The organism is Bacillus sp. ms-22, assembly GCF_009759805.1.
Classification (GTDB): Bacteria; Bacillota; Bacilli; order Bacillales; family Bacillaceae; genus Bacillus; species Bacillus xiamenensis.
Map to the genome: position 1 here is coordinate 518270 of NZ_CP046653.1, position 57671 is coordinate 575940.

Genomic DNA, 57671 nt, shown 5'->3' on the forward strand with positions numbered 1-57671 from the left:
TACGCCGGAATTTCTAAAGCATTAAAAGAAGACGGTATTTTCGTTGCACAAACGGACAACCCTTGGTTCACACCGGAGTTAATTACAAATGTACAGCGTGATGTAAAAGAAATTTTCCCAATTACGAAGCTTTACACAGCGAATATTCCAACGTATCCAAGCGGTCTTTGGACATTTACCATCGGTTCTAAGAAGTATGATCCACTTGCTGTGGAAGACAGCCGCTTCTTTGATATTGAAACGAAATATTACACAAAAGAATTGCACAAAGCGGCATTCGTTCTGCCGAAATTTGTCAGCGACTTAATCAAATAAATCAAGCGAAATGGACATGCGCAAATGACAGTTTGCGCATTTTTTGAAGCGTAAAAGGAGGAATCTTGCATGAGATTCGACGAGGCTTATTCAGGAAAAGTGTTTATTGGAAGTCATCCGACATGGGAAGATGCGAAAGTCATTTTATACGGGATGCCGATGGATTGGACCGTCAGTTACCGCCCAGGCTCACGTTTTGGTCCGAACCGCATTCGTGAGGTCTCCATTGGATTAGAGGAATACAGTCCTTATTTAGATCGTGAGCTGCATGAGGTGCCGTTCTTTGATGCTGGTGACATTCCGCTTCCATTTGGAAATGCACAGAAAAGCTTAGATTTAATTGAAGAGTATGTCGACAGCATTTTAGAAAAAGGGAAGTTCCCATTAGGAATGGGTGGAGAGCATCTTGTGTCTTGGCCGGTGTTCCGTGCGATGTACAAAAAATATCCCGATTTGGCGATTATCCATATGGATGCCCATACGGATCTTCGTGAGGAATATGAGGGCGAGCCGCTGTCTCATTCGACACCGATTCGTAAAGCAGCAGGACTCATTGGACCTGAAAATGTATTCTCGTTCGGTATCCGTTCTGGGATGAAGGAAGAATTTGAATGGGCAAAAGAAGCAGGCATGCACATATCTAAATTTGAAGTGCTCGAGCCGTTGAAGCAAGTGCTGCCAAAGCTGAAAGGCCGCCCAGTTTATGTGACGATCGACATTGATGTGCTCGATCCGGCACATGCACCTGGTACAGGAACGGTAGATGCTGGCGGTATTACGTCAAAAGAACTGCTGGCATCTATTCATGCGATTGCAGGCTCTGATGTCCATGTGGTCGGTGCAGACCTTGTGGAGGTAGCGCCTGTATATGATCATTCAGATCAAACAGCGAATACAGCAAGCAAGCTTTTGCGTGAAATGCTGCTTGGATTTGTGAAATAACATCTTGATAGAGGAGCTTGTCATCTCATAGGGACAAGCTCTTTTTTTACATGGGTGACATGATAAAGGAGACAGGCGTGTTTTCTTCTATATTGATGTTGTTACTTGCTGTAGGCTTTCTCATGCTGAATGGCAGCGGGTCCGTCTGCTTTCACCGCGAAAAAAGAGGCAAAGGAAGAGATGGTTGGTCTGTGTCAGGATCGAGGCTTTTTCTATCTCACTATGATTGCGCTGTTGATGCAAGTGGTGTTTAACCAAGCACGTATCACTCCATTTGATTTTTTTCAGGCATTTTTGGCAAGTTTAATAAACAGACAAGGCTTATGGGTAAAGGCTTCACTCGTGATATTGGTTAGTCTCATTTTTCTTTTTTTCTAAAGGGCTTTTTGAAGATCAAACATGAGGTTTTATCCGCATGAAGATGAGAAATGATGGGATGATAGGCGATCGTGAATATGGTATACTATTTTAGTTAAACGGGTCTTAGCAAAGGAAGTGCAAAATGACACAAAACCAAATTTCAATTCATGTAAAGTCAGTGATGAAACCAGAGACGGAGCCGGTTGAAACGATCGAATTCCGAACAACTGGAACGTATCAAGAAAAGAATGACAAAACGTATCTCACTTACCATGAAGAACATGAAATGGGTCAAGTAAAAACCGTTGTCAAAATAAGTGAAAAAGAAATTTTTGTCATGAGATCAGGTGCTATTCAAATGAAGCAGCGCTTTCTCATTGGTGAAACGACCGTGACACATTACACGATGCCATTCGGTACCCTTCAGCTCGATGTGCACACACATGGCATTGATCTCGATGTGGACAATGGCTTACTGCACATTACGTACGATATGCTGACAGGTGAAGATCAGAAGCATTTACATACATTATCAATTTCCTACAAGGAGGATTTACGTTCATGAATATCGCAGAACAGGTCAAAGATGCGTTAAAAGAAGAAATCATTGCGGCAGTCGTCAAAGCAGGACTTGCTGATGAAAGTCAGGTACCGGATGTCCTTTTGGAAGTACCGAAAGAGAAAACTCACGGTGATTATTCCACCAACATGGCGATGCAGCTTGCCCGCATTGCGAAAAAAGCACCTCGTCAAATTGCGGAGGATATTGTGAATGCGTTTGACAAAGGAAAAGCTTCGATTGAAAAACTGGATATCGCAGGTCCGGGATTCATCAACTTTTATATGAACAATCAATATTTAACCAAGCTGATTCCAGCTGTTCTTGAAGCAAAAGAGGCATATGGGGAAACAAATACAGGCAAAGGTCAAAAGGTTCAGGTTGAGTTCGTTTCAGCAAACCCAACTGGCGACCTTCACCTTGGACATGCCCGCGGTGCGGCTGTAGGCGATTCCCTTTGCAACATCCTTGATAAAGCAGGGTTCGACGTGAGCCGTGAATACTACATCAACGATGCAGGAAACCAGATCAATAACCTTGCTCTATCTGTAGAAGTACGTTACTTTGAGGCGCTCGGTCTTGAAAAAGAAATGCCAGAGGACGGCTATAGAGGAGAAGACATCAAAGGCATTGGCCAGAAACTCGCTGATGAATTTGGTGACCGCTTCGTGCATGAATCAGAAGAAGAACGCATGAAGTTCTTCCGTGAGTACGGATTGAAATACGAATTAGAAAAATTACGTGTGGACCTTGAGAATTTCCGTGTCCCATTTGATGTATGGTATTCTGAAACATCTTTATATGAAAACGGAAAAATCGAGCCGGCACTAGAAACACTTCGTGAAAAAGGCTATATCTATGAAGCGGACGGCGCAACATGGTTACGTTCAACTGATTTTGGTGATGACAAGGACCGTGTGCTCATTAAAAAAGACGGTAGCTTCACGTACTTGCTTCCAGACATCGCGTATCACAAGGACAAACTGGACAGAGGGTTTGACCAGTTGATTAACATTTGGGGAGCAGACCACCACGGCTATATTCCTCGAATGAAAGCCGCCATTCAAGCACTTGGATATCCAGCTGACAAACTTGAAGTCGAAATCATTCAGCTTGTTCACCTTTACAAAAATGGTGAAAAGATGAAGATGAGTAAGCGTACAGGAAAAGCAGTCACGATGCGTGATCTAATCGAAGAAGTAGGCTTAGATGCCACTCGTTATTTCTTTGCAATGAGAAGTGCGGCGACACATATGGACTTTGACCTAGACTTAGCGATTTCAACGTCTAACGAAAACCCTGTGTACTACGCACAATATGCACATGCGAGAATTTGCAGTATGCTTCGTCAAGGTGAAGAAAAAGGCTACGAACCGAATCTTGAGAAAGCAGATTTCTCTCATATTCAATCGGAAAAAGAATACGATCTACTCAAAATCATCGGCAGCTTCCCAGAAGTCGTAGCAGAAGCAGCAGAAAAACGTATTCCGCACCGCGTCACAAACTATATCTATGATCTAGCATCCGCCCTTCACAGCTTCTACAATGCCGAGAAGGTCATTGATGTTGAAAATGAAACAAAAACAACAGCCCGTCTATCGCTAATGAAAGCCACACAAATCACACTGGCTAACGCATTGAAACTCATTGGTGTATCAGCACCGGAGAAGATGTAACCACTTTAAGAAACCCACTCTGAAAAGAGTGGGTTTCTTTGATACGAATGAAGGTACGCCAGGAGGTTAGTCTAGTGAAATGCCCTACTTTTATTTCTTTGGAAAATTTCAATTTCATCAATCTCTAATGCTTGTTTAGGAAGCTTCTTTCTAAAACAGATTGTAAAGCTGCCTTATCTTTTGAATCATCGATACCAATGGAGATGGTTGGGTCTGTTTTAATTAATTGATCATTAAACAACCCATGCTCTTTCCAAATTTCATCTACTACTTTTGTCACCTGTTCGTCTAATTCCTCCTCAGAAAGAGCTAAAGCATTTGAAGTGGAATTTCATCCAAAAATACAAAGAGCAATAAGAAACAAACCAATTAACTGTTTTTTTCATCATAACTCCTTTCATTCCTTCACATATTTCTCCATTATATCGGATTAAATCGCTCCAGTCTGTAAAAGCTAAAAGAAAGCAGCAGACCGTGCGTTTCAGACAAGCTGTGCAAAGGGTATGGAAGAGAAAAAGACAGAAACGAATGAGGGCGGAGAATGTGAAAAAGAGGAGACTGGAGTTTTTATTTTTATATTTCATGATATTCGGGGCATATGTGGTGTTTTGGTGGCCAGTGCCCGCGTGGAGCTTTCAGCTTTATGCAGCTAGTTATATCGCCATTATTTTATTTAGTATCATCTCACTCATGCTTGAGAACCGGACATCACAGCATACGCTGTTATGGATATATGTGCTGATTTTTTTCCCGATCATCGGCTATATGTTTTATTTGTTTTCAGGGCAGCTTTATGTCAAAGGGCATTTGTTTAAATCAAAGAGAATGTATAACCGTGAAAAATTACACAGAATATCAGAGCTTGAGAGCAAGCCGGATGAGACGCGTTTAACCGATCATCAGCGTGCTTTTTTTCATTACACAGAAAAAGCGACAGGGATGCATGTGAATACAAATAGTGATATGGACATTTTAAAGAATGGAGAGGAAACCTTTCCCCGTATTTTTGAAGAGCTAAAAAAGGCAAAAACGTTCATTCATATAGAATATTACATGTTCAAATCTGATTTTCTCGGTCATCGGATGATGGAGATTCTTATTGAAAAGGTGAAAGAAGGGGTAGAGGTTCGCTTCATCTATGATGCGGCTGGCAGCATTCGCTTCTCTCGAAAAGATATTAAACGATTGAAGCAGGCGGGGGTAAAGGTCGCTCCTTTTCTGCCATTAAAATATGGATTCTTTAATCAAAAATTCAATTTTCGAAATCACCGAAAAATCGTGATCATTGATGGAGAAACAGGATTTGTCGGCGGATTAAATGTCGGGAAAGAATATGTAGGACGGGATGAAAACATCGGCTTCTGGCGTGACACCCATGCGATGTTAAAGGGTGAAGCGGTTCAGACACTTCACTCCGTTTTTATGCTGGACTGGGAGTATGTATCAGATGAAGTGTTAATTGATGATCCGAAGTATCATACTCCGCATCCTGTGACAGGTGAGGATGTCATTCAGGTTGTGCCGACTGGACCTGATATGAAGGAAAGTATGAGTGATTTATATCATGCGCTCATTTCAAATGCGACACAATTTGTCTGGATTGCGACGCCTTATTTTGTCCCAAATGAGTCGATTCGCACAGCATTAAAAATTGCTGCCACAAGAGGGGTGGATGTGCGTGTGATGGTGCCTGAGACAAATGATGGCTTTCTCACACAATACGCCACTCGATCCTATTTTGCTGAGCTTTTGAAAGAAGGCATCAAGGTGTATCACTATCAAAAAGGCTTCATGCATCAAAAGGTCATGATTGCAGATGGAGAACTTGCCTCTGTCGGTACCGCAAATGTGGATATGAGGAGCTTTCAGCTCAATTTTGAGGTCAATGTCTTTACAGCAGCAAAGAAGCCAATCGAGCAATTGATGGCTCACTATGAGGAAGATATGAAGGAATGTGAGCAAATGGGGCCGGTTCATTTTTATAAAAGAGGTTTAAAGGAACGGTTGAAGGAATCGTTTGCTCGATTGTTCTCAGGTGTATTGTAAGGATTTCTAGGGAAAGAAATCATTTCCTGATCTAGTATTTCTATGAGGATTCCTCTATAATTGAAAATGATTATCAATTATAGAGGAAATGAGGTTCTTTTACATATGCTAAAACGCTTTTTTGCCTATTACAGGCCCTATCGCGGTCTGTTCTTTTTAGATTTCTTTTGCGCTGTCGCTGTTGGACTCATGGAACTGGGCTTTCCGCTCATCGTGAATTACTTCATTGATACGTTACTGCCGACAGGGAACTGGACGATCATTGGCTGGACCGCCCTTGCGCTGTTTGTCATTTATGCACTCAGCTCGGTGATGCAATTTATCGTGTCGTATTGGGGGCACATGCTTGGCATTAATATTGAGACAGATATGAGGAAAAAGCTGTTTGATCATTTTCAGCGGCTGTCCTTCAAATTTTTTGATAATAACAAAACAGGCAAACTCATGTCACGGATGACAAATGACCTCATGTACATTGGGGAGGTGGCACATCATGGGCCAGAAGACTTGTTTATTGCGATTATGACCATTCTTGGCGCCTTTGCCGTCATGCTCATGATTAACTGGCAACTTGCCATATTAACCTTCCTGATCATGCCTGTCATCATCTGGTTAGCGCTTCATTTTAATAAAAAAATGACGCAGGCGATTACACAGCTGAATAATGACATTGGAGATTTTCATGCAAGGGTTGAAAACAATATTGGCGGTATTCGTCTTGTTCAAGCCTTTGCGAATGAACATTTTGAAAAAAAACGCTTTGCTGAAAACAACAACCGCTTTCGGAAAGCGAAGCTTCTTTCCTATAAAATTATGTCGGTCAACGGTTCGATCAGCTATATTCTCACACGTCTTGTGACGCTGTTTGTCCTTTTGGCAGGTACGTGGTTTGTCCTCCAAGGCCAATTAACGGCAGGTGGATTTATCGCCTTTGTTCTGATCACAAACGTTTTGTTCAGGCCGATTGATAAAATCAATACGGTGATTGAAATGTATCCGAAAGGCATTGCTGGTTTTAAAAGTTATGTTGATTTGCTTGAAACAGAGCCGGATGTAAAGGATACAGAAGGAGCACGTGATGTATACGGACTGAAAGGTGAAATTGAATATCGAAATGTGACGTTTGGCTACGATGAGCACAGCCATGTATTAAAGGATATCAATTTGAAGATCAAACAAGGGGAAACCGTTGCGTTTGTCGGGCCTTCAGGAGCGGGGAAATCGACGATTTGCAGTCTGCTGCCTCGTTTTTATGATGTGGACGCTGGAGAAATCACCATTGATGGTGTGAACACAAAAGACATGACCTTGTCTTCCTTAAGACAACAGATCGGCATTGTGCAGCAGGATGTCTTTTTATTCTCAGGCACCATTCGTGAAAACATTGCGTACGGCAACTTAGAAGCGAGCGATGCAGACATTTGGGACGCCGTTCGGCGCGCGCATTTAGAGGAACTCGTTCAGCGTTTCTCAGAAGGATTAAATACCGTCATTGGCGAACGCGGCGTCAAATTATCAGGAGGTCAAAAGCAGCGCTTGTCGATTGCGAGAATGTTCCTGAAAAACCCTTCCATTCTTATTTTAGATGAAGCGACGTCAGCACTTGATACAGAAACAGAAAAAGCGATCCAAGACGCACTGAGCGAACTGGCAGTCGGCCGGACGACACTTGTCATTGCCCACCGCCTTGCGACAATTAAGCACGCAGACCGAATCATTGTCGTGACAGAAGAAGGCATCCAAGAGCAAGGCCGTCATCAAGACCTCATCCAAATGGGCGGTGTCTACAGCAGACTGCATGAAGCGCAGTTTAGTCATTAGAAAAAAGTCATTGAATGAGTCCAGCTATCGAGCTGGGCTCATTTTGATAGGGTAACATTTCATTTTCCATTTAAATGGAATGTTGATATGCTTGAAGGTAATTGGATTCAAAAGGAGAGGGTTGTTTGAGTGAACAGGCAAAAACAGTCACGATAAAAAGCATTCACTATGTGACGCTCATTGGCTTATTTATTTTGATCATTCCAGCTGGACTCAACTCAGTCTTTTTTTATGTGGGAATGATTTTGTTTGGCATCAACATGGGAGTAAACGTCATAGACAGTTCTCTGAGCAAAAAAAAGATATTTGCGACGCTGGCCATCAGTTTTGCTCTCATCCTATTTGGACTGTTTAAGCTGTTATATTGAAGTGCACTTTATTTTTAAATCGAAGTCTTTTTGAAAAAGGGCTTTTTTTGCTAGGATAGTAAAAACTCGTGTAGGAAGGATCTGATGGAATGAAGGGGCTTCGGCGTTTACAGAAGGGCGATAAGATCGGTATTTATTCTCCCTCAAGTCCAGCATCCGCCACCTCGCCACTTAGGTATGAGCGGGCAAAGGAATGGCTCGAACGAAAAGGATTCATTGTGGTACCAGGAACATTAACAGGGAAAAAGGATCACTATCGTTCGGGGACGATTCAAGAACGAGCGGCTGAGCTGAATGCGCTGATGGCGAGAGAGGATTTGTCCTGCATCATGTCGATGATTGGCGGGACGAACTCGAATAGTTTACTGCCTTATCTTGATTTTGAGCTGCTAAATAAGCATCCGAAAATCATGATCGGCTATTCAGATGCGACAGCCATTCTTTTAGCGGCTTATGAAAAAACGGGACTGCCTGTTTTTTACGGGCCGGCGCTTGTTCCGTCTTTTGGAGAGTTTGAACCATTTGTCCATCATACATATCAATCTTTCGAGGATATCCTCATTCATCCGCAGTCCATTCCATATCAGGTGAAAAAGCCGCCCTATTGGACAGATGAACGAATCAACTGGGAAGAGAAAATACGAGACAAAGAAAAACGTCCAAACGATTGGCTGTGCGTCATAGAAGGGCAGGCAGAAGGCAGACTGATCGGCGGGAACCTCAATGCCATGTACGGCATATGGGGAAGTGAATTCATGCCTCAAGTTCAACAGGGTGATATCCTTCTCATTGAAGATTGTATGAAAACCGCCTCGATTGTCGAAAAAAACTTCTCTCTTTTGAAGGTAAATGGGGTGTTTGAACGGGTATCTGGTATTCTTTTAGGGAAACATGAGCTGTTTGATGATGAAGGAACGGGCAAAAGGCCGCACGATCTTTTACTTGAAGTGCTGGGAGATACAAAGAGGCCGCTCATTGCGGATTTTGACTGTGCCCATACGCATCCGATGCTCACCATGCCAATCGGGACACAAGTCAAAATGGATGCCACCTCATGCGAGATTTGGCTGACAGAAGCGTGGATATAAGAAATTCACGCTGAAAAGAGACAAAGGGCTAAAATCAAGATTATTTTAGCCCTTTGTCAACAATCTGGAGCGGCACTTGTGCTTTATGAAACCTTCTCTTTTTCAAATGGCTGAAGGAGGTTTTGTGCCTCTTTTCCCTGTACTACAATTAAATAGTCTGATTCTAAATGAGTGAGCCTGAAGGTTTCTAGCTCGACGATGTTCTTTATGTTGCACATTGTTTTTTTAGAATATACATATAAACGATGATGTGCGTGCTGGCACTTTTCGTATAGAGAAATAAGCTTATGTAAATTCAATGCTTTTGCAGCAATTCGGATTGAATAGATTTGAGACATCCTCATATCCTCCTGTTAAATACTTTCTCACAATAGCTTTGTTACCCCTGTTGACACAGGGGTAAACCAGTTACTACGATTTCCACTCAATGGTTCCTCCGCCCGTCCGCTGATTGCCTCTAATTGCTGACAGCTCTTCGACAAGGCGGAGCAAGGCCTGATCCTTTCGCTTTGCTTCAATCATAAAATCCACATGACGCCCATACGGTTTTAATGCTTGAAAAAGCGGTAAAACAAAGGACATCTCCACACCATCTGCATGGCTGCGTATCGCTTTTTCTGATTTTGGTGAGGATAAATGGATTTTAGGCGGTATGCCAGTGTTTGCCCACGTGTCAAACATTCTTGGCAGGATGTCATCAAGTGCCGCATCATCATCTTTGTTTGCGATGTGATGATGGTAATCGAACACAAACGGTATGCCGTGCTTTTCGCATACACCGAGCGTTTCTAACGACGTGTATGTTTTGTCATCATTTTCAAGCGTCATCCTCGCCTTGATATGTGCCGGCAGCTGTTTAATATTTTCATCAAAACGCTGTAAAGCCGATTCCTTATCGCCGTAAGCACCGCCCACATGAATATTCATATAGCCTTCCTTTTCAAGCTTCATGGCCTCAAGCATGTCATAATGATAGGTCATATCAATCACCGCATTCTCTGTAATCGAGGGTTTTGGGCTTGTGAACAAGGTAAATTGATTGGGGTGAAAACTCACTCGTAACCCGTGGCATTTCACCAATTGGCCAATTTCAAGAAATTCTTTGCGAAAGGGTGTCACAAAGTCCCAACGCACCTCAGGATGGGTGGCGAGTGGGACAATCGAGCTTGAAAAGCGGTAAAGCGGAATATCATGGGCAATCGCAAAATAGAGCGTTCTTAACGTATTGACGAGATTGGCCTTCGTCGTTCGCCATAAAGCTTCTTTCCTTTCTTCATTTGAAAGCTTGCTGTATCTTGCAAAGGTCAGCGACTTGGCAGGAGAAGCTTCCCATAAGGTGACGGCATTGGATACATAACCAAATCGATAACGCATATGTCATCTCCTTTATAAAAAATACGAGAATAGGGCACCGATCCACTCAATTGGACGCATGAGAAGCGGACGCTTTTTATATTCTTCTTCTGTCAGCCGTTCGGAAACTGCCATATGTTCACGGATTTTTTCCTCTACATGTGCGGTGAAGGCGGGGTCATCAATGGCCACATCTACTTCTTCGTTGAAAAACAAACTTCGTTTATCAAAATTCGCCGTACTGATCATACAGCGGCTATGATCTATGAGAATGGCTTTCGCATGATAAAACCCTTTATAAAAACGATACACAACACAGCCAGCGGCGATCAGATCCTTTAAATAATGAAATCCAGCTTCCTTCACAAGAGGATGATCCGCCTTCATTGGGAGGATGATGTCGACAGTGACGCCTCGCTTCCGTGCCTCAAGCAGGGCAGTGAGAAGAGGGGCTGATGGAATAAAATAAGGCGTACAGATGGTGATGTGCTGTTTCGCCTGTTGAATATCATGAAGAAATAAGGCTTCTAAAGAAAAACCAGCCGTCGCACGTGTTGTGCATTGTAATGTTCCCGGTTCTAGTGCGGGAAAAACCTCGTATTGCAGCTGCTGAATACCAGAGGAACGGTACAAATCATTAAGGAACACATGCTGCAGGTCTGCCACAACCTGTCCTGTCATACGCAGGTGATAGTCCTTCCAAATGCCAAATCTGCCGTTTTTCCCTACATATTCATCGCCAATATTAAACCCGCCAATGTAGCCGATCTTCCCATCTATCACCGTAATCTTCCGGTGATTTCTCATGTTTAAACGATAAATGAAAAAAGGAAAACGTGGTTTATTTAAAAAGTAAAATCGAATGCCGCTTTTTTCTAGCATCTGAATAGATGTTTGATCAAATGGATAGGAGCCTAATCGGTCAGTGAGCAAAAAAACTGAAACACCTTGCTCTGCCTTCGCTTTAAGTGCTTGAAGAATCCTTTGCCCAATCTTGTCGTTCTTTACAATAAAGAACATCATATGAATAGAAGAAGAGGCCTGCTGTATATCTGTGAGCAGTTGATCAAACAGTGGTTCGCCATCATGATAAAAGGTTGCATCGCCGCTTGTTTGGTCAAAAGATCGTTCGAAAGCATGGGTAGAAAAATACTTTTTGCCCATATAGAGGTCTAGACTGACGAGCAGAACGATGACAATGATTACGAGTAGAATGATCCATGCGGTCATGAAGGTTCCTCCTTTTTTGCATATTTCAATAGTGTACCCAAATGGGCAAAAAATATTGACTGAATACTCATTCATTATTTATGATAGAGGTACAACATGGAAACGGTACAAAGTGGGTTTTGGGGAATGAAAGGGGGAGCAACAAGATGAATAGCCTTTTAATTGTGAACTTGATTGCATTTGCGGCAGTGACCGCTTACGCTGTGTATTTGTTTATTTATCTCATTCGAACACGAGCGGCGTATATTCGTCTTGGCAAAAAAGAAGCGTTTCAACAAGATATGAAGAAACGGTTAGAGCGTGTTTGGGTGAATGTATTTGGGCAAAAAAAGCTGTTAAAGGACAAGAAGAGCGGCATCATTCATGTGCTGTTTTTCTATGGGTTTATTTTGGTACAGTTCGGAGCCCTTGACTTTATTCTGAAGGGACTTGTTCCAGACAGCGGGCTGCCATTAGGTCCACTGTACGGCGTCTTTACATTCTTCCAAGAGATCGTCACACTTCTCATTTTAGTAGCGGTTGTTTGGGCATTCCATAGACGATACGTAGAGAAGCTGGTTCGTTTAAAAAGGGGCTTTAAATCAGGGCTTGTGCTGCTATTTATTGGCGGCTTGATGCTGACTGTATTACTAGGAAACGGCATGAACATCATTTGGCATGGACACTCACTATCGGCAACAGAGCCAATTGCTTCCGGTATTGCCTTCTTGCTTGGCTGGCTTTCACCACTTGCGGCAACAATCGTTTTTTATGTCGCATGGTGGGTACACCTTCTCATTTTATTGACGTTTTTAGTGTATGTCCCGCAGTCTAAGCACGCCCATCTAATTGCTGGCCCGGTGAATGTATTTGTCAGCAGATTGGACCCGCCTGGCAAGCTCCAGAAAATTGATTTTGAAGATGAGACACAAGAGACATTTGGTGTTGGAAAAATTGAAGATTTCCGTCAATCTCAGCTGATTGACCTTTATGCCTGCGTCGAGTGCGGACGCTGTACGAATATGTGTCCGGCGACAGGAACAGGGAAAATGCTGTCTCCAATGGATTTGATTTTACGATTAAGAGATCACTTAACAAATAAAGGGGCTGCCATTACATCCAAAACACCTTGGGTCCCGCACCTTGCCTTCAGCCAGACAACAGGGAATCAGCTGGCGATGCAGGCGAGAGGAGCAGGAGCGGAAGAATCAGCCGCCAGTTCGATGTATCATCCTTCTCTCATTGGTGAGGTCATTACAGAAGAAGAAATCTGGGCATGTACGACATGCCGAAACTGTGAAGATCAATGTCCTGTCATGAATGAACACGTCGACAAAATTATTGATATGCGCAGATACCTTGTGCTGACAGAAGGGAAAATGGACACAGATGCCCAGCGTGCCATGACAAGCATTGAGCGCCAGGGCAACCCGTGGGGATTGAATCGAAAGGAAAGAGAAAACTGGCGTGACCTAAGAGAAGATGTACATGTCCCGACAGTGAAAGAGCTGAAAAAGGAAGATCAGTCCTTTGAGTATTTATTCTGGGTTGGATCAATGGGGGCATATGACAATCGAAGCCAAAAGATTGCTCTGGCGTTTGCAAAACTGCTCAATGAAGCAGGGGTATCTTTTGCCATCTTAGGCAATAAAGAGAAAAACTCTGGCGATACACCTAGAAGACTCGGGAATGAATTTTTGTTCCAAGAACTTGCTGCCAAAAACATTGAAGAATTCCAGAAAAATGGTGTGACCAAAATCGTTACGATTGATCCGCATGCTTACAATTTATTTAAAAATGAATACCCAGACTTCGGGCTTGAAGCAGAGGTGTACCATCATACAGAATTGCTGGCAGAGCTAGTGAAAGAAGGGAAATTAACGCCTATTCATGAAGTGAACGAGGTCATCGCCTTCCACGATTCTTGCTACTTAGGCAGATATAACGAGGTATATGATCCGCCAAGAGATATTTTAAAAGCCATTCCTGGTGTGACACTGAAAGAAATGGAACGAAATCGTGAATCCGGGATGTGCTGCGGTGCCGGCGGCGGCTTAATGTGGATGGAAGAAGAGACAGGTAATCGAATTAACGTTGCGCGGACGGAGCAGGCCCTACAGGTGCAGCCGTCTATCATCAGCTCAGGATGTCCTTATTGTTTAACCATGCTTGGAGATGGGACGAAAGCGAAGGAAGTAGAGGAGCAAGTAGGTACTTTTGATGTCGCAGAACTTCTTGAAAAATCAGTGTTTGGCGAGACCAGAACCGAGGCCTCGTAAACATGTCAAGCCGATGAATATGCTGTTCATCGGCCTAAGTATGGAAATGCTTCATCAGCTGTCTAATAGATATGTAAGCGGTAACAAACAGGAGGGGAAAGACATGAGTAAGACGGTCATTGTTTCTGGAGCGAGAACACCATTTGGAAAACTGGGCGGGCTTTTAAGTGAACTGACTGCCGCCGAATTAGGTGGAATCACAATCAAGGCTGCGCTGGAAGGTACCTCAGGCTCTCATGAAGTGGATGAGGTCATCATGGGAAACGTACTTCAAGGAGGACAAGGTCAAATCCCTTCAAGGCAAGCAGCTAGATATGCTGATCTCCCATGGTCGGTTCCGGCGCAAACCATTAACAAAGTCTGTGCTTCAGGAATGCGTAGCGTCAGCACAGCTGATCAGATGATTCGAGCAGGAGATGCCAACGTCATCATCGCTGGCGGAATGGAATCTATGTCTCAAGCTCCCTATCTTCTAAAAAAAGCACGCTGGGGCTACAAGATGGGAGATGGCGCAGTGCAAGATGCGATGATTTTAGATGGGCTTACCTGTTCATTTACAGGAGTCCATATGGGCGAATACGGCAGTATGGCGGCAAAAGAGCTCGGTATTACACGAGAGGAGCAAGATCTCTGGGCGTTAAGAAGCCATGAACGAGCAGTTGAGGCTCAAAAAAGCGGCTTTTTTCAAAATGAAATCACTCCAGTCACCGTCAAGACGAAAAAAGGAGAACAGCTGATCACAGAAGATGAATCTCCGCGGCGTGATACGTCATATGAACGATTATCAAAACTCCTGCCCGTTTTCGACCAGACTGGTACAATCACTGCCGGAAACGCACCGGGTGTCAATGACGGAGCAAGTGCGCTCCTATTAATGAAAGACACCTATGCCATGCAGCAAGGCGAAAAACCGCTGGCGGCGGTGCTTGGGCATGCGCAGGTAGCAACAGAGGCAAAGGACTTTCCGAAAACACCAGCCTTTGCCATCGAAAAGCTTTTAAAGAAAACAGGCAAACGGGTGGAGGATATCGATTTGTTTGAAATCAATGAGGCCTTTTCAGCGGTGGCATTGGCATGCGAAAAAACCCTCGGGCTGGACCGGCGGAAAATGAATGTGAACGGAGGGGCCGTCGCCCTTGGTCACCCGATTGGGGCAAGCGGAACACGTATCATACTAACCTTGATTCATGCACTCAGACAAAGAGGGGGCGGCATTGGCATTGCTGCGATTTGCAGCGGCGGCGGTCAAGGAGATGCCATCATGATCAAGGTGGATTAAAAAGGAGGCGTTCATTGTCATGAGTACAGAAGAGACCGTCATGGTCGTTGGGGCTGGTCAAATGGGTTCAGGCATTGCCCAAGTATTTGCGCAGTCAGGCTACACAGTCCTACTCCATGATACAGCAGAAGAGCATGTTCATAGAGCCATTTCCTCTATGACCAAACAGCTGACGAAACGAGCAGAAAAAGGAAAGCTGGCACATCAGGCAGTCCGTGATATTACGCAGCGGCTTGCCGTCTCAACGGATCTAAAGGACGTACAGCAGGCACATTTAGTGATTGAAGCGGCATCTGAACAAATGAGTGTCAAAAAACAAATCTTTGAAACCCTCGATCAATTTGCACCAGATGACACGATATTTGCGACAAATACGTCTTCCTTGTCGATCACAGAATTAGCAGCCGTGACGAAAAGACCGGAGAAAGTGATTGGGATGCATTTCATGAATCCAGTTCCAGTGATGAAGCTGGTTGAAATCATACGTGCACTGCAAACGAATGACGCCACGTATCAAGTCGTTTTTGAAACAGCGAAGGCATTAGATAAAACCCCTATTGAAGTGGAAGACTTCCCTGGGTTTGTGTCAAATCGCATTTTGATGCCGATGATCAATGAAGCCATTTACACCCTTTATGAAGGTGTGGCAGATGCAGAAAGCATTGACGGTATCATGACGCTTGGGATGAACCATCCAATGGGCCCGCTTCGTCTTGCTGATCTCATTGGACTGGATACCTGTTTATTTATTATGAATACTCTTCACGAGGGTCTTGGAGATAGCAAATATCGACCTTGTCCTCTTTTGAAAAAATACGTGAACGCAGGCTGGCTGGGCAAAAAGACAAAGAGAGGTTTTTACACTTACCACGACCACTCATAGGGGGAGTCAAGATGGATGTGTTGCTGACAGAAAAACAACGTCTTTGGAAAGAACAGGTAGCCGCGTTTGCACGCCAGCATGTATTCCCTGAAGTAGAAGCGATGGAACAGGGCGTGTTCCCGAGAACACTTTTAAATGAGATGGGACGGCAAGGCTTTTTAGGCATTCCAATCCCAGCTACGTATCAAGGATTAGGGGCAGATTTTACAACATATATCATGGCGATTCATGAACTATCGAAAGTGAGCGCCACCATTGGTGTTATTGTGTCCGTTCATACCTCCGTTGTGACGATGCCTATTTTGGCGTTTGGAACGACTGAACAAAAAGAATCCTACGTACCGCTGCTTGCGTCCGGGCAGAAGCTGGGCGCCTTTTGTCTAACTGAACCGAAGGCAGGATCAGATGCCTCTAGTATTCAGCTGAGAGCAGAGCGGGTAGACGACCACTATGTGTTAAATGGAACGAAAATTTTTATCACAAGCGGCGGGGAAGCGGAAGTGTATCTTGTATTTGCCGTGACAGACCCCGCATCTGCTAAAAAGAATATATCGGCGTTTATTGTCGAAAAAAATACCCAAGGATTTACGATCGGAAAAGATGAGAAGAAGATGGGCCTGCATGGATCAAAAACAGTCACGCTTCATTTTGACGGTGTGCGAATTCCAAAAAAGCAGCTGCTCGGTGCAGAAGGAGAAGGCTTTCGGATTGCCATGTCTAGCTTAAATGCAGGGAGAATTGGCATCGCGGCTCAAAGCCTTGGCATTGCAGAAGCCGCATTAGCTGAGGCGGTGACGTATTTAAAGCAGCATCCAGCCGGCCTTGAAACAACCATTCGGCTAGGCGATCTGGGAACAAAGCTTGAAGCGGCAAAACTTCTCGTCTATCAAGCGGCTTCTTTTAAAGAGGTCAATCGTCCTGTCACAAAGGAAGCGTCGATGGCAAAATTATTTGCCTCTAAAACGGCCGTTGAGATCAGTACAGAAGCCATCCATTTACTTGGCATGGCCGGTTATACCAATCAATACAACGCAGAGCGCTACTTTCGTGATGCGAAAATTTGTGAAATCTATGAAGGAACTAGTGAAATTCAAAGGCTGGTTATTTGCAAACAGCTAATATGAAATGAGGTGGCTCATGATGCAGTTCCAATTAAGTGACGAACATGAAATGATACAAAAAATGGTGAGAGATTTTGCGAAAAATGAAGTGGAGCCAACAGCAGCGGAGCGAGATGAAAAAGAAATCTATGATCCCGCTATTTTTCGCCAAATGGCGGAGCTTGGTTTAACGGGAATCCCTTGGCCAGAAGAAAATGGGGGGATTGGCAGTGATTATTTGGCCTATGTCATAGCGGTTGAGGAGCTCTCACGAGTGTGCGCCTCAACAGGCGTCACCCTGTCTGCCCACACATCACTCGCCTCATGGCCAATCTATACATTTGGGACAGATGAGCAAAAGGAGACGTATTTAAAGCCGCTTGCAGAGGGCCGAAAGATAGGGGCTTACGCCTTAACTGAAAATGGATCAGGCTCAGATGCCGCCGGAATGAAGACAACAGCAGTAAAAGCGGGCAATGAATACGTCTTAAATGGAGCGAAAATTTTTATTACAAATGGAGGCATTGCGGATGTTTATATTGTGTTTGCTGTCACTGACCAAGATGCTTCATCCCGCAATACAACCGCCTTTATTGTAGAAAAAGAGACGCCAGGCTTCTCAATAGGCAAAAAAGAAAGCAAACTGGGCATACGCTCATCGCCAACGACAGAAATGATCTTTGAAGACTGTCGTATTCCCGACAAAAATCGGCTCGGTCAAGAAGGAGAAGGGTTTAAAATCGCAATGATGACGCTCGACGGCGGCAGAAACGGCATTGCCGCTCAGGCGGTTGGAATTGCACAAGGTGCTCTAGATGCGGCAGTTAATTATGCAAAAGAGCGCAAGCAATTTGGCAAACCAATCATTCAGCAGCAAGGAATTGCTTTTAAGCTAGCCGATATGGCAACAGCGATTGAGGCATCAAGACTGCTCACCTATCAGGCTGCATGGCTTGAAACGAAAGGGCTTCCGTATGGAAAAGAATCAGCCATGTCCAAGCTCTTTGCCGGTGATACAGCCATGAAGGTGACGACAGAAGCCGTACAAATCTTCGGCGGATACGGCTATACAAAGGATTACCCAGTTGAACGATACATGCGTGATGCGAAAATCACGCAAATCTATGAAGGCACACAAGAAATTCAGCGGCTGGTCATCTCAAGGAAACTGCTAGATATGTAGACAACAAGCAAAGACCACCTGATGTGAGGTGGTCTGTTTTGTTACGGTTCAATTAGTTTTGAAATTTTTAAAACAGTAGCAAAATCTAAAGGTTTTTTAGGGTGAAAAAGGATTGTATCTTTAACTTAAGAGTGATCTGTCACCGATGATGTAGAGAGTATTGATTCATATGAACTGGCAACAAACCTACTGAAGCATTAGACACTAAATAAAGGATTAACTAAATCTGCACAAAAGGTAATAATCGTTTTTTCCTGAATTTAAGATAATTTCCAGTATCGATCCATCTTATCGTGGGATTGTGTTAAAATTGAAGAAATATAAATATTTGGAGGTTCTTATGACCACTACTACCATCTTAGGAATCGTAACCATGGTTATATGGATTCTGGTTTCCGCAGAACTTTCTAAGAATTCAAAAAAGGACAATGATCAAAAAGAAAACAGTCGTAGAAAATTAATTGTATTCATGTTTGCAGGAATTGTATTGACCATAGCTGTAGTCATTTCATTATTTCAGAAACTTTAGATTAAGATAAATAAAAGTGTATAGCTATAAAGTTTTCATCATTTCATTTTTAACCATAATTATAAGTGAGGCAATCGTCTCACAGACATTACATAATGAAAGCAAAGCTCAATGTTTGAGAAATATATAACAAATTAATTCAATTAGTAAATATGTAACTTAATGAGAGTGTTTTGAATTTTGCAGAAAATATCAGGAATTAGCTTATTTCTAAAATGCTGGATATTATTCAAACTACATAAATCAGGAATCAGGCCAATTTAACGCAAATGACTGGATTTTAACGCTCATCATATGAAAAAATCAAAAATTAACATCAATAAAGGTGGCATAAACTCCCCTAATTTGTTTATAATGAGAGGTATGGTTTGTCGTAAAAATAAGGTATAAATACTTATTATTTCACTGATAAATGGATACATACATGTAATAGAAAGGGAGTGTCTGACCTTGAGTTTGAAAGAATACTCACAGGAACAGCTCAAACAAATGTCTTTAGTTGAACTTGCTTATGAAATTTTCAGAGACAGCAAAAAGCCGGTTACGTTTTCCGAGTTAATAGATGAAATTGTCCGTTTGCAAGGGATACAAAAATCTGATCTGGATGATCGACTTGCCCAATTTTATACAGATTTAAATATAGATGGCCGCTTTATTTCGTTAGGTGATCAGAGATGGGGACTTCGCAGCTGGTATCCAGTTGATCAAATCGAAGAAGAAGTTCAGCCAGTTGTGAAAACAAAAGCGAAAAAGAAAAAAACAAAAGCAGCTGTCGTTGAAGAAGACTTCGATGATATTGAAGAAGAAGAAATCGAAGATCTTGAAGAAGATCTTGAACTTGTTGAAGACGACGATGTTCTTGACTTAGATGATGAGGAAATTGATGAAGATCTAGAAGACTTCGACGAAGATGATGATGAAGATGACGACGGCTTAACGGAAATTGACGAAGGCGATTTAGCCGATGATGAGGAAGAAAAATAACCCTCACAAACCGGTTCTCAAAACAGGACAAAACCGTCTTGACTTTCCAGAGCGAACTATGTAGTATGTATTTTGGGCTCTCTAAAAAAGAGTACGTAAAGATACGTTCATTTACGCTCCCTTTCATTTATTTGAAAGGGAGCTTTCTTATTTTTCAAGAGATTTAGGGATACACTCTAAAAGGATGAAGCTGTGCATGTCTAGTCATGCAAGGGTAAAAAAGAGAGGAGCATACGAAATGACAAAGTATATTTTTGTAACAGGAGGAGTTGTTTCCTCACTTGGAAAAGGGATCACGGCTGCATCGTTAGGCCGCCTTCTGAAAAACAGAGGGATGGATGTCACCATTCAAAAATTTGATCCATATATCAATGTAGACCCAGGGACGATGAGTCCATATCAGCACGGTGAGGTATTTGTCACAGATGACGGTGCTGAAACAGACCTTGACTTAGGTCACTACGAGCGTTTCATTGATATTAACTTGAATAAATACAGCAACGTAACGACGGGTAAAATCTACTCTACCGTCCTGAAAAAAGAGCGCCGCGGCGACTATTTAGGCGGAACAGTACAGGTCATTCCCCACATTACAAATGAAATCAAAGACCGTGTGTACCGTGCAGGGAAAGAAACGGGTGCAGATGTTGTCATTACAGAAATCGGTGGAACAGTTGGAGATATAGAATCTCTTCCATTCCTTGAAGCCATTCGTCAAATGAAGAGTGACATTGGCCGTGAAAACGTGATGTACATTCATTGTACCCTTGTTCCTTACATCCGTGCAGCAGGCGAACTGAAAACAAAACCAACACAGCATAGTGTCAAAGAACTTCGCAGCCTCGGTATTCAGCCGAACGTCATTGTGGTCAGAACAGAAATGCCAATGACACAAGATATGAAGGACAAAATTGCTTTATTCTGTGATATTGATACAAAAGCTGTGATCGAATGCCAAGATGCAGACACACTTTACTCCATTCCGCTTGATTTACAAAAACAAGGATTAGACAAGCTTGTATGTGAACACATGAAGCTTGACTGCCAAGATGCGGACATGACGGAATGGAAGGCACTTGTTGACAAAGTGCAAAACCTTTCAAAACAAGTCACAATTGGACTTGTAGGGAAATATGTTGAGCTGCAAGATGCATACATTTCTGTCGTTGAATCACTTCGTCATGCTGGCTATGCATTTGATGCGGATGTGCAAATCAAATGGATTAACGCAGAAGAAGTCACAGCAGAGAATATAGCTGATTTCGCTCAAGATGTAGACGGCATTATCGTCCCTGGAGGCTTCGGAGACCGCGGAGTGGAAGGGAAAATCATTGCAACACAATATGCCCGTGAAAACAAAGTGCCATTCTTCGGCATTTGCTTAGGCATGCAAGTCGCATCTATCGAATATGCGCGAAACGTACTAGGCCTTGAGGGAGCACATTCCGCTGAAATTGACCCGGAAACAGCATTCCCAATCATCGACCTTCTTCCAGAACAAAAGGATATAGATGACTTAGGCGGAACACTTCGCCTTGGCCTGTACCCATGTAAATTAAATGAAGATTCGAAAGCGTATGCTGCATACAATGACGAAGTGGTCTATGAACGTCACCGTCATCGCTATGAATTTAATAATGAATTCAGACAGCAAATGGAAGCTGCAGGCTTTGTCTTCTCTGGTACGAGCCCAGACGGACGCCTTGTTGAGATCATTGAGCTGAAGGATCACCCTTGGTTCCTTGCTTCTCAGTTCCACCCAGAATTCATTTCAAGACCGACAAGACCACAGCCATTATTTAGAGATTTCGTTGGTGCTTCACTGCAAGCATCTGAATCAAAATAAAACAAAAAACTGCCGAGAAGATGATATTCTCGGCAGTTTTTTTATTCAAATTCTTCTACGATTTCTTTCACAGTAAACGATAGAGCATGATAGACATATAAGCAGGTCATCAATGCAGGATAGCCGAATCTTGTTCCATCCTCAGCAGGCACTAGTGGTTTTTTGAGCTGGAAATCAATGTGGACATCACAATGTTCTTCAATCAATGACGGTTCCTTTTGTGCTGGACCGACACCGACAATAGGTGTACCTTGCGCATGCAGCTCTTTGACAAGAGATTGAATCTCCTGATCTTCTGGATTTGAATAAAAAAGCAGCACCCTGTCACTTGGGTGAAGTAAGCTGCGTTCCTTTTGATCGAGAGGCAACACTTTTGCACATGGAAAAGGCTCGTTGCTTTCGGATGCCTCAAGGGCGACAGCGGCCAATTCATTCTTTCCATGAAAATAGACAGCATGGCCACTAACGACAGCCTGAGCAAGAAGGCGTGCCCCATCTTCAATCGCTTCTGCCTGTTTATCTCCAATACGTGAAAAAATACCTGATAATTGGGTAGTAAAAATTTTTAACAAGACTCATTTCCTCCTTCGGTCAGATCATTTTATAATAGAATATAAAGAGAATATTAGGAAAAATGCTCAGAAAATGTCGTAAAGTAAACTATTATAAATAAAGGAAATGTGAAAATCAAACAGAATTATTTAACAACAGCTCTTTTTATGGCGAAAAATGAAAGCAATGGGGTGTAACAGATGAATGAGAAAATTTTAATTGTCGATGATCAGTACGGTATTAGAATCTTATTGAATGAAGTGTTTCATAAAGAAGGCTATCAAACCTTCCAAGCCGCCAACGGGCTACAGGCATTAGATATTGTGAAGAATCATAGACCCAACCTTGTCCTGCTGGATATGAAGATTCCCGGAATGGATGGAATTGAGATTTTAAAACGGATGAAATTAATTGATGAAGACATCCGCGTCATCATTATGACAGCCTATGGCGAGCTAGATATGATTCAAGAATCTAAAGAACTCGGTGCCTTGACGCACTTCGCTAAACCATTTGATATTGATGAAATCCGTGATGCAGTCAAAGAATACTTGCCGCTTGAAACAAACGGCTAGATGGAAATGATTGAATCGAGTCATTCTGTTGCCGATTTGTCGAATAATTGGTATTCTAGATAAGAAGAAAGCGATCTGACTTTGAAAGTTTACATATGGCGAGAAATTCTGGTCATGCTAGGGTGGAGAGCTTTTTTTAGTAAGCAAATTAGCTACATAGGGAGGATTTTTCATCATGCCTTTAGTTTCAATGACAGAAATGTTGAAAGACGCAAAGGAAAAAGGTTACGCTGTTGGACAGTTTAACTTAAATAACTTAGAATTCACGCAAGCGATTTTACAAGCTGCTGAAGAAGAGAAATCTCCAGTTATCTTAGGAGTATCTGAAGGAGCAGGACGCTACATGGGCGGCTTCAAAACAGTTGTCGCAATGGTAAAAGCGTTAATCGAAGAATATAATGTGACAGTTCCTGTTGCGATTCACTTAGATCACGGTTCAAGCTTTGAATCTTGTGCAAAAGCGATTCATGCAGGATTTACTTCTGTTATGATTGATGCTTCTCACCATCCATTTGAGGAGAATGTAGCAACAACTGCAAAAGTAGTTGAGCTTGCACATTTCCACGGTGTATCTGTAGAAGCTGAACTTGGAACTGTTGGTGGACAAGAAGACGACGTCATCGCTGAGGGCGTTATTTATGCTGATCCAAAAGAGTGCCTAGAGCTTGTAGAACGTACGGGTATTGACTGCCTTGCACCTGCACTAGGTTCTGTTCATGGTCCATACAAAGGTGAACCAAACCTTGGTTTTGCTGAAATGGAAGAGATCGGAAAAGCGACAGGTCTTCCACTTGTTCTTCACGGCGGAACAGGTATCCCAACTGCTGACATCAAGCGTGCGATTTCACTTGGTACAGCAAAAATCAATGTAAACACTGAAAACCAAATTGCTTCTGCAAAAGCAGTTCGCGAAACACTTGCTGCGAAAACAGAAGAGTATGATCCACGTAAATATCTTGGACCAGCTCGTGACGCAATTAAAGCGACTGTTATCGGCAAAATGCGCGAATTTGGTTCTTCTAACCAAGCATAATTTGATGAGAACCGAAAGCCGCCTGACTCACAGGCGGTTTTCTCCATATCTTGAGAAAGCGCAATCAAATTTACATTTCAGACAATTTATTGATAGGAGAGTGGCACAGTTATGTTATTTTTCGTAGATACAGCGAATATCGCAGACATTAAAGAGGCACACGAGCTTGGCATTTTAGCAGGTGTTACAACAAACCCTAGTTTAGTAGCGAAAGAAAAGGACGTATCATTCCACGACCGCCTTCGCGAAATCACTGACGTAGTGTCAGGTTCTGTCAGTGCGGAAGTCATTTCCCTAAAAGCAGAAGAAATGATTGAAGAAGGAAAAGAGCTTGCTGCTATCGCACCAAATATCACTGTCAAAATTCCAATGACTACAGATGGTCTTAAAGCTGTCAAAGCATTAACAGACCTTGGTATCAAAACAAATGTCACGCTGATTTTTAATTCAAATCAGGCACTTCTTGCAGCTAGAGCTGGTGCGACATATGTTTCTCCATTCCTTGGTCGTTTAGATGACATTGGCCACAACGGTCTTGATCTCATCAGTGAAGTGAAAACCATTTTTGATGTTCATGGATTAGATACACAAATCATTGCTGCATCCATTCGTCACCCGCAGCATGTGACAGAAGCTGCACTTAGAGGCGCTCATATCGGTACAATGCCGCTGAAAGTCATCAAGCAGCTGACAAAACACCCATTAACGGATGCAGGCATTGAGCAATTTTTAGCAGACTGGAATAAATAAGTGATTGTGGCAGACGGGATATGTGGTTCCGTTTGCCGCAGTTTTCCTTTAAAAACGCTAAGAAATGTTTTGTGCAAAGAAGAGAACATCACAGCCTCGCAAAGCTTCGATTATTTTTCTTCCGACAAATTTCGTTTAATCTGTATTCTTTCTCTTGATATTGGCTAAATTTTGGACAAGACCTTTTAAAGCGCGACATCCACAACAGTATAACTCCAACAGTGATCTTCTTTAAGAAGGGAGACAAATATGGAAAAGTTAAACATTGCCGGCGGTGACCCATTGCGCGGGACCGTACATATTAGTGGTGCGAAAAATAGTGCTGTAGCACTGATTCCTGCCACGATTCTCGCTAATTCTTCTGTAACGATTGAAGGCCTTCCGCATATTTCAGATATTGACACATTACGAGATCTGTTAGAAGAAATTGGCGGAAAGGTCACTTTTGAAAAAGGTGAAATGGTTGTCCATCCTGAATCAATGATCAGCATGCCGCTTCCTAACGGGAAAGTGAAGAAACTGCGGGCGTCCTATTATTTAATGGGGGCCATGCTAGGCAGATTCAAGCAGGCTGTCATCGGTTTGCCAGGAGGATGTCACTTAGGACCTAGACCGATCGATCAGCATATCAAAGGCTTTGAGGCACTTGGAGCCGAGGTGACAAACGAGCAAGGAGCGATCTATTTACGTGCTGAAAAGCTAGTAGGAGCCCGTATTTATCTCGATGTTGTCAGTGTAGGTGCAACCATTAATATCATGCTGGCCGCTGTACTGGCCGAAGGGAAAACGGTGATTGAAAATGCCGCCAAAGAGCCAGAAATTATTGATGTAGCGACACTGCTTGCAAGCATGGGAGCCAACATCAAAGGTGCGGGTACTGATGTGATTCGAATCGATGGTGTAGAATCTCTTCATGGCTGCAAGCATTCGATCATTCCTGATCGCATAGAAGCAGGTACGTTTTTAATTGCAGGTGCAGCGATGGGGGATGAAGTTGTACTTGATAATGTGATCCCAACTCATTTAGAATCAATTACGGCGAAACTGAGAGAGATGGGGTTCACAATTGAAACGAGCAACGATCAGATGCTGATTGTTGGCAGAAATGAAGGACTCAAGCCTGTCGATATCAAAACCCTTGTGTATCCGGGCTTTCCGACCGATCTTCAGCAGCCGATGACCGCTTTGTTAACAAAAGCAAAAGGCACGAGTGTTGTCACAGATACGATTTACTCTGCCCGCTTTAAGCACATTGACGAATTGCGCCGCATGGGGGCAAACATGAAGGTGGAAGGAAGGTCTGCCATTATTACGGGGCAAACTCAGCTTCAAGGAGCAAAAGTAAAAGCAAGTGATCTGCGTGCAGGTGCTTGTCTTGTTGTCGCAGGGTTAATGGCAGACGGTGTGACCGAAATCACAGGGCTTGAACATATAGACAGAGGATATAGTATGCTTGAGGAGAAGCTTGAAGGCTTGGGTGCAACCATCTGGCGTGAAAAGCTGAATGATCAAGAAATAGAAGAACTTCAAAATTCATAAGGCTTTGACTGTGAGAGGAGATTTGGGCAAAAATGGAAAGAAGTTTATCGATGGAACTAGTACGGGTGACAGAAGCAGCCGCATTAAAATCTGCCCGTTGGATGGGAAGAGGATTAAAAGACGAAGCGGATGATGCTGCAACAAGTGCCATGCGTGATGTATTTGATACCATTCCGATGAAGGGAACTGTGGTCATCGGCGAGGGAGAAATGGACGAAGCACCAATGCTCTATATTGGGGAAAAGCTTGGGAACGGATATGGACCTCGCGTGGATGTCGCTGTTGATCCATTGGAAGGAACAAATATTGTGGCGAGCGGCGGCTGGAATGCCTTAGCTGTCATTGCTGTTGCGGATCATGGCAACTTGCTGAATGCACCTGATATGTACATGGATAAGATCGCAGTAGGTCCAGAAGCGGTAGGCTGCATCGACATTGAAGCGCCTGTCATTGATAATCTTCGTGCTGTTGCAAAAGCGAAAAACAAAGATATTGAAGATGTGGTTGCGACGATTTTAAACAGAGATCGACATGAAAAAATTATTGCTGAGCTGAGAGAAGCAGGCGCAAGAATTAAACTGATTGATGATGGTGACGTTGCAGGAGCCATTAATACAGCATTTGATCACACAGGTGTTGATATTCTATTTGGTTCAGGCGGTGCGCCTGAAGGTGTTCTTTCTGCTGTTGCGTTAAAGGCACTTGGTGGTGAAATCCACGGTAAGCTTCTTCCTCAAAGTGAAGAAGAGCTGAGACGCTGCGAGAAAATGGGGCTGGATGTTGGGAAAGTCCTCAGAATGGAAGACCTCGTGAAAGGTGACGACGCCATTTTTGCAGCGACAGGTGTAACAGACGGCGAGTTATTAAAAGGTGTTCAATTCAAAGGCTCTGTTGGAACAACACATAGTGTTGTCATGCGTGCAAAATCGGGTACTGTCCGATTCGTCGATGGCAGACACAGCTTAAAGAAAAAACCGAATCTTGTCATTCGTCCGTAATCTGAAAGCGGGTATTCATTACCCGCTTTTCATATAGGTGTCAAATGTATATCATTTTCTTTTTAAAGTTGAATATTCTCTGCAAATGAGGTAAAACTAAAGAGTGCTGCGAAATTTTCTGCGAATTTACTTCTTTTAAGCTTCAATAAGTTTAAATACTGCCGCATCATGACGATATATTCATTATCCTTCTCTATGTTGACAAAGCTCTATTTCACATTGTTCCTATCTTTTACGATAAAACGAGTGGGAGCGTTACCATGAGAGCGAGGTCAATCCAACAAAAAAACGGAATTAAAAGCTAATCAAATACAATGGTCATGCATTTGTAATGAAATACATTGACTAGAAAAGTGTGGTGTCCATATTGAAAGATGTTTCGATTTCATCTTTGGAAAATATGAAATTAAAAGAGCTGTATGAGTTAGCAAAACGGTACAAAATCTCTTATTACAGCAAACTAACAAAAAAAGAATTAATTTTTGCCATCTTAAAGGCAAACGCTGAGCAAGAGGATCTCTTATTTATGGAAGGGGTTCTAGAAATTATTCAGTCAGAGGGATTTGGTTTCTTAAGACCCATTAACTACTCCCCAAGCTCTGAAGATATTTATATTTCTGCTTCACAGATCAGACGCTTTGATTTACGAAATGGAGATAAGGTGTCTGGAAAGGTAAGACCTCCAAAAGAGAATGAACGCTACTATGGCCTCCTTCATGTAGAAGCGGTAAATGGGGACGACCCAGAATCAGCAAAGGAACGTGTTCACTTTCCTGCACTCACACCGCTATTCCCTGATCGCCAAATGATTCTTGAAACACAGCCTAATCACCTGTCTACTAGAATTATGGATATGATGGCACCAGTTGGATTTGGACAACGTGGATTAATCGTTGCACCGCCTAAAGCAGGGAAAACCATTTTACTTAAAGAAATAGCCAATAGCATTTCTGAAAATCATCCAGAGGCAGAACTGATTGTCCTTCTCATTGACGAACGTCCAGAGGAAGTAACAGACATCGAACGTTCTGTTGCAGGGGATGTTGTTAGTTCAACCTTTGACGAAGTACCGGAAAACCACATTAAAGTAGCAGAGCTTGTATTAGAGCGTGCCATGCGTCTTGTTGAACATAAAAAAGATGTCATCATCTTAATGGACAGCATCACAAGGCTTGCTCGTGCATACAACCTAGTCATCCCGCCAAGCGGGCGAACGCTTTCTGGGGGGATTGATCCAGCTGCGTTCCATCGTCCAAAACGTTTCTTTGGTGCTGCGCGTAACATCGAAGAAGGCGGAAGTCTAACGATTTTAGCCACTGCGCTTGTTGATACAGGTTCTCGTATGGATGATGTCATTTATGAGGAGTTCAAAGGTACTGGAAACATGGAGCTCCATTTGGATCGCTCTCTTGCAGAGAGAAGGATTTTCCCGGCGATCGACATTCGTCGTTCTGGTACGAGAAAAGAAGAACTGCTTGTGCCAAAAGAGCATCTTGATCGTCTATGGGCGATGAGAAAATCGATGTCAGATACACCTGATTTCGCTGAGAAGTTCATGCGTAAAATGAGAAAAACAAAGACGAACCAAGAATTTTTCGATATTTTAACGCAAGAATGGAAACAAGCCAATATGTCTGCATCAAGAAGATAGCTTCCTGAAAAAATACATTTGCAATCATAGACTCACGCTGTTATAATTTTATCATGTGCGTTTCAGAATTTATTCTGAGATATTAACTCTGTTTCCGAATTGGATTCAGGGCGGAAGGAGATGACAGTAGATGAAAACAGGAATTCATCCTAACTACAAAAAAGCTACAGTCAAATGCGCTTGTGGAAATGAGTTTGAAACTGGATCAGTAAAAGAAGAGGTACGCATCGAGATTTGCTCTGAGTGCCATCCTTTCTATACAGGCCGTCAAAAATTCGCTTCTGCTGATGGACGTGTTGACCGCTTTAACAAAAAATACGGTCTTAAGTAATAATAGATACAATAAACAGGCAGGAATCCGTTCTTGCCTGTTTTTTTACGTGGATTGATGGAACTTTAAAACGGGGGAGAAGACCTTATGTATGTGATGAAACAAAGCGGTTGGCTTGAAGTCATCTGCGGTAGTATGTTTTCTGGAAAGTCGGAAGAATTGATTCGGAGAGTCAAAAGAGCCACCTTTGCCAAACAAGAAGTAAAAATATTCAAACCAGCAATTGATAACCGATATAGCTCAAACTCAGTTGTGTCACATAACGGTTCATCAGTAGATGGGATTGCAGTATCCTCACCAAAAGACATAATAACGCACATATCAGAAAAAACCGATGTCATTGGCATTGATGAGGTGCAATTTTTTGATGAGACAATCATTGATATTGTCACTCAACTGGCTGATAAAGGCTACCGAGTCATTGTTGCAGGTCTTGATCAAGACTTCAGAGGAGAGCCATTTGGTGTTGTTCCGCATTTAATGGCATGTGCAGAGCTTGTAACAAAACTTCAAGCGGTTTGTTCGGTATGCGGCTCCCCAGCGAGTAGAACACAACGCTTGATCGACGGTAAACCCGCATCCTATGATGATCCTATTATTTTAGTAGGTGCGCAGGAATCATACGAAGCACGATGCAGACATCACCATGAAGTACCAAGACTGGACGTTGGTACAACACTTGACAATTAAAAAAATAGCAAATGCCGCTGTGTTTTGTTTTTCGATATTTTGGCTGAACACCCATCATTTGTACTTAAATAAATTAAATAATACTATGAAAAAATTATCTAATTTTCAACGCTTGCGTTTTGGCATAAGCAGGAATAAAATGACTAACTGTAGTGTAAGGCATTTAAACGAAAAGTTCGATTTCTTGTCATAATTTTTATGATTAAGGGTGTTTCTCCTTAATCATTCTTCTTATTAATATTTAACTTTATTTATATTTTAGAAAGAGGGTAGTTTTTGATGAACAACGTGAAGAAAACAAAAGAAGGGTACCTCGAAACCACTTTGACAGGTAAAGATGTATTATCGATTCCAACGTTGAACAAAGGCGTTGCTTTTTCTGAAGAGGAAAGACAAGAGCTTGGATTAGAAGGCTTACTTCCCCCAACTGTTCTTACTTTAGAACAGCAAGCGGAGAGAGCGTACAAGCAATTTCTAGCTCAGCCAGATCGTCTTCGTCAAAACGTATACTTAAGTGATTTGCAAAACCGTAACGAAGTATTGTTCTATAAGCTTCTTACAGACAAGCTTCGTGAAATGCTTCCTGTTGTTTACACACCAACTGTTGGTGAAGCGATTCAAGAATACAGCCATGAATACAGAAGACCTCATGGTGTTTATCTTTCAATCGACAACATTGACGGCATTGAGAAAGCATTTGAAAACTTACATGCAACAGCAGGCGACATTGACCTCATCGTTGCGACTGACTCTGAGAGCATTCTTGGAATTGGTGACTGGGGCGTTGGCGGTATCAATATTGCGATCGGTAAATTAGCTGTTTACACTGCAGCAGCAGGTATTGACCCAAGCCGCGTCATTCCAGTGGTATTAGATGTAGGAACAAACAATGAAAAATTATTGAATGATCCATTATACATCGGTAACCATCACAAACGTGTGCAAGGTGAAAAATACGAAGAGTTCATTGATGCGTATGTAAAAACAGCACTTAAATTCTTCCCGAAAGCATTGCTTCACTGGGAAGACCTTGGAAACAAAAATGCGCGTAACATCATGAAAAAATACAACGACAAGATCTTAACGTTCAATGATGATATTCAAGGTACGGGTGCCATTACTTTAGCGGGAGTTCTTGCAGCTGTCAAGAAAACTGGCACTCAATTGAAAGATCACCGTGTTGTGATTTTCGGAGCTGGCTCAGCTGGTATCGGAATCGCAGATCAAATGCGTGACACAATGGTACTTGAAGGTCTTTCTGAAGAAGAAGCAAACAATGCATTTTGGACATTAGACTACAGAGGATTGTTAACAGATCAATTTGAAGATGAAGTGCTTGATTTCCAAAAGCCGTACCTTCGTTCTTCTGATGAAGTGAGCGGATGGGCACGTGATGAAAAAGGACAAATTTCATTTGCAGAAACCGTTCGCAGGGTGAAGCCGACGATCCTAATCGGTACATCTGGTCAAGGCGGCGCATTCACTGAAGAAATCATTAAAGAAATGGCAGCTCATACAGAGCGTCCTGTGATCATGCCAATGTCTAACCCAACGCCACTTGCTGAGGCAGTGCCGGAGGATCTATTCAAATGGACAGACGGCCGTGCACTTGTTGCAACAGGCAGCCCATTTGATAACGTTGAGTATAATGGCATCGAACATGAAATCGGACAATCAAACAATGCGTTCGTTTTCCCAGGACTTGGTCTTGGTTCTATCGTAACGGAATCAAAAATCATCACAAAAGGCATGTTCGTCGCTTCAGCGAATGCGATTGCTGAAATGGTTGATCATGAAAAACCAGGCGCTGGTCTACTTCCAAGCATTGATAAATTGCAAGAAGTTTCTATTCAAGTGGCAATTGAAGTAGCGAAAGCAGCGATTGAAGATGGAGTGGCAAGAAAAACGCCTGACAACATCGAACAAGCTGTGAAAGACGCAATGTGGATTCCTGAATATAAAAAAATTGTAAGAGCATAATAAAATGTGTCATGCGGCGTTGTTTAGGGTAATTTAAGCAATGCCGCATGAAAAAGAAACATGTTAAGGATTTAAGGAGGAATAGTAAGATGGACTTTTTACATATTTTGATCCTCCTAGCACCGATTTTTTTCGTTATCGCGCTGGGTTGGTTCGCAGGGAACTTCGGCAGCTATGACGCTAAATCTGCAAAAGGTGTAAGTACACTTGTCACAAAGTATGCTTTACCAGCGCACTTTATCGCCAGCATTCTGTCAACACCAAAAGATAAATTCTATAGTCAAATTCCGTTTTTCGTTGCATTGATTTTAGGAATCGTTGGTTTTTATATTATTATCCTTCTTGTGACGAAATTTGCGTTTAAATACGATTTAACAGATTCATCTGTTTTCTCATTAAACTCAGCTCAACCGACCTTTGCATTTATGGGGATTCCGGTCTTAGGCAGTTTATTTGGGGCTCAAGAAGTCGCAATTCCGATTGCGATTACCGGAATAGTTGTAAATGCATTGCTTGATCCAATTGCCATTATTGTGTCAACCGTCGGTGAAAAAACAAAAGGAAAAACAAAAGACGGCGAAAGCTTCTTGAAAATGACAACAAAAGCTATTTTGCATGGTTTGTCAGAACCACTTGCACTTGCACCGCTAGCAAGTATCATCCTTGTTCTTTTAGGATTTAAACTTCCTGAAATCGGACATGAAATGTTAGAGGAAATTGGTAGTGTAACTTCAGGGGTTGCGCTATTCGCAGTCGGTGTAACGGTTGGTATTCGAAAAATTAAACTCAGCTTACCAGCATTCAGTATTGCCCTATTAAAAGTAGCTGTACAACCATTGCTTATGTATTTGATCGCCATTCTTATGGGACTTTCGGCTGATGAAATTACAAAAGCTGTATTGCTGGTTGCCTTCCCAGGTTCAGCAGTTGCAGCGATGATCGCAACACGATTTGAGAAACAAGAAGCGGAAACTGCATCCGCATTTGTGATCAGTGCGATCATGTCACTTATTACATTACCGATCATTATTGCACTTACCGTATAATAAAGAAGACAAAGGGCTAAAATAAAGATCATTTTAGCCCTTTGTCAACAATCTAAGGCTGCCTATCGAGGCAGCCTTTCTTAACGAAATGAATGAAACAGTGGGAAGAGCACACGCTTCTTTTTGATCTCAGGGTGTCCCTTTTCCTTTTCTGCTTCTCCTTTTGATGGTTGTGTCAATGTGGCTGTGAGGCGCTCTAATGTAGCCGTTAATTCTTCAATTTCTTTTCGGTGCTGGAGGAGCTGGTAGGAGACACCTTCATCCGCTTTTTTAGCGAGTTTCCGTTCAATTTCTTGAAAACGTGTTTCAATATGACTGGCGTGTGATTGCTGCTGAAGGAGCTTCTTCACTTGTTCTTCTAAGGCTTCTATCCGCTGTGCAGAGGCAGAAGTTTCTACAGCAGGTGATAACTGCTGAACAGTTTCTTCATGGATCGGCAGCCTAATGTCATGAAGAATCACACCTTCATTCATTTGGCGTTTGACCTCTTTGAGCAGCTGCACAATGTCATCGTGAAATTCGTAATGTCCAAGTTCATTTCGGGCGACAGGGATGTTGAGTTGTTTCACCCAACGCTGAATTGTTTTTGAAGATACACCAATTTCCTTTGCAACCTCATTTGTATTCAAATCAAATGCCCTCCCTTTTTCAGTTACAAGTACCATTCTCTTTCAGGAGTAGCCGTTCCTTCACGTTAGACAAAACAAGTAACCAATCGCCAAAGATCGTGTTTTCTAGTGGAAAATTGCAAAAAACAATTGTTTTGGAAATTTTTTTGACTGTCATACCCTGCTATACTATAATTAGACTGTTACGCACAAAACAGAGGTGAAGACCATGTTAGACCGTTTAAAATCAATCGAAGAACGCTATGAAAAGCTAAATGAATATTTAAGTGATCCTGAAGTGGTGAACGACCCTAAGAAGCTTCGTGAATATTCGAAGGAACAATCCGATATTCAAGAAACTGTTGAGGTATATAGACAATATCGTGCGGCATACGATCAGCTGAATGAAGCGAAAGCCATGCTTGAAGATAAGCTGGATGCCGACATGCGCGACATGGTCAAAGAAGAAATTTCAGAGCTCACAGAGGAAACGGAACGTTTAGAAGACGAACTGAAAATCTTGCTCATCCCGAAAGATCCAAATGACGATAAGAACGTAATTGTGGAGGTTCGTGGTGCAGCGGGTGGAGAAGAGGCTGCTCTTTTTGCAGGGAATCTTTACCGTATGTACAGCCGTTATGCCGAAATGCAAGGCTGGAAAACGGAAGTCATGGAAGCGAGTGTTACTGGCACTGGCGGTTATAAAGAGATCATCTTTATGATTAGCGGAAAAGGCGCATACTCCAAGCTAAAGTTTGAAAATGGCGCACACCGCGTGCAGCGTGTTCCTGAAACAGAATCAGGCGGCCGGATTCATACATCAACAGCTACAGTTGCTGTATTGCCTGAGGCGGAGGAAGTTGAAATTGATATCCACGAAAAAGATATTCGTGTGGATACATTTGCATCAAGCGGACCTGGGGGACAAAGTGTAAACACAACTATGTCTGCTGTCCGGCTGACTCACTTGCCAACAGGCGTGGTTGTCTCCTGTCAGGATGAAAAATCACAAATTAAAAATAAAGAAAAAGCAATGAAAGTGTTACGTGCAAGAATTTATGATAAATTCCAGCGTGAAGCACAGGCTGAATATGATCAAACACGTAAATCTGCTGTTGGAACAGGGGATCGTTCAGAGCGTATCCGTACGTACAATTTCCCGCAAAACCGTGTAACGGACCACCGCATTGGATTGACGATTCAAAAGCTTGATCAAATTTTAGAAGGAAAACTTGACGAGGTCATTGATGCATTAATTATGGAAGACCAAGCAAGAAAACTTCAAAATGCAAAATAAAGAGCGAACGATCTTTGAAGCCCTTAAATGGGCTTCTTCTTTGTTAACGGAAGCGGGCAGAGACCAAAACGCAGCAGAGCTATTGTTGATGCATGTGCTTGGATGGAACAGAAGTGAACTTCTTGCACGCCTTCATGATCCACTGCCAGAGGTGCAAGATCAACAATTCAGCGAGTTCGTAGCGCAGCACAAGCTTGGAGTGCCTGTTCAGCATTTAACGGGTGTTGAATTTTTTTATGGCCGTCCATTTGAGGTGAACAAACATGTTCTCATTCCTCGTCCTGAAACGGAGGAAGTTGTGCTGGCGGCATTGAATATGGTGAATCGCGTTTTTCCAGATGATCAGCCGCTTAAAGCACTTGATGTTGGCACAGGCAGCGGAGCAATCGCTATAACGTTAGCTCTTGAAAAAAAATCATTATCTGTCACAGCGACTGATATTTCGCATGAAGCACTTGCGGTAGCAAAGCGGAATCAAGAAGCGCTTGGTGCAGACGTCCATTTTTTACAGGGAGATTTACTTGAACCTGTCATGGCTCAAGGCATCAAAGTCGATTTATTTATTTCCAACCCTCCTTATATTGCGGCAGAGGAAATGGACAGTTTATCAGAGGTTGTCACGAAGCATGAACCTGTCAATGCGCTGACTGATGGTCGTGACGGTCTGTGGTTTTATAAGCGTCTCGCTTGTGATCTCCACAACGTACTCAACAAGCAAGCAGTAGTTGTCTTTGAAATTGGACACACGCAAGCACAAGATGTCAAAGCACTTCTCGTGCAGGCATTCCCTTCAGCTGTTGTCCGCATCGTCAAGGACATTAACGGAAAGGATCGAGCTGTTTGCGCACATATTCAAAACGAAAGTCCGGCTGAATAAAGTCGGACTATTTTATTATGTAAAGATGAAACTTATGGTAAAAGAGGAACGTATATATAGAAGAATGAACATTCTGATCATGATTTTTTACATAAATTTGTTTTGAAGGAGCGAATGGTGTGAACAGAAGGTATGCGATGGTGTTGGTCATCGTCAGTGTACTATTGATTGTGAGTGCTTGTGGCAAAACGGGCTTTAAAAAAGAAGCAGCAGCATTTGGAGAAAGTTATAAAAAAGCACAATACACAGTGAATCGAACAGATGACCTATCTGACATGAAGGAGAAGTTGAAGTCTTATTTAACTGATCATGAATATCAAGAATATACACAAGACAGCATGTTCCCGAGTGTATTAGAAGCAGCAAAGGATCAAGATTGTCAAATTAAGCTGAAAAACATTACGTTTACACCTTCAGATGAAAGCGACGACAGGATTGAATTTGACTATGAAATGACCATTCAATTTATTGATCAAAAAGGAAATGTCAAAAAGGAAATCGAGAAGAAAGGGCAAATGACTGTCATCAAAACAGAATCAGGTTTAAAAATCAGCCGAGATTGGGATGGGAGACTGTATCCCTCTGATTACCAATCCTCACACCAAAGCCGTTCATAGGTTGAACGGCTTTTCAACGTGCTCATCTCACGAATCAAATTTAATGGCTCTCGCTCATAATCTATTAAAAAAATCATTTTTGCTGTTTACGAGATGCGTTTCCTGGACACAATGTTTGTAGCGAAGAGAAAAAGTGGGGGGAACACATCATGTTCAAAAGTAAAATGATGATTTGTCTTTATATGTTTCTATTATTATGTGGTGCTTTTGCAAACCTTGGAAAAGAGGAGACAGCGGCTGCTTCTGCAAATCAGCCTGTTGTGATCCCAGATGAAGCGATTCGTTTACGCATTTTAGCCAATAGTGACCGGTCGGCGGACCAGGATGTGAAAAGAAGCATTCGAGATGAGGTCAATGCCAATATAACGGAGTGGGTCAAAGACCTCACATCCATTGAAGAAGCCAGACGTGTCATTCGTTCAAAGCTTCCAGACATCAATCGGATCGCCAAAGCAAAATTAAAGGAACAGCACATTGACCAATCGGTATCCGTCAGTTTTCAAAAAGCCTCATTTCCAACAAAGCTTTATGGAAACTTCGTCTATCCTGCTGGAAAATATGAAGCCATTTTGATTACGCTTGGAGAAGGGGACGGAGCCAATTGGTGGTGTGTGTTATTCCCGCCTCTCTGCTTTATCGACTTTTCAAACGGAGAAGCCATTGCATCACCAGAAGGAGAAGATAAAGGCCAAGTTTCAGCGCAGCAATCAAATGAGTCTGTCAATGAAGTGGTGAAAGAAGAGGAAGAGGAGACTGGTGAAGTGAAGTTCTTTTTGTTCGAATGGGTCTCTAGTCTTTTCTCTTAAAAAAGGTCTAAATCTGTTTTTGCCTCATAGAGTTGAAGTAAGAGATCAAAAAGAGGTGAAAGCATGTTTTATCAATTAAGAATAGCAACAGAAGAAGATGTTCCGGCTATCAATGCTTTTCTTGAAAAAGGACAAGCAAAAGGCGGGGTGACGATTGCAGAACGCACAACATTTGTTGTGATGGAAGATGCGGACGGTCAGCTTGCAGGCTGCTTAGGGCTTGAACAGCTTAGTGAACAAGAGGGATTGCTGCGTTCGCTTGTTATATCGGATAAGCTCGGTCAGGGGCACATTGTTTCTTTGTTCCAAAGTGTTCAAACGCTGGGAGAAAAACAAGGTGTGGATACCTTTTATGTCATAGCAAACCATTCGTCCTCGCATGATTTTTTAGCACTCATGGGCTTTACACCTTTAGAGGAAATCCCGCAATGTGTGTGGGTATCTGCGCATGCAAAAGAGTCATTGGGGAAAGAACAGGCTGTCGTGCTGCAAAAATCGAGAGGTTAATCACAAAAAATCGGACTTATACACATACTTATCCACTGTTAAACAAGCGTTATCCACAAATTGTGGACAACGCTTGTTTTATTTAGCATCATCTTTTATACTTTCAAAAGGATAATCGAGATATATCAACAGTTTTATCTTTTTTAAAAGGAGTTTGTATGATGTTAAATACAAAAAGGTGGTCTGTGGATTTAAAAAAGGATTTATCCACATACTATCCACAAATTAAACAAGCAGCCCTGTTGTTGCAGCAAAATGAAGTGGTCGCTTTTCCGACAGAAACGGTTTATGGACTAGGGGCAAATGCGAAAGAGACCGAGGCAGTTAAGAAAATTTATGAAGCGAAAGGGCGCCCAAGTGATAATCCTTTGATTGTACACATTGCGGAGGTTCAGCAACTCCATGAATTTGCACAAATAGAAAACGAAAAAGTAAAAACACTGATGGATGCCTTTTGGCCCGGTGCTTTAACGCTTGTGCTTCCATGTAAGCCTGGCATTTTATCAAAGCAGGTGACAGCAGGTTTATCCACAGTGGGTGTAAGAATGCCAGATCATCCCGTTGCACTCGAACTCATCCGGGCAGCTGGCCTGCCAATTGCCGCTCCAAGTGCCAATCGCTCAGGGAAACCGTCGCCGACACTAGCTGATCATGTAGCGAGTGATCTTGATGGGAGAATTGCTGGCATTGTCGATGGCGGTTCAACGGGTATTGGTGTTGAGTCAACGGTTGTATCCTGTATAGACGAGATTCCCGTGATCTTAAGACCGGGTGGCATTACAAAAGAAGCGTTAGAAGAGGTAGTAGGAACAGTCAACGTCGATCCGGGGCTGACGAAAAAGGATGAGGCGCCTGTATCGCCAGGGATGAAATACACACATTATGCACCTGAAGCACAAATGTATATGTTTCATGGAAGTGATGAAGAAATGCAGCGTCACATTCAGAAGTACCAGGCTGAAGGGCTAAAAGTTGGTGTGCTGACGACAGAAGAAAAGAAAGAATGGTTTGTGGCAGATGTTGTTTTTAGCTGTGGACGGAGAGAAAAGCCTGAAACCGTTGCTGCCAACTTATATCGTGTGCTAAGACAGTTTGATGAAACGGATGTAGACTTAATCATTTCAGAAACTTTTTCAGAACAGGGCGTTGGTTCTGCGATCATGAACCGTCTTCAAAAAGCGGCAGGAGGGCGTACCCTCTCTTCGCTCAAATAGTTCTAACCTCTCTTGGACAAACATAGGTTAAAGGAGAATGCGTGTCCAAGGGGGATTTACATGAACGAACTAGCTGGCGAATTGCTGACACTCAGTATCATGGCTTTTGCACTTGGGATGGATGCCTTTTCGGTAGGGCTCGGCATGGGGATGATTCAGCTGAGGATCCGCCAGATCATCTATATTGGACTAGTCATTGGTTTATTTCATATGTTTATGCCGCTTTTTGGTATGCTGACAGGTCAGCTATTATCTGGCTGGCTTGGCCTCCTTGCAACTTATATTGGCGGGGCGCTGCTTTTGGTGCTGGGGCTGCAAATGATCATTGCCTCTATCCGAAAAGAAGATAAACCATTTATTGCACCTGTTGGGGCTGGTCTCGTTCTTTTTGCCACAAGTGTGAGTGTAGATAGTTTCTCTGTCGGTCTAAGCCTCGGGATTTACGGTTCACGCGTATGGATGACCATTTTTTTATTCGGCTTTTTTAGTATGCTGCTCACATGGCTCGGATTATTGCTCGGTAAACAGGTTCGGTCATGGGTTGGTTCATACAGCGGGGCACTTGGCGGTCTTATTTTACTAGCCTTTGGTATCAAATTATTACTTCCGCTATAGCCAGTCTCTTTACATAACATATAGAATGAAATGCTATATAATAGAAGAAAAGGAGGGCGAAAGATGAATATCTTATTTGTTTGTACGGGAAATACATGCAGAAGTCCGATGGCACAAGCCCTTTTTGCTTCAATCGCTGATGAAAAAGGATTGCATGTGACGGTAAAATCAGCAGGCATCTTCGCCTCTGATGCAGGAAAGGCTTCTCCTCAAGCCATTGAAGCATTATTTGAGAAAAGCATTCCGCTTAATCACTCATCGTCTAAGTTGACTGAGGATCTTCTGAACGAAGCCGATTACGTCTTTACTATGACGATTCAGCATAAACAGTTGATTGTTGAGCAATATGCGCATACGAAAGACAAAGTCTTTACTTTAAAGGAATTTGCGACAGGGTCAGAAGGTGACATATCCGACCCGTTTGGTGGAAGTCTTTCCGTTTACCAAGAAACACGCGATGAACTAGAAGGGCTGTTGTATCAGTTGGCTGAAAAGCTTAAAAAGGATCAAACATCCTCATAAATGGACAAACCTGTAAAACCGTTGTGTAAACGGTTTTTCTGCTTTTGTTTGCAAATGACTAGGCAGAGGTTAAAATATAACTGTAAATAAAGAATGAATGTAAGACATGACAGATCAACTCACCCTTAGGAGGAACTGCCCGATGAAAGTAGCTATTGCATCCGATCACGGCGGAACGAATATTCGTGAAGAAATCAAACAACTAATGGATGAATTAAAGATTGAATACATTGATATGGGTTGTGAATGTGGATCAGGTTCTGTAGACTACCCAGATTATGCTTTTCCCGTAGCCAATATGGTGGCGAACGGAGAAGTCGATCGCGGCATTTTAATTTGCGGGACAGGCATTGGCATGAGCATTTCAGCAAACAAAGTGAAAGGCATCCGCTGTGCGCTGGCACATGATACATTTAGCGCAAAGGCGACCAGAGAACATAATGATACAAATGTTCTTGCGATGGGAGAACGTGTCATTGGCCCAGGATTGGCAAGAGAAATCGCCCGCATTTGGCTGACGACTGAATTTACTGCAGGACGCCATGCTGTACGGATTGGTAAAATCGCTGATTACGAAGAAAAGCACCGATAAGGAGCGCTTAACATGAACATTGGTCAAGATTGGCTTGAAATGTTAAAAGAATTTCATCAAACAGTTGAACTGCGAGCCGGCCAAATCTTAGTGATTGGCTGCAGTACATCGGAAGTGGCTGGCGAGCACATTGGTACAGCGGGAAGTGAGCACATCGCTGAAGCCATCTATCACGAGCTGGATCAGCTGAGACGCGAGACTGGAATTGAATTGGCCTTTCAATGCTGCGAGCATCTAAATCGTGCCCTCGTCGTTGAAGAAGAGATGGCTTACCGGCTTAACCTAGAGATTGTCACTGCAACACCTGTCCGTAAGGCGGGTGGTTCTATGGCGGCGCATGCGTATCAGCAAATGGAGCACCCTGTGCTGGTTGAATCCATTGCAGCGCATGCGGGAATTGATATTGGCGATACATTGATCGGCATGCACCTAAAACGGGTAGCTGTTCCTGTCCGCCTCAGCCGTCATCAATTAGGACAAGCGCATGTGACGTTTGCGAAGACTCGTCCAAAGCTGATTGGCGGAGAACGAGCGGTTTATACAAGATCATAGCTCAGATATATTTCTAATATAATGTTGAATAATGAAGACGCTTTAGCACTTGAATATTCGGATTTTCATAAAAAAGAAGTCGGTTTTTCAAAAAAAACTTTTACATTTCACTCAAAAACCATGTACAATGAGATGGTGAAAAACATCGAATGGAAATAGATTGGAGAGGATTTCGCTGATGAAACATTTACCTGAGCAAGACGCACAAGTATTCAAAGCAATTCAACTAGAGCGGAAACGCCAGCAGGACAAAATCGAATTAATTGCATCAGAAAACTTCGTAAGCGAAGCAGTCATGGAAGCGCAGGGCTCTGTTTTAACAAACAAATATGCTGAAGGCTACCCTGGTAAACGCTACTATGGCGGCTGTGAACATGTAGACGTTGTAGAAGATATCGCACGTGACCGCGCAAAAGAAATTTTTGGCGCTGAGTATGTGAACGTACAGCCTCACTCAGGTGCTCAAGCGAATATGGCCGTTTACTTTACAATTCTTGAGCATGGCGATACGGTGCTAGGCATGAACTTATCACATGGCGGACATTTAACACATGGAAGCCCTGTTAACTTTAGTGGCGTGCAGTACAACTTTGTAGAATATGGTGTAGATAAAGAAACGCAGCATATCGACTATCAAGATGTACTTGAAAAAGCACGTGAGCATAAGCCAAAGCTTATCGTAGCGGGTGCAAGTGCATACCCACGTCAAATTGACTTCAAAAAGTTCCGTGAGATTGCTGATGAAGTCGGCGCGTACTTTATGGTCGATATGGCTCACATTGCGGGTCTTGTAGCAGCAGGTCTTCATCCAAACCCAGTTCCTTATGCAGATTTTGTGACAACAACGACTCACAAAACACTGCGTGGACCTCGCGGCGGAATGATCCTATGCCGTGAAGAGTTTGGCAAAAAGATCGACAAATCGATCTTCCCTGGTATTCAAGGCGGACCACTCATGCATGTCATCTCTGCAAAAGCTGTTTCTTTCGGTGAAGTATTGAACGGAGATTTCAAAACATATGCACAAAACGTCATTGATAACGCAAAACAATTAGCTGAAACACTTTTATCTGAAGACATTCAGCTTGTATCTGGTGGAACAGATAACCATCTTGTTCTCATCGACTTGCGTTCTCTCGGGATTACAGGGAAAATTGCAGAAAACGTTCTTGATGAAGTTGGTATCACAGTGAACAAAAATGCGATTCCTTATGATCCAGAGAAGCCGTTTGTTACAAGTGGTGTACGTGTAGGTACAGCAGCAGTGACAAGCCGCGGGTTCGATCAAGAAGCGATGAAAGAAGTCGGTTCCATTATTGCGCTTGCTCTGAAACATCATGAAGATGAAGCGAAATTAGAAGAGGCGAAAAAGCGCGTATCTGATCTAACGGCTCGTTTCCCTCTATATAAAGAATTAGATTATTAAAAAGCAGACCCATTTGCCTATTTTTGGCATGTGGGTTTTTTTTGTAGGATTTGCGAATCATATTGAAAGATGATGTCTTTTTATGTAGAATTGTAGGAAGTGTGCAAAGTTCACCGGAAGATGAAAGAAAAGGAGTTGTAGCAAGCAATGGCAAAGGTTTATGTATTTGATCACCCGCTTATTCAGCACAAACTTACATATATTCGTGACGTTCATACAGGAACAAAAGAATTTAGAGAGCTAGTGGATGAAGTCGCAACGTTAATGGCATTCGAAATCACAAGAGACTTACCGCTTGAAGAGGTAGATGTAGAAACACCTGTACAAAAAGCGAAATCAAACGTGATCTCAGGGAAAAAACTCGGAGTTGTGCCGATCTTAAGAGCAGGTCTTGGAATGGTAGACGGGATTTTGAAACTCATTCCAGCTGCTAAAGTGGGACATGTCGGTTTGTACCGTGATCCGAAGACATTGAAGCCTGTTGAATATTATGTAAAGCTTCCATCTGATGTGGAAGAGCGTGAATTTATCGTTGTAGACCCAATGCTTGCAACTGGCGGATCAGCAGTCGAAGCATTAAACAGTCTGAAAAAACGCGGTGCGAAAAACATCCGCTTCATGTGTCTGATTGCAGCTCCAGAAGGTGTAGAAGAAATGCAAAAACATCATCCAGATGTTGATATCTACATTGCAGCATTAGATGAGAAGTTGAATGAAAAAGGTTATATCATCCCAGGTCTTGGTGATGCTGGTGACCGTATGTATGGAACAAAATAAAATGATTCATGAAAAGCCCACATGCCAACGTGCATGTGGGTTTTTTTGAAAAATATGACAAACGTTTGATATCGTTCTTAGAAAAATCAATGTATACTGAACATTAGCAGTTTTTTTGAATGAATGTCACAGTTCTCCTAAAGTTTGATGAAATTGTGAACATTTTGTGTGCTCTATCATGATAGAAAAGTTTTTTAACTTTCAACGGATTGACACATCATAGACGCTATTGTATGCTAAACGAGGGTATTATGGTAAGGTTTTCATAGCCTATAGCACTCTACTAATCCTCATTGTGAACCCTTTTATAATCAGGGTTTGTATCAGCGAATGAAGCAACATCCCATAGATCTAAAGATTTCAAGTCTGATTGTCCAATTAGACCGATGGGTGATTGATTTTTTTCGAATAGGACGGCTGATCATAAGCGTCTTCTACGCAGTTTTCATCACCATTTATCACCTTTTTTACAATATTTTTCATCGGGAGTCAGATGAATGAACGATCCAAACGCGATTTTCCGCAGACAGAGTAAATACATGTTGTATCTATTGGCAATTTTTGTGTTTGGCTATGCCATGCCTGGTTATAAACCACTCTTTCTTGGTTTCATTATCGGCACAATTTTTGCTTTCTTTAATTTATTTCTACTTATACGGAGAATGCACGCTTTTGATCGAGCAGTTAAAAAAGGAAAATCCATTCGTTCAATGGGAAGTACAGCCAGGTGGGCCAACGCGATTCTCGCAGTAGCGATTGCTTGGCGTTATCCTAATGAAGTTCATCTGGCAGGTGTTGTTATAGGATTAATGACAATATATCCTGTCATTATGATAGATTCCTTCATTCAACTTAAACGTTCTACTATGGAAGAGAGGTGAATACTCTTTGGGTCACAGTTCAAAAACGACAGAATTTTTAGGGTTAACGTTCAACTTATCCAATGTTCTCATGATTACGATTGCTAGTATCATCGTTCTTCTCATAGCGGTGCTGACTACTCGTGTTCTGTCTATTCGTCCGACAAAGGCGCAGAACTTCATGGAATGGATCGTTGATTTTGTTCGAAATATCATAGGTAGTTCGATGGACATGAAAACAGGAGCCCCATTTCTAGCGCTTGGCGTTACATTACTCATGTACATATTCGTTTCAAACATGCTGGGACTGCCATTCTCGATTACGGTCGATCACAACTTATGGTGGAAATCACCAACTGCTGATCCTGCAATCACAATGACACTAGCGATTATGGTCATGGGATTGACACATTACTATGGTGTCAAGGCAAAAGGAGTCAAGGAATATACAAAAGACTTTTTCAAGCCGATCCCATATTTAGTGCCGCTGAAAATCATTGAAGAATTTGCAAACACGTTAACACTTGGTTTGCGTCTTTACGGAAATATTTTCGCTGGAGAGATTCTTCTTGGTTTGCTCGCAGGACTTGCGACCAATTTCTACACGCAAAACATTGCACTAGGTATTGTTGGTACATTAGGTGCCATCGTGCCGATGATTGTATGGCAGGCATTCAGTTTGTTTGTCGGAACCATCCAGGCATTTATCTTCACCATGCTGACAATGGTGTATATCTCCCATAAAGTCAGCGACGAACACTAAAAAATTGAGAGTCCAAAATGGACGTTATTTTAAAGGAGGAGCTTTTTAATGAATTTAATAGCAGCAGCAATTGCAATCGGTTTAGGAGCACTAGGAGCAGGTATTGGTAACGGTCTAATCGTATCTAAAACAGTTGAAGGAATCGCTCGTCAGCCAGAAGCTGGTAGAGAACTAAGAACACTTATGTTCATCGGGGTAGCTTTAGTTGAGGCACTTCCAATTATCGCTGTCGTTATCGCATTCTTGGCATTCTTTGGTTAATATGTGAGAAGCGTTCTAATATGAATTTTAATGGCGAAGATCAGATTAGTTCGAAACTTCGCCATTCCTTTATGTTTTGTTTCTTAACATATTATTTAAAGAAGGGAGTTGCCGTACTAAATGTCTCAGTTACCAGTGGTTTTAGGAGCAGGGGGCTTAAGTTTTAACGCCGGGGATATGTTGTTCCAGCTAATCGCTATGCTCATCCTGCTTGCACTTTTAAAGAAATTTGCGCTTAAGCCTTTATTAGGGATTATGAAACAGCGTGAAGATTATATAGGAAATGAAATTTCAAGTGCTGAACAAAAACATGTCCAAGCTGAAAAGCTTCTTGAAGAACAACGTGTTTTATTGAAAGAAGCACGCGAAGAATCACATACACTCATCGAAAACGCGAAAAAAATTGGTGAGAAACAAAAAGAAGAGATCATTCAAGCAGCACGTCAAGAGTCAGAGCGCTTGAAAGAGTCTGCTAGAACTGAAATCGTGAAAGAAAAAGAACAAGCTGTTGCTGCGCTGCGTGAGCAGGTTGCATCACTATCTGTGTTAATTGCTTCTAAAGTGATTGAAAAAGAACTTGATGAGCAAGCACAAGAGAAATTGATCCAAGAGTACCTTAAAGAGGCAGGCGAAAGCCGATGAGCGTGACTATTGTCTCTAAGCGTTACGCTTCTGCTCTTTTTGACATCGTTCTTGCTTCTTCGGCAGTAGACGAAACTGAAAAAGAGCTGAATGAGATCAAAAAAGTTCTAAAGGCTGATCAAGAACTGAACAACTTTCTTGTTCATCCGAAGATTACGTCAGACAAAAAGAAACATCTAATTGCAGAAGCTTTCAAAGGTGTTTCAACGCATGTGTTACACACAATGTATTTACTGATTGACCGCGGACGCACGAATATTTTCTCTGAAATGACGTCTGAGTTTGTGAAACTTGCAAACCGTGCAAAACAAATAGACGATGCGCTCGTGTATTCAGTTAAACCGCTCAGCGGGGCTGAAATTCAATCTTTATCTGAAGTATTTGCGAAAAAAGCCGGCGTCACATCACTGCGTGTTGAAAACGTGATTGACAAGGATCTAATAGGCGGAGTGAAAATCCGTATCGGAAACCGCATTTATGACGGCAGTGTCAGCGGAAAGCTTTCCCGCATTGAACGTCAGCTTGCAGGCGAAAATCGTTAGAAGGGGTGAAACCTTAGTGAGTATCAAAGCTGAAGAGATTAGCGCGCTGATAAAGCAGCAAATCCAAAACTATCAATCTGAAATTGAAGTAAAAGATGTCGGTACAGTCATTCAAGTAGGGGACGGTATCGCGCGTGTACATGGCCTTGACAACATTATGGCAGGAGAGCTTGTTGAGTTCTCTAACGGTGTAATGGGTATGGCTCAAAACCTTGAGGAGTCTAACGTAGGTATCGTAATCTTAGGACCTTACAAAGATATCCGTGAAGGTGACGATGTAAAACGTACAGGTCGTATCATGGAGGTTCCAGTAGGAGAAGAGTTAATCGGACGTATTGTGAACCCACTTGGTCAGCCTGTTGATGGACTAGGTCCAATTTTAACAAGCAAAACACGTCCAATCGAAAGTGAAGCACCAGGCGTTATGGATCGTAAATCGGTACATGAGCCGCTTCAAACGGGAATTAAAGCGATTGATGCCTTGATTCCAATCGGACGCGGACAGCGTGAATTGATCATTGGGGACCGTCAAACAGGTAAAACATCTGTTGCAATTGATACGATCCTAAACCAAAAAGATCAAGACATGATCTGTATCTATGTAGCGATCGGACAAAAAGAATCAACTGTTCGTGGTGTTGTTGAAACACTTCGTAAGCATGGTGCGCTTGACTACACAATCGTTGTCACAGCTTCTGCATCACAGCCAGCTCCACTTCTTTACCTTGCTCCTTATGCAGGTGTAACGATGGGTGAGGAATTCATGTATAACGGCAAGCATGTGCTTGTTGTGTATGATGACCTTTCTAAACAAGCGGCAGCTTACCGTGAGCTTTCATTATTGCTTCGTCGTCCTCCAGGCCGTGAAGCATTCCCTGGTGATGTTTTCTATCTTCACTCTCGTTTATTAGAGCGTGCAGCGAAGCTTAGTGATGAAAAGGGTGGCGGTTCTATCACAGCATTGCCTTTCGTAGAAACGCAAGCTGGTGATATCTCTGCATATATCCCAACAAACGTTATCTCAATCACAGATGGACAGATCTTCTTACAATCTGACCTCTTCTTCTCAGGCGTACGTCCAGCGGTAAACGCAGGATTGTCTGTATCTCGTGTAGGTGGATCTGCACAAATCAAAGCGATGAAAAAGGTAGCAGGTACACTTCGTCTGGATCTTGCTTCTTATCGTGAGCTTGAAGCATTCGCTCAGTTTGGATCTGATCTAGACCAAGCGACTCAAGCCAAATTAAACCGTGGTGCTAGAACAGTTGAAGTCTTAAAACAAGACTTGAACAAACCGCTTAAAGTTGAAAAACAAGTAGCGATTCTTTATGCACTGACAAGAGGATACTTAGACGATGTAGCTGTTGCTGATGTCAAACGTTTTGAAGCTGAGTTATTCATGTACATTGAAGAAAACCATAAAGACTTGTTTGACACAATCTCTCAAACAGGAAACATGCCTGCTGATGAAGAGTGGAAGACAGCAATCGAAGGCTTTAAACGTACGTTTGCACCAAGCAACTAATTAGTAATCTTTCCGAGAGAAAAAGATTCTCTTTTTCTCTCTTTTCACGTAAATGAACACGGATTCCTGAAAAAAGGTGGTGAAATCTTTGGCCTCATTACGCGATATTAAGTCAAGGATCACGTCAACAAAAAAATCGAGTCAGATCACAAAAGCGATGCAAATGGTATCAGCTGCGAAACTGAATCGTGCTGAAAACAATGCGAAGTCCTTTGTTCCATACATGGAGAAAATCCAAGAAGTCGTTGCGGCAATCGCAACTGGAACAAGTGCTAAGCACCCAATGCTTCTTTCAAGACCTGTTAAGAAAACAGGGTATCTCGTCATTACATCTGATCGAGGACTTGCCGGACCTTTTAACAGCTCGGTTTTGCGTGCCGCTTACCAAACCATTCAATCTCGTCATCAGTCTGCTGATGAATATGCGGTGATTGTGATTGGTAAAATCGGACGCGACTTCTTCAAAAAGCGCGGTATTCCAGTGATCTCTGAAGTAACAGGGCTTGGAGACGAAGTAGCGTTTGCTGATATTAAAGAATTAGCAAGCAGTACAGTGCAAATGTTCTCTGATGAAGCGTTTGATGAGCTTTACATGTTCTATAACCATTTCGTCAGTGCCATTTCACAAGAAGTAACAGAGAAAAAATTATTGCCGCTAACGGACCTTTCGGCCGCAGCGACACCAAATAAACGTTCCGCATCTTATGAGTTTGAGCCTTCTGAAGAAGAAATTCTTGAAGTTCTCCTTCCTCAATATGCAGAGAGTTTGATTTTCGGTGCGCTTCTTGACAGCAAAGCAAGTGAACATGCTGCAAGAATGACAGCAATGAAGAGTGCAACAGACAACGCAAAAGAATTGATCGACAGCCTGACACTCTCTTACAACCGTGCTCGTCAAGCAGCGATTACACAAGAGATTACAGAAATTGTCGGCGGAGCAGCTGCCTTAGAATAGAAATAATTGTCAGGAGGGAATGCAATGAAAACAGGACGCATCAGTCAGATCATGGGACCAGTCGTAGACGTTCGTTTTGAAGACGGTCACTTGCCTGAGATTTATAATGCGATCAAAGTTTCGCATAAAGCGGAAAGCGAAAGTGAAGTTGATATCGACTTAACTTTAGAAGTAGCACTACATTTAGGTGATGATACAGTGAGAACCATCGCAATGGCATCAACAGACGGTGTGAAGCGCGGTATGGAAGCTGTAGACCTTGGAAAACCAATTTCAGTACCAGTTGGTAACGTAACACTTGGACGTGTATTCAACGTACTGGGAGATAACATTGACTTAGATGAGCCACTTGGTGTGGAAGCTCAAAGAGATCCAATCCACAGACAAGCGCCTTCTTTTGATCAACTTTCTACAGAAGTTGAAATTCTTGAAACAGGTATCAAAGTTGTAGACCTTCTTGCTCCTTACATCAAGGGTGGAAAGATCGGTCTATTCGGTGGAGCCGGTGTAGGTAAAACCGTTCTGATTCAAGAATTGATCAACAACATCGCACAAGAACACGGCGGTATTTCTGTATTTGCTGGTGTTGGAGAGCGTACACGTGAAGGAAATGACCTTTACTACGAAATGAAAGATTCTGGCGTTATCGAAAAAACAGCGATGGTCTTCGGCCAAATGAACGAGCCACCAGGTGCACGTATGCGTGTAGCTCTAACTGGTTTGACAATGGCAGAGCATTTCCGTGATGAACAAGGTCAAGACGTATTGTTCTTCATCGATAACATCTATCGTTTTACACAAGCAGGTTCTGAAGTATCAGCCCTTCTTGGACGTATGCCTTCAGCGGTAGGTTATCAGCCAACCCTTGCAACAGAAATGGGTCAGCTCCAAGAGCGTATCACGTCTACAAACGTAGGATCGGTTACATCGATTCAAGCGATCTATGTACCTGCGGATGACTATACAGATCCAGCTCCAGCTACAACGTTCGCTCACCTTGATGCAACGACAAACCTAGAGCGTAAGCTGACAGAAATGGGGATTTACCCAGCGGTAGATCCACTTGCATCAACATCTCGTGCCCTTGCACCTGAGATTGTTGGCGAAGAGCATTATGCCATTGCGCGTGAAGTTCAGCAAACATTACAGCGATATAAAGAATTGCAAGATATCATTGCCATTTTAGGTATGGATGAATTATCTGAGGACGATAAGCTTGTGGTACACAGAGCTCGTCGTGTTCAATTCTTCCTATCTCAAAACTTCCACGTAGCAGAACAGTTCACTGGCCAAAAAGGTTCTTATGTGCCATTGAAAGAAACTGTTAAAGGCTTCAAGGAAATCCTATCTGGTAAATACGATCACCTTCCAGAAGATGCATTCCGCTTAGTCGGCCGCATTGAAGAAGTGGTTGAAAAAGCCAAAGAGATGGGTGTAGAGGCCTAATCTGGTCCTTAGGAGGGTAAAAGCATGAAGACCGTTCAAGTCAATATCGTTACTCCCGACGGCCCAGTGTATGAAGCGGATGTGGAAATGGTCAGTGTAAGAGCAGAAAGCGGTGAGCTTGGTATTTTAGCTGGCCACGTTCCAATGGTTGCTCCGCTAAAAATCGGTGCAGTTCGCTTAAAACATAGTGGATCAACTGAATTGGTTGCAGTCAGCGGCGGCTTTGTAGAAGTTCGCCCTGAAAAAGTAACCATTCTTGCTCAAGCTGCTGAAACATCAGACAAAGTTGATGTAGAACGTGCTAAATCAGCAAAACAGCGTGCTGAAGAGCATTTGAACCACCCGAATGAAAGTGATGTACGCCGGGCGGAACTCGCATTAAAACGGGCGTTAAACCGTTTAAATGTAGCAGGGAAATAAAACAGAAAATCCTTCTTATCATTGTGATAAGAAGGATTTTTTTAAGAGTTACATGAGAGACTGATACATCGACACATAAGGATGAGATGCTTGCTTTTCAAGATATAAGTGCTCGCAAAATGCGGGACTATGCCATGTCTTATTGTCTCGGCGCAAGCCGAGGGTATATTGATGCGGAGAGTCCATATAAGGCCGCACCACCCAGTCAGCATCCGAATGATGCCTGATGACAACCTCTCCCATATACACACTCATCATCGCTTCCAATGCATCAATTGGCATTTTCCACTCAGCAAAAAGCTGCTGGGTAAACGCATCGAAGTATAATGATTCTAACTGATACAGGCTGTCCTCAGAATAATCTAAAGAAATGTGATGAAAATGACACAATTGGGCTAATTCTTCTAGCTGTGTCTGTCTATAATCAAAGTAGAAAGCAATGGCCTCCCATTCATGATCAAATGAGGGAACCTGTTCTCCGTACAAATCAACAAAGTCAGGAAAAGAATCTTTCAATCTGTTCAGCTCCTTCCACACGCAGTATATCATCTCCTTCGTATCAGAATAAGAGGGGATTTACACTAAATGTAGCTCTTTTTTCCAAATGATTCATCTTTCCGATTTTAGCGGATATAATGAAAGGGAGTTTTCCTTTACAGAAATAAATAAAAGGAGGATTCAACTGTATGGAAGACGTAGGACAACAAGCAATTGTCAGTATTGTGATCCACTTATTTTTTATCGCCATTACGTGGTGGGCATTGCTTGCCGTGAATATCGATCCACTGATTAAAAAAGGAAAAATCGTTCAAGCAAGGTTGTTGATGATGCTAATCACCATTGCCATTGCATCGGCAGTCAGCAATTTCTTCCTTGATTATTTAAATTTCTCCAGACAAATCCCTTATATGTTTTAACAAAAAAGGTTTGATCGCAGCCTTCTGCGGGAACGTAAAAAGAAGTGTCAAAAGGATGGTCTTTGATGACTTTTCCACGTATGCATTTATCTCCTTGCGGCAACACTTGTAGCAAGGGGGAATGACAAATGAGAAAGTATTTGAAGGGTTGGCCATTATTTGCGTTTATTCTTTTTTTTGTTCTAATGATTCAAGGTGTGCGTGCGGAAGAAACGTCTCCGCTCGCCCAAATAGCAGAAGGTCTGAAAAACCAGCAAATCGAAGTGGATGGATGGACCCTTCATGCCAAAACAAATGTAGATATTTCATCCAAACAATTTTCAAATAAAGTGAAACGTTTGAAAGACGAACTACGACAGTATGAGTGGACCGAAAAAAAAGAGAAACATGTCACCAAAGTCACAGGTATTTACAAAGATGAAAAAAATGATACATTTTCGAAAATTTTACTCGTGAAGACCGACACAAAATCCAATCAAAAGTCGTATTTATTATATGAGCAAAAAGGTGCTCGTCCACTGAATACCTGGGAGCATACATATGATCAGTTCGTACGTCATGCAAAAAGCATATTACAAGAAAAAATTGTGATTTTTACTTGTCTTAATGGTCATGTAAATGGTATGATGGATTTTGTTTTGCAAAAAAAAGCTAAAATGATAGCAAATGAATTTCAAGCAAAACCAGTTGAGTATCTCGTTGAGTCTAATTTTGTGTCGCTTTCCGCTTACACAGAGAAGTGGGAACAGTTCATTATGACTTCAAATGATAAAATGAATGTTCAAATTGCCATCAGAAGTTCGGAAATGAACGAAAATCATACGATTACGGTTGGCACACCAATCGTAACGACTGAATATTAATATAGAGAATTTGGGACGCGGAGGGGAAGACCTTGGAAAAAATCATCGTCCGCGGCGGTCAAAAGTTAAACGGCACAGTTAAAGTAGAAGGCGCAAAAAATGCCGTTTTACCAGTTATCGCTGCATCTTTGTTAGCAAGTACAGAAAAAAGCGTAATTTGTGATGTACCTACGCTCTCCGATGTATATACAATCAATGAAGTGTTACGTCATTTAGGAGCAGAAGTACATTTTGAAAATAACGAAGTATCAGTAGATGCATCTCATGCACTAGAAACTGAGGCTCCGTTTGAGTATGTGCGTAAAATGCGAGCATCTGTGCTCGTCATGGGACCACTTTTAGCTAGAACAGGTCATGCAAGGGTTGCATTACCTGGAGGCTGCGCAATTGGTTCAAGACCAATTGATCAGCATTTAAAAGGCTTCGAAGCAATGGGAGCTAAAATTCAAGTAGGTAATGGATTCATCGAGGCTGAAGTAAAAGGCCGTCTAAAAGGTGCAAAAATTTATTTGGATTTCCCAAGTGTAGGTGCAACTGAAAACATCATCATGGCAGCAGCATTAGCTGAAGGAACAACCATTTTAGAGAACGTAGCAAAAGAACCTGAAATTGTTGATTTGGCAAACTACATTAATGCCATGGGCGGTAAGATTCGCGGGGCTGGTACTGGTACAATCAAAATTGAAGGTGTGGAAACACTTCACGGTGCAAAACACACCATCATTCCTGACCGAATTGAAGCGGGTACTTTCATGGTGGCAGCAGCCATTACAGAAGGAAATGTCCTTGTGAAAGGCGCAGTTCCGGAACACCTGACTTCACTTATTGCAAAAATGGAAGAAATGGGTATTCAGATCATTGAAGAAGAAGAAGGTTTAAGAGTCATTGGACCATCTGAGCTCAAGCCAATCGATCTAAAAACAATGCCGCATCCTGGGTTCCCAACGGATATGCAGTCTCAGATGATGGCGCTATTGCTTCGTGCGAACGGAACAAGCATGATCACAGAAACTGTGTTTGAAAATCGTTTTATGCACGCTGAAGAATTCCGCCGCATGAATGGCGATATTAAAATTGAGGGTCGCTCTGTGATTATCAATGGGCCGGTTCAACTTCAAGGTGCTGAAGTTTCAGCGACTGATTTAAGAGCAGGAGCAGCACTTGTACTTGCTGGATTAGTGGCAGAAGGTCATACACGCGTCACTGAATTGAAGCATATTGACCGTGGATATGTGAACTTCCACCAAAAGCTTGCAGCAATCGGTGCAGACATTGAAAGAGTAAATGATGAATCAGCAGATGTGACACAAGAACAAGTTGTGTCAGATCTAAACGCGTAATAAACAAATCAGTGTGTCCATTTGGGCATGCTGATTTTTTTTTTAGAATCATAGAGTGTTTTATTTTTAAAAGCTTATCATTAGTGTATCCAATCATCTTAAATTTTATTCATAAAGACGAACAGTAAAATCAAATGATGAAGAGCACCAGCATATCACCAAAAGACTTGTCCAATGAATGAAAGAAGCTGTCATATTAGCTTGTCCTTGTCCATAGGATAAAAGAGATTCAATGACAAATGGGGGCAGCCAAATATGAAACCAATGATATGGACAATCGCAGGAATATGCATCATCATTTTAATGATTCCAACCTTACTCGTGTTGCCGACGTTCCAAGGAAAACCAACAGCCAGCCAACACGTAGCAGCAGAACCATCAGCAAAAAAAGAAGTGAAAGGTTCAGTCAAATTGAAGCAATCACCCGTCTCCATTCCAGTCTATCGTTCAGCGCATCAACAGGTAGAAAACATCCCCTTAGAAGAGTATGTGATCGGTGTCGTCGCTTCGGAAATGCCAGCTGATTTTGAAATCGAGGCACTCAAAGCACAGGCACTCGCCGCTAGAACGTATATCGTCAGACAAATGATCATCGACAAGACCGTAAAATCGCCAAAAGGCTCTCTTGTAGATGACACACAAATGTTCCAGGTCTACAAAAATAAACAGGAACTGAAGAAAATTTGGGGGAAAGCGTACAATTGGAAATTAAAAAAGATCACAGAAGCCGTCGCCAGCACACAAGGGAAAGTGCTGACTTATGATGAAAAACCAATTGATGCTTCTTTCTTTTCAACAAGTAACGGGAAAACTGAAAATGCAGAAGCCTATTGGAAAAACGAAATCCCATATTTGAAAAGTGTTTCAAGCAAATGGGACGAAAAATCACCCAAATTTCAAAACAAGCAAACCATCACAGTTAGTGAATTTCAGCAAAAACTGGGTGTAACCCTCAATCAGCATCATCAGGTGGGAGAGATTGTAGAACGGACACCAGGAAATCAAGTAGCCAAAGCAGTCATAAACGGGAAAACACTGACAGGCAGAGATATTCGTGAATCACTAGGGCTGCATTCTGCGGACTTTACATTGGAACGAAAAGGCCAGCAAATTGTGATTACGACAAAAGGATATGGCCATGGTGTGGGAATGAGTCAGTATGGTGCACATTATATGGCCCAGTCAGGCAAAAAAGTAGATGAGATCGTGAAACATTATTATAAAGGAATTCAAATTGAATCAGCTGATCGCTTTCTCAACACATATATGGCTAAGAAATAAAGGAAAAGGTGCCTCAAAATGGGGCATCTTTTTTTGTTTTCAAAGAGGTTTGAACAGAATGTGTCAAATTGTGACTTAAGGCGCAGGTCAGGAAATCTTAAACATTTATGTCCCGACAAGAACCGATGGCCGATACAAAGTCCCTCGAAAGAAAGAGAAAACAAAGAGAAAAAGGAAGCGTTAGGTGAAAATATCTAGACATCTGACAGAATTTTAGTGATTTTGATGAAAGAGAAAAAGGGATCGAGTCCTATACCATTCCAAGTGAGAATAATTTACGATTAAGATGTTTCAATCAAATACATAAGGAGGAAGGAAAAGCATGATGAAAAAAGTATTTACACTCGTAGCCTTAGCTGTATTGACATTATCAATGTCAATCTCTTCACCAGTATTTGCAGAAGCAACAGCAGCCAAAAAACATAAGAAAGATGTAAGAGTGACAATTTTACTTGATGCCAGTGGAAGCATGGCAAGAAAAGTAGAAGGAGAGCGCAAATTTGATCTAGCAAAACAAGAGGTATTCAAATTTGCTCAATCACTTCCGAAAAACGCGAAAATCCGTATGAGCTTGTTTGGTTCTGAAGGAAACAACAAAAACTCAGGTAAAGCTCAATCATGTGAAGTCATTAGAGGCGTTTACGGTGTTCAACCTTATGAAAAGGAAAGCTTCGAAAACTCTCTAAACGGTCTTGGACCAAATGGCTGGACACCGATTGCACGTGCTCTTGAAAGTGCAAAGCAAACGGATAAGCAGCTTCATAATGGAACAAAACATATTGTGTACTTAATTACTGATGGTGAAGAAACTTGTGGCGGAGATCCAGTGAAAGTAGCAAAAGATTTGCATAACTCCAAAGGATCTACTGTGGTCAATGTAATCGGATTAGACTTTAACGATGGCTATGAAGGCCAATTGAAGGAAGTAGCCAAAGCTGGTAAAGGCTCTTACTACCAAGCAAGCACTGGCAAAGAAATGGGTTCTATCTTTACAGCAGAATCATTAAAACTACACGAATAAACTTGCAGAAGAAAAGGGAAACGATTGATTGATTCTTTCGTTTCTCTTTTTCTGTACAAATGAAAAAAGGGAGGTTTTTTATTGATGAAAAGAAATATTGTATTAACCATCTTAGCTAGTCTTGTCCTGCTTCTTTCTTCACCTGCTCATGCTATAACGAAAAAGGAGCCGGCTCATGTGGTGATTTTACTTGATTTAAGTGGCAGTATGGCACAATCGGTTGAAGGCGAAAAGAAAATTGATATCGCAAAACGTTCGATTCAAAGCTTCGCAAGTCTTTTATCAGAAGATACGCAAGTCCTGCTTCGTGTTTTTGGTCATGAAGGAACCAATAAAAATGCAGGAAAAGCCGTTTCTTGTGAAAGTTCTGAAGCAGTTTATAGGTTTGGAACCTATGAGGAATCAACCTTTCAACAAGCGCTGAATGTGTATGGTCCAACAGGCTGGACACCACTTGCAAAAGCATTAACTGATACGAAACAAGATTTTGAAGATCACCAAGCTGAGGGAAAAAATATTGTATATGTTGTCAGTGATGGTGAAGAAACTTGTGGCGGGAGCCCATCACAAGCAGCAAAGCAATTACATGAAGAAGGTATTGATACAATCGTCAATATCATTGGCTTCGATGTAAATCAAAAAGAAGCAAAAAGTCTAAAATCTGTTGCAAAAGCTGGCGGTGGACAATATCAACCAGCAGCAAATGCAGAAGAATTGAATCACATTCTTCAAAAAGAAGCTAGCTCTTTTGGCCAGTAGGATGTGAATAGGCAGCTGGGGAGACAAACCCCCAGCTGTTTTTTTTAGTTGAAGATTAATTTAAAGTCGTTTCTAATTCATCAATTCGTTTCTCCACGTAGTGCTGATCTTTTCTTGCATGAAAGGTTTCGGCTTTTTCTAATATTGCAGTGGTATTATATTCTGGAATCTGTGAATAGCTTTCATAAACTCCTTTTGGTATTAAAACGTTCCCTTCAGGCCAATAAACAGCAATATTTCCACGTTTCAGATCTCCGAATTGAGCAACTCCTTGATAGGACCCATATTGATTAAAAAGGACAACTGGATCTCCTTCATTGATATAAAGCTCTTTTGCATCTTCCTCGTTCAACAAGATAGAATGCCGCTTTCCGCCATTAAAGGCATCCTTTTCACTGTAAATCATTGAGTTGAATTGCTTACCTCGTCTTGTCGTGATGTTGAAATGCCCCTCCGTTTTCCGATATTGAGGCAGCTGGGCAGGCAGAAGGTGTCCTTTGCCATCCGGTGTTGGACACACGCCATCTTCGCAAAGCCAAGCGCCTCCCCATTGAAAGACGTCCCCTTTATGACGCAAATGCTGTATGCCATCATAGTTTCGATTTGCGATGGCGATCTCACGACGAATGGCTTCAGCATTCTCAAAATGAATCAGCTCGGCATCTTTTGGACGAACCCTTTTCGCAAGATCAATATAAATG

Annotated in this window: 60 protein-coding genes (2 of these 60 running past the window's edge); 52 read left to right on the forward strand and 8 right to left on the reverse strand. The window is 42.3% G+C overall.

Annotation, left to right across the window (positions count from 1 at the left end; all coding sequences use genetic code 11):
* The 4 genes from speE to argS form a co-directional block, all read left to right on the forward strand.
* Nucleotides 1-315: the final stretch of a spermidine synthase gene (gene speE / locus GPA07_RS02735; RefSeq protein WP_008355040.1), read on the forward strand. The gene continues 516 nt to the left of window position 1, outside the view; only the last 315 of its 831 coding nucleotides appear in the window; its start codon lies beyond the left edge, outside the window; it ends in the stop codon at nucleotides 313-315.
* Nucleotides 316-384: 69 nt separating this feature from the next.
* Complete coding sequence (speB, locus tag GPA07_RS02740) at nucleotides 385-1257, forward strand: agmatinase (RefSeq protein WP_008355038.1); 873 nt, start codon at nucleotides 385-387, stop codon at nucleotides 1255-1257.
* Between the two features lie 502 nt (nucleotides 1258-1759).
* Complete coding sequence (locus GPA07_RS02745; RefSeq protein ID WP_008355035.1) at nucleotides 1760-2182, forward strand: YwiB family protein; 423 nt, start codon at nucleotides 1760-1762, stop codon at nucleotides 2180-2182.
* Nucleotides 2179-3852: an arginine--tRNA ligase gene (gene argS / locus GPA07_RS02750; protein WP_008355032.1), complete on the forward strand. Its 1674-nt coding sequence runs from the start codon at nucleotides 2179-2181 to the stop codon at nucleotides 3850-3852. Before GPA07_RS02745 ends, argS begins: the two co-directional genes overlap by 4 nt.
* 124 nt (nucleotides 3853-3976) lie before the next feature.
* Here argS and GPA07_RS18770 read toward each other — a convergent pair whose 3' ends face one another.
* Complete coding sequence (locus tag GPA07_RS18770) at nucleotides 3977-4132, reverse strand: YolC/YozM family protein (protein WP_232532100.1); 156 nt, start codon at nucleotides 4130-4132, stop codon at nucleotides 3977-3979.
* A gap of 263 nt (nucleotides 4133-4395) precedes the next feature.
* On the opposite strand from GPA07_RS18770, the gene cls (GPA07_RS02760) reads away from it, so the two are divergent.
* From cls (GPA07_RS02760) to GPA07_RS02775, 4 genes are all read left to right on the forward strand, one after another.
* Nucleotides 4396-5898 carry a cardiolipin synthase gene (cls, locus tag GPA07_RS02760; RefSeq protein ID WP_232532101.1) on the forward strand — a complete coding sequence of 501 codons (1503 nt, stop codon included), beginning with the start codon at nucleotides 4396-4398 and terminating at the stop codon, nucleotides 5896-5898.
* A 105-nt stretch (nucleotides 5899-6003) separates the two neighbouring features.
* Nucleotides 6004-7719, forward strand: a complete 1716-nt coding sequence (locus GPA07_RS02765) for an ABC transporter ATP-binding protein (protein ID WP_157291991.1) — start codon at nucleotides 6004-6006, stop codon at nucleotides 7717-7719.
* A 125-nt stretch (nucleotides 7720-7844) separates the two neighbouring features.
* Nucleotides 7845-8087 carry a hypothetical protein gene (locus GPA07_RS02770; RefSeq protein WP_008355022.1) on the forward strand — a complete coding sequence of 81 codons (243 nt, stop codon included), beginning with the start codon at nucleotides 7845-7847 and terminating at the stop codon, nucleotides 8085-8087.
* A gap of 89 nt (nucleotides 8088-8176) precedes the next feature.
* Nucleotides 8177-9175: a S66 family peptidase gene (locus GPA07_RS02775; RefSeq protein WP_008355021.1), complete on the forward strand. Its 999-nt coding sequence runs from the start codon at nucleotides 8177-8179 to the stop codon at nucleotides 9173-9175.
* An 83-nt stretch (nucleotides 9176-9258) separates the two neighbouring features.
* On the opposite strand, the gene GPA07_RS02780 is transcribed toward GPA07_RS02775, so the two are convergent.
* From GPA07_RS02780 to cls (GPA07_RS02790), 3 genes are all read right to left on the reverse strand, one after another.
* Nucleotides 9259-9513, reverse strand: coding sequence for a hypothetical protein (locus GPA07_RS02780; protein WP_008355018.1), 255 nt, complete (start codon nucleotides 9511-9513; stop codon nucleotides 9259-9261).
* A gap of 73 nt (nucleotides 9514-9586) precedes the next feature.
* A complete protein-coding gene (gene uvsE / locus GPA07_RS02785; protein WP_157291992.1) occupies nucleotides 9587-10549 on the reverse strand; it encodes a UV DNA damage repair endonuclease UvsE in 963 nt (320 codons plus the stop codon).
* 12 nt (nucleotides 10550-10561) lie between these two features.
* Nucleotides 10562-11758, reverse strand: coding sequence for a cardiolipin synthase (gene cls / locus GPA07_RS02790; RefSeq protein ID WP_157291993.1), 1197 nt, complete (start codon nucleotides 11756-11758; stop codon nucleotides 10562-10564).
* A 146-nt stretch (nucleotides 11759-11904) separates the two neighbouring features.
* Here cls (GPA07_RS02790) and GPA07_RS02795 point away from each other — a divergent pair, with 146 nt between their 5' ends.
* The 7 genes from GPA07_RS02795 (at nucleotide 11905) to pyrG (ending at nucleotide 21820) form a co-directional block, all read left to right on the forward strand.
* Nucleotides 11905-14016: a (Fe-S)-binding protein gene (locus tag GPA07_RS02795; RefSeq protein WP_157291994.1), complete on the forward strand. Its 2112-nt coding sequence runs from the start codon at nucleotides 11905-11907 to the stop codon at nucleotides 14014-14016.
* Nucleotides 14017-14119: 103 nt separating this feature from the next.
* A complete protein-coding gene (locus GPA07_RS02800) occupies nucleotides 14120-15295 on the forward strand; it encodes an acetyl-CoA C-acetyltransferase (protein WP_157291995.1) in 1176 nt (391 codons plus the stop codon).
* Nucleotides 15296-15314: 19 nt separating this feature from the next.
* Nucleotides 15315-16178 carry a 3-hydroxybutyryl-CoA dehydrogenase gene (locus GPA07_RS02805; protein ID WP_157291996.1) on the forward strand — a complete coding sequence of 288 codons (864 nt, stop codon included), beginning with the start codon at nucleotides 15315-15317 and terminating at the stop codon, nucleotides 16176-16178.
* Between the two features lie 11 nt (nucleotides 16179-16189).
* Nucleotides 16190-17302 carry an acyl-CoA dehydrogenase family protein gene (locus GPA07_RS02810; RefSeq protein WP_157291997.1) on the forward strand — a complete coding sequence of 371 codons (1113 nt, stop codon included), beginning with the start codon at nucleotides 16190-16192 and terminating at the stop codon, nucleotides 17300-17302.
* Nucleotides 17303-17318: 16 nt separating this feature from the next.
* Complete coding sequence (locus GPA07_RS02815) at nucleotides 17319-18461, forward strand: acyl-CoA dehydrogenase (RefSeq protein ID WP_157291998.1); 1143 nt, start codon at nucleotides 17319-17321, stop codon at nucleotides 18459-18461.
* A gap of 979 nt (nucleotides 18462-19440) precedes the next feature.
* Nucleotides 19441-19974 (forward strand): DNA-directed RNA polymerase subunit delta, encoded by a 534-nt coding sequence (gene rpoE, locus GPA07_RS02820; RefSeq protein ID WP_008354989.1) that lies wholly within the window; start codon nucleotides 19441-19443, stop codon nucleotides 19972-19974.
* Nucleotides 19975-20212: 238 nt separating this feature from the next.
* On the forward strand, nucleotides 20213-21820 hold the full coding sequence (pyrG, locus tag GPA07_RS02825; protein ID WP_008354987.1) for a glutamine hydrolyzing CTP synthase: 1608 nt from the start codon (nucleotides 20213-20215) through the stop codon (nucleotides 21818-21820).
* A gap of 41 nt (nucleotides 21821-21861) precedes the next feature.
* Here pyrG and GPA07_RS02830 read toward each other — a convergent pair whose 3' ends face one another.
* On the reverse strand, nucleotides 21862-22392 hold the full coding sequence (locus tag GPA07_RS02830) for a DUF2529 domain-containing protein (protein WP_157291999.1): 531 nt from the start codon (nucleotides 22390-22392) through the stop codon (nucleotides 21862-21864).
* 180 nt (nucleotides 22393-22572) lie between these two features.
* On the opposite strand from GPA07_RS02830, the gene GPA07_RS02835 reads away from it, so the two are divergent.
* The 10 genes from GPA07_RS02835 (at nucleotide 22573) to GPA07_RS02880 (ending at nucleotide 32965) form a co-directional block, all read left to right on the forward strand.
* Nucleotides 22573-22947: a response regulator gene (locus tag GPA07_RS02835; RefSeq protein ID WP_003214681.1), complete on the forward strand. Its 375-nt coding sequence runs from the start codon at nucleotides 22573-22575 to the stop codon at nucleotides 22945-22947.
* 175 nt (nucleotides 22948-23122) lie between these two features.
* Nucleotides 23123-23980 (forward strand): class II fructose-bisphosphate aldolase, encoded by an 858-nt coding sequence (locus GPA07_RS02840; protein WP_008354982.1) that lies wholly within the window; start codon nucleotides 23123-23125, stop codon nucleotides 23978-23980.
* 111 nt (nucleotides 23981-24091) lie between these two features.
* Nucleotides 24092-24730 carry a fructose-6-phosphate aldolase gene (gene fsa, locus GPA07_RS02845; RefSeq protein WP_071168431.1) on the forward strand — a complete coding sequence of 213 codons (639 nt, stop codon included), beginning with the start codon at nucleotides 24092-24094 and terminating at the stop codon, nucleotides 24728-24730.
* A gap of 249 nt (nucleotides 24731-24979) precedes the next feature.
* Nucleotides 24980-26269, forward strand: coding sequence for a UDP-N-acetylglucosamine 1-carboxyvinyltransferase (locus GPA07_RS02850; RefSeq protein WP_008354978.1), 1290 nt, complete (start codon nucleotides 24980-24982; stop codon nucleotides 26267-26269).
* Nucleotides 26270-26301: 32 nt separating this feature from the next.
* Nucleotides 26302-27267: a class II fructose-bisphosphatase gene (glpX, locus tag GPA07_RS02855; protein WP_012011567.1), complete on the forward strand. Its 966-nt coding sequence runs from the start codon at nucleotides 26302-26304 to the stop codon at nucleotides 27265-27267.
* Between the two features lie 367 nt (nucleotides 27268-27634).
* On the forward strand, nucleotides 27635-28918 hold the full coding sequence (gene rho / locus GPA07_RS02860) for a transcription termination factor Rho (protein WP_008354975.1): 1284 nt from the start codon (nucleotides 27635-27637) through the stop codon (nucleotides 28916-28918).
* 130 nt (nucleotides 28919-29048) lie between these two features.
* The gene (rpmE, locus tag GPA07_RS02865; protein ID WP_003215407.1) at nucleotides 29049-29249 is read left to right on the forward strand and encodes a 50S ribosomal protein L31; all 201 of its coding nucleotides are present in this window, start codon (nucleotides 29049-29051) and stop codon (nucleotides 29247-29249) included.
* An 87-nt stretch (nucleotides 29250-29336) separates the two neighbouring features.
* Complete coding sequence (locus tag GPA07_RS02870; RefSeq protein ID WP_157292000.1) at nucleotides 29337-29939, forward strand: thymidine kinase; 603 nt, start codon at nucleotides 29337-29339, stop codon at nucleotides 29937-29939.
* Between the two features lie 279 nt (nucleotides 29940-30218).
* The gene (gene malS / locus GPA07_RS02875) at nucleotides 30219-31919 is read left to right on the forward strand and encodes an oxaloacetate-decarboxylating malate dehydrogenase (RefSeq protein ID WP_008354971.1); all 1701 of its coding nucleotides are present in this window, start codon (nucleotides 30219-30221) and stop codon (nucleotides 31917-31919) included.
* Nucleotides 31920-32008: 89 nt separating this feature from the next.
* Nucleotides 32009-32965: an AEC family transporter gene (locus tag GPA07_RS02880; RefSeq protein WP_008354969.1), complete on the forward strand. Its 957-nt coding sequence runs from the start codon at nucleotides 32009-32011 to the stop codon at nucleotides 32963-32965.
* An 80-nt stretch (nucleotides 32966-33045) separates the two neighbouring features.
* On the opposite strand, the gene racA is transcribed toward GPA07_RS02880, so the two are convergent.
* Complete coding sequence (gene racA, locus GPA07_RS02885; RefSeq protein ID WP_008354967.1) at nucleotides 33046-33594, reverse strand: chromosome-anchoring protein RacA; 549 nt, start codon at nucleotides 33592-33594, stop codon at nucleotides 33046-33048.
* A 208-nt stretch (nucleotides 33595-33802) separates the two neighbouring features.
* On the opposite strand from racA, the gene prfA reads away from it, so the two are divergent.
* From prfA to GPA07_RS02990, 21 genes are all read left to right on the forward strand, one after another.
* Nucleotides 33803-34870 (forward strand): peptide chain release factor 1, encoded by a 1068-nt coding sequence (gene prfA / locus GPA07_RS02890; RefSeq protein WP_008354965.1) that lies wholly within the window; start codon nucleotides 33803-33805, stop codon nucleotides 34868-34870.
* Nucleotides 34860-35747 (forward strand): peptide chain release factor N(5)-glutamine methyltransferase, encoded by an 888-nt coding sequence (gene prmC / locus GPA07_RS02895; RefSeq protein ID WP_071168435.1) that lies wholly within the window; start codon nucleotides 34860-34862, stop codon nucleotides 35745-35747. Before prfA ends, prmC begins: the two co-directional genes overlap by 11 nt.
* 137 nt (nucleotides 35748-35884) lie before the next feature.
* Nucleotides 35885-36364, forward strand: coding sequence for a hypothetical protein (locus GPA07_RS02900; RefSeq protein WP_008354961.1), 480 nt, complete (start codon nucleotides 35885-35887; stop codon nucleotides 36362-36364).
* A gap of 149 nt (nucleotides 36365-36513) precedes the next feature.
* Nucleotides 36514-37170, forward strand: coding sequence for a stage II sporulation protein R (gene spoIIR / locus GPA07_RS02905; protein ID WP_008354958.1), 657 nt, complete (start codon nucleotides 36514-36516; stop codon nucleotides 37168-37170).
* Between the two features lie 63 nt (nucleotides 37171-37233).
* Nucleotides 37234-37677, forward strand: a complete 444-nt coding sequence (locus GPA07_RS02910; RefSeq protein WP_071168436.1) for a GNAT family N-acetyltransferase — start codon at nucleotides 37234-37236, stop codon at nucleotides 37675-37677.
* Between the two features lie 161 nt (nucleotides 37678-37838).
* The gene (locus tag GPA07_RS02915) at nucleotides 37839-38891 is read left to right on the forward strand and encodes an L-threonylcarbamoyladenylate synthase (RefSeq protein WP_157292001.1); all 1053 of its coding nucleotides are present in this window, start codon (nucleotides 37839-37841) and stop codon (nucleotides 38889-38891) included.
* Between the two features lie 60 nt (nucleotides 38892-38951).
* Nucleotides 38952-39506, forward strand: a complete 555-nt coding sequence (locus tag GPA07_RS02920) for a manganese efflux pump MntP (protein ID WP_008354952.1) — start codon at nucleotides 38952-38954, stop codon at nucleotides 39504-39506.
* 63 nt (nucleotides 39507-39569) lie between these two features.
* The gene (locus tag GPA07_RS02925) at nucleotides 39570-40028 is read left to right on the forward strand and encodes a low molecular weight protein arginine phosphatase (protein ID WP_071168438.1); all 459 of its coding nucleotides are present in this window, start codon (nucleotides 39570-39572) and stop codon (nucleotides 40026-40028) included.
* Nucleotides 40029-40170: 142 nt separating this feature from the next.
* Nucleotides 40171-40620: a ribose 5-phosphate isomerase B gene (rpiB, locus tag GPA07_RS02930; protein ID WP_008354947.1), complete on the forward strand. Its 450-nt coding sequence runs from the start codon at nucleotides 40171-40173 to the stop codon at nucleotides 40618-40620.
* 12 nt (nucleotides 40621-40632) lie between these two features.
* Nucleotides 40633-41172 carry a TIGR01440 family protein gene (locus tag GPA07_RS02935; protein ID WP_157292002.1) on the forward strand — a complete coding sequence of 180 codons (540 nt, stop codon included), beginning with the start codon at nucleotides 40633-40635 and terminating at the stop codon, nucleotides 41170-41172.
* A 178-nt stretch (nucleotides 41173-41350) separates the two neighbouring features.
* The gene (gene glyA / locus GPA07_RS02940; protein WP_008354942.1) at nucleotides 41351-42598 is read left to right on the forward strand and encodes a serine hydroxymethyltransferase; all 1248 of its coding nucleotides are present in this window, start codon (nucleotides 41351-41353) and stop codon (nucleotides 42596-42598) included.
* Between the two features lie 147 nt (nucleotides 42599-42745).
* Nucleotides 42746-43375 (forward strand): uracil phosphoribosyltransferase, encoded by a 630-nt coding sequence (gene upp, locus GPA07_RS02945; protein WP_008354940.1) that lies wholly within the window; start codon nucleotides 42746-42748, stop codon nucleotides 43373-43375.
* Nucleotides 43376-43872: 497 nt separating this feature from the next.
* Complete coding sequence (locus tag GPA07_RS02950) at nucleotides 43873-44256, forward strand: ATP synthase subunit I (protein WP_071168439.1); 384 nt, start codon at nucleotides 43873-43875, stop codon at nucleotides 44254-44256.
* Between the two features lie 70 nt (nucleotides 44257-44326).
* Nucleotides 44327-44998 (forward strand): F0F1 ATP synthase subunit A, encoded by a 672-nt coding sequence (atpB, locus tag GPA07_RS02955; protein WP_442859329.1) that lies wholly within the window; start codon nucleotides 44327-44329, stop codon nucleotides 44996-44998.
* 48 nt (nucleotides 44999-45046) lie between these two features.
* Nucleotides 45047-45259, forward strand: a complete 213-nt coding sequence (gene atpE / locus GPA07_RS02960; protein WP_003214968.1) for a F0F1 ATP synthase subunit C — start codon at nucleotides 45047-45049, stop codon at nucleotides 45257-45259.
* Between the two features lie 120 nt (nucleotides 45260-45379).
* Nucleotides 45380-45901 carry a F0F1 ATP synthase subunit B gene (gene atpF, locus GPA07_RS02965; protein WP_008354935.1) on the forward strand — a complete coding sequence of 174 codons (522 nt, stop codon included), beginning with the start codon at nucleotides 45380-45382 and terminating at the stop codon, nucleotides 45899-45901.
* Nucleotides 45898-46443, forward strand: coding sequence for a F0F1 ATP synthase subunit delta (locus tag GPA07_RS02970; RefSeq protein ID WP_071168440.1), 546 nt, complete (start codon nucleotides 45898-45900; stop codon nucleotides 46441-46443). The genes atpF and GPA07_RS02970 overlap by 4 nt, the downstream gene beginning before the upstream one ends.
* A gap of 16 nt (nucleotides 46444-46459) precedes the next feature.
* Nucleotides 46460-47968 (forward strand): F0F1 ATP synthase subunit alpha, encoded by a 1509-nt coding sequence (gene atpA / locus GPA07_RS02975; protein WP_008354932.1) that lies wholly within the window; start codon nucleotides 46460-46462, stop codon nucleotides 47966-47968.
* Between the two features lie 88 nt (nucleotides 47969-48056).
* Nucleotides 48057-48923 carry a F0F1 ATP synthase subunit gamma gene (locus tag GPA07_RS02980; RefSeq protein WP_008354930.1) on the forward strand — a complete coding sequence of 289 codons (867 nt, stop codon included), beginning with the start codon at nucleotides 48057-48059 and terminating at the stop codon, nucleotides 48921-48923.
* A 24-nt stretch (nucleotides 48924-48947) separates the two neighbouring features.
* Nucleotides 48948-50369, forward strand: coding sequence for a F0F1 ATP synthase subunit beta (atpD, locus tag GPA07_RS02985; protein ID WP_008354929.1), 1422 nt, complete (start codon nucleotides 48948-48950; stop codon nucleotides 50367-50369).
* 24 nt (nucleotides 50370-50393) lie between these two features.
* Entirely contained in the window at nucleotides 50394-50789 is a 396-nt protein-coding gene (locus GPA07_RS02990; RefSeq protein ID WP_008354926.1) for a F0F1 ATP synthase subunit epsilon, read from the forward strand.
* Nucleotides 50790-50837: 48 nt separating this feature from the next.
* On the opposite strand, the gene GPA07_RS02995 is transcribed toward GPA07_RS02990, so the two are convergent.
* Nucleotides 50838-51305 carry a hypothetical protein gene (locus GPA07_RS02995; protein ID WP_071169217.1) on the reverse strand — a complete coding sequence of 156 codons (468 nt, stop codon included), beginning with the start codon at nucleotides 51303-51305 and terminating at the stop codon, nucleotides 50838-50840.
* A 170-nt stretch (nucleotides 51306-51475) separates the two neighbouring features.
* Here GPA07_RS02995 and GPA07_RS03000 point away from each other — a divergent pair, with 170 nt between their 5' ends.
* The 6 genes from GPA07_RS03000 (at nucleotide 51476) to GPA07_RS03025 (ending at nucleotide 56970) form a co-directional block, all read left to right on the forward strand.
* Nucleotides 51476-51706, forward strand: coding sequence for a DUF1146 family protein (locus tag GPA07_RS03000; protein ID WP_008354922.1), 231 nt, complete (start codon nucleotides 51476-51478; stop codon nucleotides 51704-51706).
* 128 nt (nucleotides 51707-51834) lie between these two features.
* On the forward strand, nucleotides 51835-52569 hold the full coding sequence (locus GPA07_RS03005) for a YwmB family TATA-box binding protein (RefSeq protein ID WP_157292003.1): 735 nt from the start codon (nucleotides 51835-51837) through the stop codon (nucleotides 52567-52569).
* A 32-nt stretch (nucleotides 52570-52601) separates the two neighbouring features.
* Nucleotides 52602-53909 (forward strand): UDP-N-acetylglucosamine 1-carboxyvinyltransferase, encoded by a 1308-nt coding sequence (gene murA / locus GPA07_RS03010; protein WP_008354919.1) that lies wholly within the window; start codon nucleotides 52602-52604, stop codon nucleotides 53907-53909.
* Between the two features lie 255 nt (nucleotides 53910-54164).
* Nucleotides 54165-55190, forward strand: a complete 1026-nt coding sequence (spoIID, locus tag GPA07_RS03015) for a stage II sporulation protein D (protein ID WP_157292004.1) — start codon at nucleotides 54165-54167, stop codon at nucleotides 55188-55190.
* 325 nt (nucleotides 55191-55515) lie between these two features.
* A complete protein-coding gene (locus GPA07_RS03020; RefSeq protein ID WP_034738196.1) occupies nucleotides 55516-56211 on the forward strand; it encodes a VWA domain-containing protein in 696 nt (231 codons plus the stop codon).
* A gap of 84 nt (nucleotides 56212-56295) precedes the next feature.
* On the forward strand, nucleotides 56296-56970 hold the full coding sequence (locus tag GPA07_RS03025; protein ID WP_157292005.1) for a VWA domain-containing protein: 675 nt from the start codon (nucleotides 56296-56298) through the stop codon (nucleotides 56968-56970).
* A 55-nt stretch (nucleotides 56971-57025) separates the two neighbouring features.
* On the opposite strand, the gene GPA07_RS03030 is transcribed toward GPA07_RS03025, so the two are convergent.
* Nucleotides 57026-57671 carry the end of an FdhF/YdeP family oxidoreductase gene (locus GPA07_RS03030; RefSeq protein ID WP_008354909.1) on the reverse strand. The gene runs 1703 nt beyond the window's last position, so 646 of the gene's 2349 nt are visible here — the last part of the coding sequence; its start codon lies off the right edge, out of view; its stop codon occupies nucleotides 57026-57028.

What these genes read in the sequence shown, in the direction of transcription:
- speB (WP_008355038.1), top strand. Translation starts at nt 385, where the DNA reads ATGAGATTCGACGAGGCTTATTCAGGAAAAGTGTTTATTGGAAGTCAT.
- GPA07_RS02745 (WP_008355035.1), top strand. Translation starts at nt 1,760, where the DNA reads ATGACACAAAACCAAATTTCAATTCATGTAAAGTCAGTGATGAAACCA.
- argS (WP_008355032.1), top strand. Translation starts at nt 2,179, where the DNA reads ATGAATATCGCAGAACAGGTCAAAGATGCGTTAAAAGAAGAAATCATT.
- GPA07_RS02765 (WP_157291991.1), top strand. Translation starts at nt 6,004, where the DNA reads ATGCTAAAACGCTTTTTTGCCTATTACAGGCCCTATCGCGGTCTGTTC.
- GPA07_RS02775 (WP_008355021.1), top strand. Translation starts at nt 8,177, where the DNA reads ATGAAGGGGCTTCGGCGTTTACAGAAGGGCGATAAGATCGGTATTTAT.
- GPA07_RS02780 (WP_008355018.1), bottom strand. Translation starts at nt 9,513, where the DNA reads ATGTCTCAAATCTATTCAATCCGAATTGCTGCAAAAGCATTGAATTTA.
- uvsE (WP_157291992.1), bottom strand. Translation starts at nt 10,549, where the DNA reads ATGCGTTATCGATTTGGTTATGTATCCAATGCCGTCACCTTATGGGAA.
- cls (WP_157291993.1), bottom strand. Translation starts at nt 11,758, where the DNA reads ATGACCGCATGGATCATTCTACTCGTAATCATTGTCATCGTTCTGCTC.
- GPA07_RS02795 (WP_157291994.1), top strand. Translation starts at nt 11,905, where the DNA reads ATGAATAGCCTTTTAATTGTGAACTTGATTGCATTTGCGGCAGTGACC.
- GPA07_RS02800 (WP_157291995.1), top strand. Translation starts at nt 14,120, where the DNA reads ATGAGTAAGACGGTCATTGTTTCTGGAGCGAGAACACCATTTGGAAAA.
- GPA07_RS02805 (WP_157291996.1), top strand. Translation starts at nt 15,315, where the DNA reads ATGAGTACAGAAGAGACCGTCATGGTCGTTGGGGCTGGTCAAATGGGT.
- GPA07_RS02810 (WP_157291997.1), top strand. Translation starts at nt 16,190, where the DNA reads ATGGATGTGTTGCTGACAGAAAAACAACGTCTTTGGAAAGAACAGGTA.
- GPA07_RS02815 (WP_157291998.1), top strand. Translation starts at nt 17,319, where the DNA reads ATGCAGTTCCAATTAAGTGACGAACATGAAATGATACAAAAAATGGTG.
- pyrG (WP_008354987.1), top strand. Translation starts at nt 20,213, where the DNA reads ATGACAAAGTATATTTTTGTAACAGGAGGAGTTGTTTCCTCACTTGGA.
- GPA07_RS02835 (WP_003214681.1), top strand. Translation starts at nt 22,573, where the DNA reads ATGAATGAGAAAATTTTAATTGTCGATGATCAGTACGGTATTAGAATC.
- GPA07_RS02840 (WP_008354982.1), top strand. Translation starts at nt 23,123, where the DNA reads ATGCCTTTAGTTTCAATGACAGAAATGTTGAAAGACGCAAAGGAAAAA.
- fsa (WP_071168431.1), top strand. Translation starts at nt 24,092, where the DNA reads ATGTTATTTTTCGTAGATACAGCGAATATCGCAGACATTAAAGAGGCA.
- GPA07_RS02850 (WP_008354978.1), top strand. Translation starts at nt 24,980, where the DNA reads ATGGAAAAGTTAAACATTGCCGGCGGTGACCCATTGCGCGGGACCGTA.
- glpX (WP_012011567.1), top strand. Translation starts at nt 26,302, where the DNA reads ATGGAAAGAAGTTTATCGATGGAACTAGTACGGGTGACAGAAGCAGCC.
- rpmE (WP_003215407.1), top strand. Translation starts at nt 29,049, where the DNA reads ATGAAAACAGGAATTCATCCTAACTACAAAAAAGCTACAGTCAAATGC.
- GPA07_RS02870 (WP_157292000.1), top strand. Translation starts at nt 29,337, where the DNA reads ATGTATGTGATGAAACAAAGCGGTTGGCTTGAAGTCATCTGCGGTAGT.
- malS (WP_008354971.1), top strand. Translation starts at nt 30,219, where the DNA reads ATGAACAACGTGAAGAAAACAAAAGAAGGGTACCTCGAAACCACTTTG.
- GPA07_RS02880 (WP_008354969.1), top strand. Translation starts at nt 32,009, where the DNA reads ATGGACTTTTTACATATTTTGATCCTCCTAGCACCGATTTTTTTCGTT.
- prfA (WP_008354965.1), top strand. Translation starts at nt 33,803, where the DNA reads ATGTTAGACCGTTTAAAATCAATCGAAGAACGCTATGAAAAGCTAAAT.
- prmC (WP_071168435.1), top strand. Translation starts at nt 34,860, where the DNA reads ATGCAAAATAAAGAGCGAACGATCTTTGAAGCCCTTAAATGGGCTTCT.
- GPA07_RS02900 (WP_008354961.1), top strand. Translation starts at nt 35,885, where the DNA reads ATGGTGTTGGTCATCGTCAGTGTACTATTGATTGTGAGTGCTTGTGGC.
- spoIIR (WP_008354958.1), top strand. Translation starts at nt 36,514, where the DNA reads ATGTTCAAAAGTAAAATGATGATTTGTCTTTATATGTTTCTATTATTA.
- GPA07_RS02910 (WP_071168436.1), top strand. Translation starts at nt 37,234, where the DNA reads ATGTTTTATCAATTAAGAATAGCAACAGAAGAAGATGTTCCGGCTATC.
- GPA07_RS02915 (WP_157292001.1), top strand. Translation starts at nt 37,839, where the DNA reads ATGTTAAATACAAAAAGGTGGTCTGTGGATTTAAAAAAGGATTTATCC.
- GPA07_RS02920 (WP_008354952.1), top strand. Translation starts at nt 38,952, where the DNA reads ATGAACGAACTAGCTGGCGAATTGCTGACACTCAGTATCATGGCTTTT.
- GPA07_RS02925 (WP_071168438.1), top strand. Translation starts at nt 39,570, where the DNA reads ATGAATATCTTATTTGTTTGTACGGGAAATACATGCAGAAGTCCGATG.
- rpiB (WP_008354947.1), top strand. Translation starts at nt 40,171, where the DNA reads ATGAAAGTAGCTATTGCATCCGATCACGGCGGAACGAATATTCGTGAA.
- GPA07_RS02935 (WP_157292002.1), top strand. Translation starts at nt 40,633, where the DNA reads ATGAACATTGGTCAAGATTGGCTTGAAATGTTAAAAGAATTTCATCAA.
- glyA (WP_008354942.1), top strand. Translation starts at nt 41,351, where the DNA reads ATGAAACATTTACCTGAGCAAGACGCACAAGTATTCAAAGCAATTCAA.
- upp (WP_008354940.1), top strand. Translation starts at nt 42,746, where the DNA reads ATGGCAAAGGTTTATGTATTTGATCACCCGCTTATTCAGCACAAACTT.
- GPA07_RS02950 (WP_071168439.1), top strand. Translation starts at nt 43,873, where the DNA reads ATGAACGATCCAAACGCGATTTTCCGCAGACAGAGTAAATACATGTTG.
- atpB (WP_442859329.1), top strand. Translation starts at nt 44,327, where the DNA reads ATGATTACGATTGCTAGTATCATCGTTCTTCTCATAGCGGTGCTGACT.
- atpE (WP_003214968.1), top strand. Translation starts at nt 45,047, where the DNA reads ATGAATTTAATAGCAGCAGCAATTGCAATCGGTTTAGGAGCACTAGGA.
- atpF (WP_008354935.1), top strand. Translation starts at nt 45,380, where the DNA reads ATGTCTCAGTTACCAGTGGTTTTAGGAGCAGGGGGCTTAAGTTTTAAC.
- GPA07_RS02970 (WP_071168440.1), top strand. Translation starts at nt 45,898, where the DNA reads ATGAGCGTGACTATTGTCTCTAAGCGTTACGCTTCTGCTCTTTTTGAC.
- atpD (WP_008354929.1), top strand. Translation starts at nt 48,948, where the DNA reads ATGAAAACAGGACGCATCAGTCAGATCATGGGACCAGTCGTAGACGTT.
- GPA07_RS02990 (WP_008354926.1), top strand. Translation starts at nt 50,394, where the DNA reads ATGAAGACCGTTCAAGTCAATATCGTTACTCCCGACGGCCCAGTGTAT.
- GPA07_RS03000 (WP_008354922.1), top strand. Translation starts at nt 51,476, where the DNA reads ATGGAAGACGTAGGACAACAAGCAATTGTCAGTATTGTGATCCACTTA.
- GPA07_RS03005 (WP_157292003.1), top strand. Translation starts at nt 51,835, where the DNA reads ATGAGAAAGTATTTGAAGGGTTGGCCATTATTTGCGTTTATTCTTTTT.
- spoIID (WP_157292004.1), top strand. Translation starts at nt 54,165, where the DNA reads ATGAAACCAATGATATGGACAATCGCAGGAATATGCATCATCATTTTA.
- GPA07_RS03020 (WP_034738196.1), top strand. Translation starts at nt 55,516, where the DNA reads ATGAAAAAAGTATTTACACTCGTAGCCTTAGCTGTATTGACATTATCA.
- GPA07_RS03025 (WP_157292005.1), top strand. Translation starts at nt 56,296, where the DNA reads ATGAAAAGAAATATTGTATTAACCATCTTAGCTAGTCTTGTCCTGCTT.